Origin of the sequence: Sinorhizobium terangae (genome assembly GCF_029714365.1) — a bacterium.
Classification (GTDB): domain Bacteria; phylum Pseudomonadota; class Alphaproteobacteria; order Rhizobiales; family Rhizobiaceae; genus Sinorhizobium; species Sinorhizobium terangae.
This window is the reverse complement of sequence record NZ_CP121661.1, coordinates 173,015-230,236: the sequence shown is the minus strand read 5'-3', so window position 1 is coordinate 230,236 and position 57,222 is coordinate 173,015. Positions and strand designations below refer to the sequence as shown.

Annotated in this window: 56 protein-coding genes and 1 pseudogene (1 of these 57 running past the window's edge); 29 read left to right on the top strand and 28 right to left on the bottom strand. The window is 59.6% G+C overall.

Going from position 1 to position 57,222, the window contains the following annotated elements; genetic code table 11:
- The first annotated feature begins 923 nt into the window (after positions 1 to 923).
- The 3 genes from QA637_RS29375 to QA637_RS29365 all read left to right on the top strand — a co-directional run bounded on the left by QA637_RS29375 (position 924) and on the right by QA637_RS29365 (position 4,722).
- On the top strand, positions 924 to 1,889 hold the full coding sequence (locus tag QA637_RS29375; RefSeq protein ID WP_283067986.1) for a phytanoyl-CoA dioxygenase family protein: 966 nt from the start codon (positions 924 to 926) through the stop codon (positions 1,887 to 1,889).
- A 245-nt stretch (positions 1,890 to 2,134) separates the two neighbouring features.
- Positions 2,135 to 2,566 (top strand): helix-turn-helix domain-containing protein, encoded by a 432-nt coding sequence (locus QA637_RS29370; protein WP_283067984.1) that lies wholly within the window; start codon positions 2,135 to 2,137, stop codon positions 2,564 to 2,566.
- Between the two features lie 1,118 nt (positions 2,567 to 3,684).
- Complete coding sequence (locus tag QA637_RS29365) at positions 3,685 to 4,722, top strand: leucine-rich repeat domain-containing protein (protein WP_283067982.1); 1,038 nt, start codon at positions 3,685 to 3,687, stop codon at positions 4,720 to 4,722.
- A gap of 338 nt (positions 4,723 to 5,060) precedes the next feature.
- On the opposite strand, the gene QA637_RS29360 is transcribed toward QA637_RS29365, so the two are convergent.
- From QA637_RS29360 to QA637_RS29340, 5 genes are all read right to left on the bottom strand, one after another.
- The gene (locus QA637_RS29360; protein WP_283067981.1) at positions 5,061 to 5,897 is read right to left on the bottom strand and encodes a methyltransferase; all 837 of its coding nucleotides are present in this window, start codon (positions 5,895 to 5,897) and stop codon (positions 5,061 to 5,063) included.
- 625 nt (positions 5,898 to 6,522) lie between these two features.
- Positions 6,523 to 6,975, bottom strand: coding sequence for an aspartate 1-decarboxylase (gene panD / locus QA637_RS29355; protein WP_283067980.1), 453 nt, complete (start codon positions 6,973 to 6,975; stop codon positions 6,523 to 6,525).
- Between the two features lie 128 nt (positions 6,976 to 7,103).
- Positions 7,104 to 7,712, bottom strand: a complete 609-nt coding sequence (locus QA637_RS29350; RefSeq protein WP_283067978.1) for an MreC domain-containing protein — start codon at positions 7,710 to 7,712, stop codon at positions 7,104 to 7,106.
- Between the two features lie 256 nt (positions 7,713 to 7,968).
- Positions 7,969 to 8,418: a transposase gene (locus tag QA637_RS29345; RefSeq protein WP_283067976.1), complete on the bottom strand. Its 450-nt coding sequence runs from the start codon at positions 8,416 to 8,418 to the stop codon at positions 7,969 to 7,971.
- Between the two features lie 431 nt (positions 8,419 to 8,849).
- Positions 8,850 to 9,188, bottom strand: a complete 339-nt coding sequence (locus QA637_RS29340) for a DUF6074 family protein (RefSeq protein ID WP_283067975.1) — start codon at positions 9,186 to 9,188, stop codon at positions 8,850 to 8,852.
- A 933-nt stretch (positions 9,189 to 10,121) separates the two neighbouring features.
- Here QA637_RS29340 and QA637_RS29335 point away from each other — a divergent pair.
- The 5 genes from QA637_RS29335 (at position 10,122) to QA637_RS29315 (ending at position 12,205) form a co-directional block, all read left to right on the top strand.
- Positions 10,122 to 10,409, top strand: coding sequence for a hypothetical protein (locus tag QA637_RS29335; protein WP_283067973.1), 288 nt, complete (start codon positions 10,122 to 10,124; stop codon positions 10,407 to 10,409).
- A 260-nt stretch (positions 10,410 to 10,669) separates the two neighbouring features.
- On the top strand, positions 10,670 to 10,933 hold the full coding sequence (locus QA637_RS29330) for a hypothetical protein (RefSeq protein ID WP_283068043.1): 264 nt from the start codon (positions 10,670 to 10,672) through the stop codon (positions 10,931 to 10,933).
- A 111-nt stretch (positions 10,934 to 11,044) separates the two neighbouring features.
- Positions 11,045 to 11,227 (top strand): hypothetical protein, encoded by a 183-nt coding sequence (locus QA637_RS29325; RefSeq protein ID WP_180942236.1) that lies wholly within the window; start codon positions 11,045 to 11,047, stop codon positions 11,225 to 11,227.
- Positions 11,228 to 11,442: 215 nt separating this feature from the next.
- Positions 11,443 to 11,670 (top strand): hypothetical protein, encoded by a 228-nt coding sequence (locus tag QA637_RS29320; protein WP_283067971.1) that lies wholly within the window; start codon positions 11,443 to 11,445, stop codon positions 11,668 to 11,670.
- Between the two features lie 64 nt (positions 11,671 to 11,734).
- Positions 11,735 to 12,205 carry a hypothetical protein gene (locus QA637_RS29315; RefSeq protein WP_283067970.1) on the top strand — a complete coding sequence of 157 codons (471 nt, stop codon included), beginning with the start codon at positions 11,735 to 11,737 and terminating at the stop codon, positions 12,203 to 12,205.
- Positions 12,206 to 12,427: 222 nt separating this feature from the next.
- Here the strand turns inward: QA637_RS29315 and QA637_RS29310 are convergent, their stop codons facing one another.
- Positions 12,428 to 12,595: a DUF6953 family protein gene (locus QA637_RS29310; protein ID WP_283067969.1), complete on the bottom strand. Its 168-nt coding sequence runs from the start codon at positions 12,593 to 12,595 to the stop codon at positions 12,428 to 12,430.
- Positions 12,596 to 12,755: 160 nt separating this feature from the next.
- On the opposite strand from QA637_RS29310, the gene QA637_RS29305 reads away from it, so the two are divergent.
- The 3 genes from QA637_RS29305 to QA637_RS29295 all read left to right on the top strand — a co-directional run bounded on the left by QA637_RS29305 (position 12,756) and on the right by QA637_RS29295 (position 17,154).
- Positions 12,756 to 14,810: an AIPR family protein gene (locus QA637_RS29305; protein ID WP_283067968.1), complete on the top strand. Its 2,055-nt coding sequence runs from the start codon at positions 12,756 to 12,758 to the stop codon at positions 14,808 to 14,810.
- Positions 14,811 to 15,538: 728 nt separating this feature from the next.
- Entirely contained in the window at positions 15,539 to 16,078 is a 540-nt protein-coding gene (locus QA637_RS30950; protein ID WP_346283800.1) for a hypothetical protein, read from the top strand.
- Between the two features lie 335 nt (positions 16,079 to 16,413).
- Positions 16,414 to 17,154, top strand: coding sequence for a hypothetical protein (locus tag QA637_RS29295; protein WP_283067967.1), 741 nt, complete (start codon positions 16,414 to 16,416; stop codon positions 17,152 to 17,154).
- Positions 17,155 to 17,345: 191 nt separating this feature from the next.
- Here QA637_RS29295 and QA637_RS29290 read toward each other — a convergent pair whose 3' ends face one another.
- On the bottom strand, positions 17,346 to 17,483 hold the full coding sequence (locus QA637_RS29290) for a hypothetical protein (RefSeq protein WP_283067966.1): 138 nt from the start codon (positions 17,481 to 17,483) through the stop codon (positions 17,346 to 17,348).
- A 263-nt stretch (positions 17,484 to 17,746) separates the two neighbouring features.
- Between QA637_RS29290 and QA637_RS29285 the strand changes: the two genes are divergently transcribed.
- The 7 genes from QA637_RS29285 (at position 17,747) to QA637_RS29255 (ending at position 24,381) form a co-directional block, all read left to right on the top strand.
- A complete protein-coding gene (locus QA637_RS29285) occupies positions 17,747 to 18,166 on the top strand; it encodes a Ros/MucR family transcriptional regulator (protein ID WP_283067965.1) in 420 nt (139 codons plus the stop codon).
- Positions 18,167 to 18,534: 368 nt separating this feature from the next.
- Entirely contained in the window at positions 18,535 to 19,203 is a 669-nt protein-coding gene (locus QA637_RS29280; protein WP_283067963.1) for a GntR family transcriptional regulator, read from the top strand.
- 169 nt (positions 19,204 to 19,372) lie between these two features.
- Positions 19,373 to 20,353, top strand: a complete 981-nt coding sequence (gene bioB, locus QA637_RS29275; RefSeq protein ID WP_428843194.1) for a biotin synthase BioB — start codon at positions 19,373 to 19,375, stop codon at positions 20,351 to 20,353.
- Positions 20,350 to 21,495 (top strand): 8-amino-7-oxononanoate synthase, encoded by a 1,146-nt coding sequence (locus QA637_RS29270; protein ID WP_283067962.1) that lies wholly within the window; start codon positions 20,350 to 20,352, stop codon positions 21,493 to 21,495. Before bioB ends, QA637_RS29270 begins: the two co-directional genes overlap by 4 nt.
- Complete coding sequence (gene bioD, locus QA637_RS29265) at positions 21,492 to 22,130, top strand: dethiobiotin synthase (RefSeq protein WP_283067961.1); 639 nt, start codon at positions 21,492 to 21,494, stop codon at positions 22,128 to 22,130. The genes QA637_RS29270 and bioD overlap by 4 nt, the downstream gene beginning before the upstream one ends.
- Entirely contained in the window at positions 22,127 to 23,395 is a 1,269-nt protein-coding gene (locus QA637_RS29260; RefSeq protein WP_283067959.1) for an adenosylmethionine--8-amino-7-oxononanoate transaminase, read from the top strand. The genes bioD and QA637_RS29260 overlap by 4 nt, the downstream gene beginning before the upstream one ends.
- Complete coding sequence (locus QA637_RS29255) at positions 23,392 to 24,381, top strand: beta-ketoacyl-ACP synthase III (RefSeq protein ID WP_283067957.1); 990 nt, start codon at positions 23,392 to 23,394, stop codon at positions 24,379 to 24,381. The genes QA637_RS29260 and QA637_RS29255 overlap by 4 nt, the downstream gene beginning before the upstream one ends.
- Before the next feature lie 661 nt (positions 24,382 to 25,042).
- Here QA637_RS29255 and glmS read toward each other — a convergent pair.
- From glmS to QA637_RS29190, 13 genes are all read right to left on the bottom strand, one after another.
- The gene (gene glmS / locus QA637_RS29250) at positions 25,043 to 26,869 is read right to left on the bottom strand and encodes a glutamine--fructose-6-phosphate transaminase (isomerizing) (RefSeq protein WP_283067955.1); all 1,827 of its coding nucleotides are present in this window, start codon (positions 26,867 to 26,869) and stop codon (positions 25,043 to 25,045) included.
- A 432-nt stretch (positions 26,870 to 27,301) separates the two neighbouring features.
- A complete protein-coding gene (gene hypE / locus QA637_RS29245) occupies positions 27,302 to 28,354 on the bottom strand; it encodes a hydrogenase expression/formation protein HypE (protein ID WP_283067953.1) in 1,053 nt (350 codons plus the stop codon).
- A complete protein-coding gene (hypD, locus tag QA637_RS29240) occupies positions 28,351 to 29,508 on the bottom strand; it encodes a hydrogenase formation protein HypD (protein ID WP_283067951.1) in 1,158 nt (385 codons plus the stop codon). Before hypD ends, hypE begins: the two co-directional genes overlap by 4 nt.
- Positions 29,505 to 29,732 (bottom strand): HypC/HybG/HupF family hydrogenase formation chaperone, encoded by a 228-nt coding sequence (locus QA637_RS29235; RefSeq protein WP_283067950.1) that lies wholly within the window; start codon positions 29,730 to 29,732, stop codon positions 29,505 to 29,507. Before QA637_RS29235 ends, hypD begins: the two co-directional genes overlap by 4 nt.
- Positions 29,723 to 31,999 carry a carbamoyltransferase HypF gene (hypF, locus tag QA637_RS29230; RefSeq protein WP_283067949.1) on the bottom strand — a complete coding sequence of 759 codons (2,277 nt, stop codon included), beginning with the start codon at positions 31,997 to 31,999 and terminating at the stop codon, positions 29,723 to 29,725. Before hypF ends, QA637_RS29235 begins: the two co-directional genes overlap by 10 nt.
- A 3-nt stretch (positions 32,000 to 32,002) precedes the next feature.
- On the bottom strand, positions 32,003 to 32,884 hold the full coding sequence (gene hypB / locus QA637_RS29225) for a hydrogenase nickel incorporation protein HypB (protein WP_283067948.1): 882 nt from the start codon (positions 32,882 to 32,884) through the stop codon (positions 32,003 to 32,005).
- Positions 32,884 to 33,225 (bottom strand): hydrogenase maturation nickel metallochaperone HypA, encoded by a 342-nt coding sequence (hypA, locus tag QA637_RS29220; RefSeq protein WP_283067946.1) that lies wholly within the window; start codon positions 33,223 to 33,225, stop codon positions 32,884 to 32,886. Before hypA ends, hypB begins: the two co-directional genes overlap by 1 nt.
- On the bottom strand, positions 33,218 to 34,330 hold the full coding sequence (locus tag QA637_RS29215) for a nickel-dependent hydrogenase large subunit (RefSeq protein ID WP_283067944.1): 1,113 nt from the start codon (positions 34,328 to 34,330) through the stop codon (positions 33,218 to 33,220). The genes hypA and QA637_RS29215 overlap by 8 nt, the downstream gene beginning before the upstream one ends.
- Positions 34,327 to 34,848, bottom strand: coding sequence for a [NiFe]-hydrogenase assembly chaperone HybE (gene hybE / locus QA637_RS29210; protein ID WP_283067942.1), 522 nt, complete (start codon positions 34,846 to 34,848; stop codon positions 34,327 to 34,329). The genes QA637_RS29215 and hybE (QA637_RS29210) overlap by 4 nt, the downstream gene beginning before the upstream one ends.
- Positions 34,841 to 35,050: a rubredoxin gene (locus QA637_RS29205; RefSeq protein WP_283067940.1), complete on the bottom strand. Its 210-nt coding sequence runs from the start codon at positions 35,048 to 35,050 to the stop codon at positions 34,841 to 34,843. Before QA637_RS29205 ends, hybE (QA637_RS29210) begins: the two co-directional genes overlap by 8 nt.
- Entirely contained in the window at positions 35,047 to 35,835 is a 789-nt protein-coding gene (locus QA637_RS29200; protein ID WP_283067938.1) for a hydrogenase expression/formation protein, read from the bottom strand. Before QA637_RS29200 ends, QA637_RS29205 begins: the two co-directional genes overlap by 4 nt.
- Complete coding sequence (locus QA637_RS29195) at positions 35,835 to 35,987, bottom strand: hypothetical protein (RefSeq protein WP_283067936.1); 153 nt, start codon at positions 35,985 to 35,987, stop codon at positions 35,835 to 35,837. Before QA637_RS29195 ends, QA637_RS29200 begins: the two co-directional genes overlap by 1 nt.
- Positions 35,984 to 36,289 carry a thioredoxin domain-containing protein gene (locus QA637_RS29190; protein WP_283067934.1) on the bottom strand — a complete coding sequence of 102 codons (306 nt, stop codon included), beginning with the start codon at positions 36,287 to 36,289 and terminating at the stop codon, positions 35,984 to 35,986. Before QA637_RS29190 ends, QA637_RS29195 begins: the two co-directional genes overlap by 4 nt.
- A 332-nt stretch (positions 36,290 to 36,621) precedes the next feature.
- Between QA637_RS29190 and QA637_RS29175 the strand changes: the two are divergent.
- The 11 genes and pseudogenes from QA637_RS29175 to QA637_RS29125 form a co-directional block, all read left to right on the top strand.
- Positions 36,622 to 37,568 (top strand): annotated as a pseudogene (locus QA637_RS29175) (radical SAM protein); the annotation flags it as partial.
- Positions 37,569 to 38,158: 590 nt separating this feature from the next.
- Entirely contained in the window at positions 38,159 to 39,115 is a 957-nt protein-coding gene (locus QA637_RS29170) for a sulfotransferase family protein (RefSeq protein WP_283067928.1), read from the top strand.
- A gap of 337 nt (positions 39,116 to 39,452) precedes the next feature.
- Positions 39,453 to 40,820, top strand: a complete 1,368-nt coding sequence (locus tag QA637_RS29165; RefSeq protein ID WP_283067926.1) for a condensation domain-containing protein — start codon at positions 39,453 to 39,455, stop codon at positions 40,818 to 40,820.
- Positions 40,817 to 42,301 (top strand): GMC oxidoreductase, encoded by a 1,485-nt coding sequence (locus QA637_RS29160; protein ID WP_283067924.1) that lies wholly within the window; start codon positions 40,817 to 40,819, stop codon positions 42,299 to 42,301. The genes QA637_RS29165 and QA637_RS29160 overlap by 4 nt, the downstream gene beginning before the upstream one ends.
- A gap of 40 nt (positions 42,302 to 42,341) precedes the next feature.
- Complete coding sequence (locus QA637_RS29155) at positions 42,342 to 43,565, top strand: aminotransferase class III-fold pyridoxal phosphate-dependent enzyme (protein WP_283067922.1); 1,224 nt, start codon at positions 42,342 to 42,344, stop codon at positions 43,563 to 43,565.
- 13 nt (positions 43,566 to 43,578) lie between these two features.
- Positions 43,579 to 44,214, top strand: coding sequence for an HAD-IA family hydrolase (locus QA637_RS29150; RefSeq protein ID WP_283067921.1), 636 nt, complete (start codon positions 43,579 to 43,581; stop codon positions 44,212 to 44,214).
- A gap of 34 nt (positions 44,215 to 44,248) precedes the next feature.
- Positions 44,249 to 45,667 (top strand): glycosyltransferase, encoded by a 1,419-nt coding sequence (locus QA637_RS29145; protein WP_283067920.1) that lies wholly within the window; start codon positions 44,249 to 44,251, stop codon positions 45,665 to 45,667.
- A gap of 430 nt (positions 45,668 to 46,097) precedes the next feature.
- On the top strand, positions 46,098 to 47,069 hold the full coding sequence (locus tag QA637_RS29140) for an AraC family transcriptional regulator (protein WP_283068037.1): 972 nt from the start codon (positions 46,098 to 46,100) through the stop codon (positions 47,067 to 47,069).
- Between the two features lie 261 nt (positions 47,070 to 47,330).
- Positions 47,331 to 47,921 (top strand): helix-turn-helix transcriptional regulator, encoded by a 591-nt coding sequence (locus QA637_RS29135; RefSeq protein ID WP_283067919.1) that lies wholly within the window; start codon positions 47,331 to 47,333, stop codon positions 47,919 to 47,921.
- A gap of 4 nt (positions 47,922 to 47,925) precedes the next feature.
- The gene (locus QA637_RS29130; RefSeq protein ID WP_283067918.1) at positions 47,926 to 49,281 is read left to right on the top strand and encodes a HipA domain-containing protein; all 1,356 of its coding nucleotides are present in this window, start codon (positions 47,926 to 47,928) and stop codon (positions 49,279 to 49,281) included.
- Positions 49,282 to 49,415: 134 nt separating this feature from the next.
- Positions 49,416 to 49,724 carry a hypothetical protein gene (locus QA637_RS29125; RefSeq protein WP_283067917.1) on the top strand — a complete coding sequence of 103 codons (309 nt, stop codon included), beginning with the start codon at positions 49,416 to 49,418 and terminating at the stop codon, positions 49,722 to 49,724.
- Positions 49,725 to 50,422: 698 nt separating this feature from the next.
- Here the strand turns inward: QA637_RS29125 and QA637_RS29115 are convergent.
- The 8 genes from QA637_RS29115 to QA637_RS29080 all read right to left on the bottom strand — a co-directional run.
- The gene (locus tag QA637_RS29115) at positions 50,423 to 51,286 is read right to left on the bottom strand and encodes a radical SAM/SPASM domain-containing protein (protein ID WP_283067916.1); all 864 of its coding nucleotides are present in this window, start codon (positions 51,284 to 51,286) and stop codon (positions 50,423 to 50,425) included.
- Positions 51,287 to 51,611: 325 nt separating this feature from the next.
- Positions 51,612 to 51,794 (bottom strand): hypothetical protein, encoded by a 183-nt coding sequence (locus QA637_RS29110; protein ID WP_283067914.1) that lies wholly within the window; start codon positions 51,792 to 51,794, stop codon positions 51,612 to 51,614.
- Positions 51,795 to 52,256: 462 nt separating this feature from the next.
- Positions 52,257 to 52,616, bottom strand: coding sequence for a [NiFe]-hydrogenase assembly chaperone HybE (hybE, locus tag QA637_RS29105; protein ID WP_283067912.1), 360 nt, complete (start codon positions 52,614 to 52,616; stop codon positions 52,257 to 52,259).
- 199 nt (positions 52,617 to 52,815) lie between these two features.
- Positions 52,816 to 53,112, bottom strand: a complete 297-nt coding sequence (locus QA637_RS29100) for a HypC/HybG/HupF family hydrogenase formation chaperone (RefSeq protein ID WP_283067910.1) — start codon at positions 53,110 to 53,112, stop codon at positions 52,816 to 52,818.
- Positions 53,113 to 53,423: 311 nt separating this feature from the next.
- Positions 53,424 to 54,029, bottom strand: a complete 606-nt coding sequence (locus QA637_RS29095) for a HyaD/HybD family hydrogenase maturation endopeptidase (protein ID WP_283067909.1) — start codon at positions 54,027 to 54,029, stop codon at positions 53,424 to 53,426.
- A gap of 4 nt (positions 54,030 to 54,033) precedes the next feature.
- On the bottom strand, positions 54,034 to 54,744 hold the full coding sequence (cybH, locus tag QA637_RS29090) for a Ni/Fe-hydrogenase, b-type cytochrome subunit (RefSeq protein ID WP_283067907.1): 711 nt from the start codon (positions 54,742 to 54,744) through the stop codon (positions 54,034 to 54,036).
- A gap of 12 nt (positions 54,745 to 54,756) precedes the next feature.
- A complete protein-coding gene (locus QA637_RS29085; RefSeq protein ID WP_283067905.1) occupies positions 54,757 to 56,547 on the bottom strand; it encodes a nickel-dependent hydrogenase large subunit in 1,791 nt (596 codons plus the stop codon).
- A gap of 23 nt (positions 56,548 to 56,570) precedes the next feature.
- On the bottom strand, positions 56,571 to 57,222 hold the 3' portion of the coding sequence (locus QA637_RS29080; RefSeq protein WP_283067903.1) for a hydrogenase small subunit. 428 nt of this gene lie beyond the right edge of the window; only the last 652 of its 1,080 coding nucleotides appear in the window; its start codon lies off the right edge, out of view; it ends in the stop codon at positions 56,571 to 56,573.

Sequence of the window (57,222 nt, the reverse complement as noted above, 5' to 3'; positions counted from 1 at the left end):
TGATTGGTGCGCATCAGACGTGGTCGCCAATTATTGCGATGCTCTCCATTGAGCCGGCATAATCCTTGCGCCAAGTTCCAGTCCGATCGGTTCTCAAGCCATTCCGTCCTTCCAGCGCTCGCAGTGGGCTGCCGATGTGATTGATTTCATTCGATTGATGTTCTTCTAATGAGGTGTGTCGCCTAGTTCGTAAAATCGATTATTTGGATGATCCACATCCGCGCGACGGATAGGGCGGCCCGGTACGCCTCTTAAGAAACACGCGGCACGGTAAACGCTCTTCGGATCCTTCGCGATTGCTGGTGTATGCGGGTCTGCTCCCGTGACTAGTATTGTCGCGATCGATCGACTGAGAAGCGGCTTGGTTTCGCGCGGCATCAGTGTGTGCACTCAGTTCGCGGTGTGTGACCAACCCGGCAATGATGTGGGGCGTAGGCCTTTCGACGCTGTGGAAACGAGATTTGTGCCGCGCCAGTCAAGATTACAGCCTCCAACAGCGCACACGCCGCAAAGTCGCGCTCAGCATGAACGCACAGCTTCAGATGCGACCTTCGACTATCCATGACCTGGATGTGTTCAATCCAATCATTCGATTTTGCCGAACTTACGGGATGTTGCATTAGGACCGACCACACCGCGAGCGGGTGATTTGAACAGTACCCCCATACACGTTGGCCATGTACCGTTTTCCGGTATGACCCGTTGTAAATTAAACTGAGGCGAAAACAATTTTGAGACGTCGACTCAAGCCCCGCAGCCGGATCTCCGCCAAGACGAACGCGTGATCCGCGCAAACGGCGCGACCATTCAGTTCGCCGATGTCGAAAGCGTGACCGGGCGGCTCGCCCGGAATCCGGACCCGCTGTGCTTATTCGTGGTCGCACGCGGGCATCAGAAGATCTAACAGCACGAAAGGCAATTGAATGCTTAGTTCCGCTCACTCCGATCCGAAGGACCTCGAAGCAATCGCCCGCAGCGGCGGGACTGTCCGCCGCATAGCGGCCCGAGTTCCTACGTATCTTACGGATGTGCGGGAGAACCCGGCTTGGCTGCCGATGTTCCTGTTGGCACGCGTGATGCCGTTCCGCAAGGCACATTGGCTAACCGCAAGACCCGTTGTGCGGGACAAGAGCGCTACGCCTTCCATTTTCGGCGACCTCCAGGCGGAAGCGATCGCGGCGGAACTGCGGAGAACCGGTATTTTTACGGGCCTGACCCTGCCGAGCCCAATTCAGGAGGCAATTGCACGCTTCGGGCACGAAACCCCTTGCTTTGGCAATTTCGAACGCAAGCTCGAGTTCCTGGCCGGCGATCATGCCGAAGCCGAGCGTCGCTTCGGCCGCACTATTTTGAGCGGCCATCATTATGAGCGGATTATGCAATGCGACGCCGCCGTAGCCGTGCAGCACGACCCGCTGCTTCTTAATGTGGCAAGGCACTATCTCGGGGGCGAAGCCAGATTGATCACGACGCGGACGTGGTGGAGCTTCCCGACGAAGAGCGCCTCAGAAGCGGATCTGAGCCGTGCTTCCTTCAAGTTCCACTTCGATCTCGATGATTGGCGGATGCTGAAGTTCTTCTTCTATCTGTCCGACGTCGATGCCGATTCCGGCCCGCATGTCTACGTGCGCGGCAGCCACAATCGTCGCCGTTTGAAACATCAGCTGACGCTACTCGTCGGGCATCCGGCGGAGGATGTGCTGGCTTTCTACGGTGAAGAAAACGCCATCACTTTAACCGGGAAGGCGGGCACAGGCTTCGTCGAAGATCCGTTCGGCTTCCACATGGGCACTTTGGCAAAAGAAAAGCCGCGTCTGATGATGGAGATCGGATTTGGCGTCTCGAAACCATCAAAGCGCCGATACCACGGTGAGCCAGTCATTCGGTAATGTCCGCCGTGCGGCCGCGATCATGCTGATCCAATGCTTAGGGTTCCAAAAATGGAACCTTAACAGCTATACAGGACTATGGCTGCTCGGCCATAGTGACTCGCCTGCCAGTTCTACTGGATCGTGAACGAAAAAATCAACTCAAGGAAAAGTGCCGGCGCAAACGCCTCATCAAGGCGGAAGCAACAGTAGAACGCGATAGGTCACGGGAGGGATACCGTCGCGAGATAAACATGGAGAAATGCATGCTTATTGCGAACCCTGGACAGAAAAAAGCGGAGCCCAAGGCTGTTGATATGCATGTCGGCCATCGAATTCGCATGCGGCGTGTTTGGATGTCGATGACACAGACGACCCTTGCCGATCAAATCGGGGTGACGTTTCAGCAGGTGCAAAAATACGAGAAGGGCATCAACCGAGTCGGAGCGAGTCGCTTGCAACAGATCGCCGACGCGCTGGACGTGCCGCCATCGTACTTCTTCGAAGAAGTGCCTGGGGCCGGCACGAACGGCTTCGATCGCGGCGCCGTGCAATACCAACTTCAACCTGAAATTATCGACTTCGCGGCGAGCGACGAGGGACTCGCACTGATTAGGGCCTTCACCCGTATCGGGGATGCGAGCGTTAGAAGACAAGCCATTAGTTTTCTAAGGGCTGTCGCGGATCGGGATGGATGAAGATCAGGCTTCGGGATCTGAGAAGCCAAGGAATGAGCAACATTCAACATAGCCCTGCCGAACGCCGGAGGTAGTCTGCAATGGCAATTTTCGGAAGGTCATGATCTGATCAGGCTCTACCGGCTTTGGCGGTACTTTCAAGTCGGTAGGATCCTGAAGATTGCAAGGCGGAATTTCCCTCTGTTGTCTTGGTAGTCGATTGGCGGCTGGCCGGCTCCATGAGGTACTTCGGGCTCCTCTGTCCCGTTTCTGAGCCCAAATTCTGATCCTCCTGCTTCATCTGGCGAAAATATACGCGAACAGGCCCGTTATCGGCACAACAACGAAGGCCATGATGGCATCAAGGACCCTGCTTTCGCTAAACCAGGAGGAGCAACTTCTAAATGCCACCAGGTTGGAGGCGGCAGGAGCGCATGCGCTGCCAAGAAGATCCCGCGGAAGCGGTTCCGACAGCCGCATCCTGGGCAGTGCGCGCAACCCATTCCTTTGAAATCGCAAGAGCGCTCTGCGGCGACAAGCGCTCCCTGCGCCCCCGAATTCTCGGCGACAGAACGGTGCGGTCGAAAATGCCAGAAATGCATCAGCTCTTGCTAACTGGGGATACTAATGTCTTCACCTTTGCTCAGCAGCAGCTTGTGACCTTGTTCCTGAACTGAGCTCACTGTCGCGAAGTGCCTTGGTTACCGGACGCTGGCTGTACTGGCGTATTTGTGCGAACGCGGGTCAACCGCAACCCTTCAGAGGCCACCTGCACCCGGCATATCTTCTCCAAAGGGCCTGAAAACGCATGTCTTCTATCCATAGTGCCAATAGGTTTCATCCAAATAATAAATTTTGCCAATCCGAGACAATGTTGCATGAAGTCAATCAGACCAGACCGGAGGTGATAACAGCGGTTTGAGCGTCCCGGGCGATGTACCCAGGTCAGACTCAGCGGCCGCATGTAGTTGTTTCATGCAGAGAAAGGAGCTCGTGATGAAGCTTTCGCCTCCCGCTTCGCCGGTCATTGCAGGGACCGACCCGCGGTTTATCCGGTAACCGCTTTCGGCGAAACCGCGGATGAGAAGCGGTCATCGTTAACTAGCGTCCGGCACTTCCTTAGTCAGTACAGAGGGGCAATGGTGAAAACAGGACAGGTTCAACCATGCGATGGCAATACTTCCGAAGCAGACAGCCGGCAATGTGCGGCCACTCAAGGTGATCTCACCACAACCGCAGCCGATAACTTGAGGCGAGCGCGGCCGTTGTCCGCGGGCTTTACCGGCAATCAGAGCCTCGCCACAGTCCTCCGGGCAACATCGCTGGGCCAGATTCTGGACAAGTGGGCTGCCGAAGAGGGGCAAGGGGAAGATGAGGCTCGGCAAGAGGCGGTGAGACGAATCAGTGCTTGGGTGGATGCCGGCGATCTCGACGCAGCGCTGAACCTGTCATGTCTGCGCCTTAGGACCCTGCCCGCCGCGTTGCCGGCCGGGCTCCAGCACCTCAATGCCGACTGTAACGAGTTGACCAACCTGCCGGCCGAGCTCCCGGTCGAGCTTCAGACGCTCAACGCCAAGTACAACCAGTTGACCAGCCTACCCGACCCCCTCCCGGCCGGACTCCAGACCCTCGAGGTCAGCTACAACCGGCTCACCAGCCTGCCCGATGTCCTACCGCCTACGCTTCGGTGGCTCGACGCAGGAGAAAACCAGTTAACCCGCCTTCCAGACAATCTCCCGTCCGAGCTTCAGACGCTCAACGCCGACGGCAATCAACTGACCAGCGTTCCCCTCAACCTCCCGGCCCTGCTCCATACTCTCAACGCCGACAGCAATCGGTTGACCAGCCTTCCCGACAATCTCCCGGCCGGGCTCCAGACACTCAACGCCAGCGGCAATCAACTCACCAACCTTCCCGGCGATCTCCCGGCCGGACTGCAGACGCTCGGCGCCGCCGGCAACCGGCTGACCGGTCTTCCAAACAACCTTCCGGCTGGGCTCCGGAGGCTCAACGCCAGGTGCAACCTGTTGATCAGGCTGCCCGATAAATTGCTGGCACAGCTAGGCTCCGGGTGCATGGTTTTCCTGGAATCTAATCCGCTGCCCAAGCAGGTGCGAACGAACCTGGCGGCAGCCATGAATGCAGCAGACTATAGAGGCCCGCGGGTCTTTCTCTAGGGGACCGAATACGGAGGTAGATCCAACGTGTGGTTACCCGAGGTAGTGGCGGACTGCTCGGCCGGCGACCCCGGAAATGGCCGCAAGAGCCGGCCGCCTGGGAGTGTGCGCGCTTACTCGGCGTGAACGCCGGCAAAGGACGAGTTTAGGCACAGGATGGCCGAGGACTGGCAGGCGCCCGCCAGTCCCAGTAGATACCCACAAGGCGATCATCCAGGCATGCCTGCATCTCGGCCTCAACTGGCTGGCTCAGTGCGATTTGGTAAAGCATTACCATGCTGTGGCCGTTTGGCCAGGAGGATGTGAAGTGCACCGTTCGGGCGGATCATCGCTGGCACTCACGTATCAACGGACATTGAAGGTCGGAAACCATACGCTGTCGCACTACGGCGTATCGAGAACAGCCGATAAGTTGAGTTGACGTTCGGGTATGTCCCCGACTTCACAATCACCGATTTAAGGTCATTCACAGCTCCGAATCGCTCGAGAAGGTCGTCACGGGCATTAGTGCCGAACCCTAGAAGGATTTTGCCTCTTTCCGTAAGAAATTCTCGGCCTTCCGACAGAAATCTCTCGAGCAGGCCGTAGCTGGGATCAAATGCTCCACGCTCAAGGTCATCCAGCTCGAAATCTGCCGGAGCGAAGTTCCAAGGGTGGTTCCAAAATATAATGTCGAATTTCCTGCCAGGAGGAATGTTACTGAAGATATCGCTTTCGATGACGCCGACATTCTTGATGCCGTTTCTTGCGGCATTCTCCAACGTGTTCGCGACTGCCTTCGGATTGATATCGCAGGCTAGCAACGACAGCGCACCAGTCTTTGCCAACAAGAGGCCCGGGAGACCGAACCCGCAGCCGATTTCCAAAATCGTCTTTCCAGTGAATGGAGGGAAGTTTTCGCTAAACCAACGCCAACTTTGGAAATCTTCAGGAGGAAAAACGCCTTCTCGTACGATCAAATCGAGCCCGAACTCCCGCATCTTCCGCGGGAAAGTTCTCTGTTGACTAGTCCTGAGTACTGTCCTGATTCTATCGAGTTCCTCATACGTTCTCTCCGAAGACGCGGAAATACTGTTGAGTTTTTCAACCGTTTTCTGGCAATCCTGCAGTTGACGAGTGATTGCTAGAAATATATTCAGCAGGCGATCTAGGTGTCTTCGCATGACTGTAAACATTGCGCTCCTACAATACCGTTTGGCGCCGGAGATTATGTCTTTTGGCATGCCTGTTTCTTTTGTCGACATGCCTAGGACAGCTACGATTTACTACACATTTTAGTAAGACGCTTGTATCTTCCCTGCTAGAATTGAACTATGCTCCAACCAACGCTAGCAATTCACGAAGGATGCCATTCCGGACCTTCCGGGAAGTCGTGGGTGGTCGACATCGAGCTGCTCCGCTCCCGAGGGAAGTCAGTGCCTACAAGAAGCAAGCGCTGTGCCCACCGGAGAAGTCTCTGTGGAAGCTATCACGGGATTGAATACGCCCCTTCGGACGCCCGCGTAATACAGGGTATTCCCCTGTTGCCAGTTGCAGGCGCAGCGATCGAAGTTGTCATCGGTGACGTTGTCGTGTGTGCCGGCACTGACGTCGATGAGGCGCACTTGGTTTCATCTGGCCAGCAATCTAATGCTGTAGCTATCGAACGGGACTGCGGTGGATAGCGGCTGGGCAGGTTCCACAGCGACAAGGGCGCTAACGAGGGGTCTCGGGAAGACGCCTCGCCTCCAAGCAGGAGGCTTGTCTGCTCGAAAGGATTGTAAACTGGCCGCTCTCCTATCACGGCACGTGGTAGGCTCGCTATGCGCCAGACACCATCAGCGGGATGCTCAAGGCGGTATGCGCGTGATCGAGGATTTCGAAGGTGTATTTCCCATCCGGACACACACTAACTGAGTAGCTCAACCGGTCGCGGATGTGATTGTTCTCATCGAACGTGAGGACCTTCGGCTTCAACGAGGTGATCTGGCGTTCGTCGAGATAGACGGAGTTGCAAATGATGATCTGGTCACCTGGCTGACAGGTACGTGCCGCGGCTCCGTTAAGAATGCAGCACCTTGAGCCGCGTTCGCCAAGGATAACGTAAGTGGAGATCCGTGCGCCGGAATTCTTGTTCCAGATTTCAACGAACTCCATGGGCAGTATGCCGGCTTCCTCGCAATGATCCGGATCCAGCGTAATCGATCCGTGATAGTTGAGATTTGACTCGGTCACATGGATGCCATGCAATTTGCCCGCGACCAGCTTTCTCAATTACTTCACCTTCACTTCCGTCGTCGCTCTAATGGACAAAGTTTGCAAGTCGAGGGTTCCTCGCCGCAGTCCAGGCTTGGCTCGCATTGCTCGTCCAGCCATGGCGGCAATCTTAAGGTGGACCTTGCTTATGCGGCAGCAAACCGCTCAAGCATCCTCTTGAGCTGCGCGTTCTGCGCACGAAGCTGTTCAGCCAAAAGCCTCTTAAGCCGCCTATTTTCTACGTCAAGGGCCGCGAGTTCCTCGAAAGAAATCAGATGATTTGCGGTGTCGTACTGCCTGCTTCGATCGCTGTATACAGGCCCCGAAGTAGGGGTGATTGCGTTCATATGTGCCGTGCGCGTTCGAGAAGTGCCACGTGATGCTCTTCGCGGCTGCGATGCCGGCTGGCTTTCCGGCGCTTGCGCAACAGTTTCGGCTGCCGGACCTTCCGCCTCGGGCTGCTCGGACACTTCGACTCCTGCTTCCGAAACCGCGGACACTGCTGGTGGGGCGACTTCGATGTTGTCTGCGCCCTCGCTGGCAGAGCCTGCATTTAACGGCTCAGCCGGCGTGATGTCGTCGGTGTCTGGCGTGACAGGTGCTTCAGTTGAATTGAACAGGTGCGACGCCTCATCTTCTACTGCGCGGGCCAACGCCTTGAGGTCTGTGTCGCCCCAGATTGAGTTCGTCTTCGTCTTTGGTTGTCGGCGCGCCGACTTGAATTCAACAACGAAGTTCCGTTGTGGCACTTTCATATACCTGCACCCTGGTAATTCCTGAAACCAACACTAATCGGCGCCGCTGCGCTCGCCGGCGGACCCATATATCTCCTCACCGCGCGCTTCAACTAACAAGCGCGCGAGCGCGTCGACTTGTCTCTCGCGCCACCGCGTAGTCGAAATGCGTCTGACAGCCGTTCTGCAGAAAAATTCGAGGCCAGCCCCAATTACGCCTGTCACGCGGGATTGGGACGATTGAGGAAACTGAGCGCCTGCGCAGCCTGAATCATATCTAATCCAGGCCGAGCCTCTTGCGCAGTTCGGCATTTTCCGCGCGCAACTTTTCCGCCAGAATTTTGCGAAGCCTCTGATTCTCCTCCTCAAGCTGGACGAGATCTGCCAATTCATCTCCAGCCGGAAGGGGCTTCTTGTCTCCTTCATCAGCGGACTTTGCAGCCTTTTTCCACTGATAGTAGGTTTGTTCCGATATGCCGGCGCTCTTGATAGCTTCCTTAAGTGTGCCTTTGCCTTCGGCGACCTGCGTTTCGATCAGCTTGAGCTTCTCGCTTTTTTCTGGTTCGCTATACTTCCTGATTTTAGCGGCCGGCTTTGCGGCAGTTCGAACCGGTTCGGCAGCGGTCTTCTGACGCCGTGGCGACCTCTGCTTCTTACCCGTCGGTTTCGCTTCGGCATTCGTCTCTGCAACCGCAGAGATCTGCCCTGTATTACTCTCGTCAGCCATCCCTAGACCCTCCTTAGCCATCGTCTGTTGTCGGCTGAGTGAACTACAGAGTCAACAGAACCGTCAAACTCCTATTTTTCGCATGGTTGATCTTGGGTCCGTGCCGATATGAGGCTGTGGAGCGGCCACCTGTCCGCCCTGATCGGCGCCAACGCTGAAATGCTGGGGGACGTTTGGTAACGGAGGTCCGTTCTGGTCTCTATCACCGGCTGGACGGTCCAGGGTTGATCGACACGGGAACTTGGTAAGTGGCCCTTGTGCGAGCGATCCGGCAGTACTTCGATCGCCCCGCAGCGATGGCAGCCAACGTGGATACTCAGCCGCAGACGATTGGCAGCGGCTCTTCCGGATGACGGCCGATCCGTGTGACATGGATGCAACATGTTAGGAGATGGCGAACCGGGAATGATTTCCAATCGCGCCGGATCAGGTTAAGCGGACGCGTTGTTCTCTTCGATGGCGAACGCCACTTGCAGCTCCATCTGTACCGCGTGCATGAATAGGCCGGCTTGGCGCGATATCTCTTCCTCGACAATGCCCGACCTTCTGAGCGCGGCGGCAAAGTCGGTCATCTCAGACCGCCAGAAACGGTTTGCTTGCTCTCCATGGAGCCTCTGGAGGGCTTCTGCGCAGCGTTTGACATCGCCCATGCGCCGATTAGCCGGGAACTGCAGAACCGTCATGCTGTCTCCATCATTGCCAGGCGAATCGCCTGAGGATATGGCCACAATCGCCGCCAGTCCTTCATAAAGATTAAACAGATTGCTCATGCCGGCTCAACGAAACGCGAAACCACGCGACATGAATCGGTGCAAAAAATAGCGGAAACAAAAAACCCGCCTCATTCGCGAGACGGGCCAGTGTGGCAAATTCAGCTTTATGACTTGATTGGGTTGAATGCCGCGACGGGCAACGGGCATTCCTAAACCTCGGCCAGCCAGGCGTCAGGCTGGTAGGAAAACGGAACGGCTAAGGCTGTATTCCCGCCGACGGCCCTCACACAGCTAGAACCAAGTCTCAGGTGATGCGGATCGAGCGGCCGTCGGACTCATCCCGCCACTTGATCGTCCAGCGCTCGCCCAACGGCCTTGTAATTGATACGCTTGCGGTACCAACCGCTTCTCTTGAAGTATGTCTTAGTTCTTGCTTCTCGGTCGAGGTCTACCATTGACCACCTAATCTCGTGGCATTTCTCGCGTATTTGGTCGATGGCCACGTGCGCCCCGTGGGTTTATAGGCGGGCTTCTCGCGTCGGAATCCGTGATATCGGGCGGCCTGGCTAATGTTCACCCACGTCGAATGTGGGAATGCAGCACAGATTTCTTCCTGCGAACTTTTTGGGTACATGCGGCGAAGTTTTGACATCTCTGCCGCCGCTGTCCAAAAATGGATTTGCTTAGACAAGCCCGATCTTATCCGCTTCATTTCGATACCCCTTGGCGTCCGGTGCGGTCGTTTTCGAGCGATTTCCTGCGGGTGGTGATGGCGAAGGATATCTATTTCCTCGTCGGTCCATAGCTTGTCACCGTTTATGGTCGCGCCCTCCCGTTGTGCTCTTCGGCGGTTGCGCTCGGATATCGCGGCGCCGCGAGCATGAAACGAGAGCAACATGCATCGATCCTCCTTGCCAGCATTTCAGCGAAGGGCGCCTGAGTCGCGAATTCACAAATTGCGTTTTCCCCACCAATGATCCAAATCAAGCCATGAGCCTCACCACCCAATTCATTGCCGAGCTGATCAGAGCCGCCAACGAAGCGGACAGGCTGACGCCGTTCGAAGTCAAGCGGCTCATCAACCGCTCGATCGCGGCAATACGCGACATGCGCGAGGAGATCGGGATACCAAGCAGCAACCGAGCGAAGGATGTTGTGATTGATCTTCAGGCGGCGGCCCGAGCGGATAGCCTCTCCGCTGCAGAGATCAGAGACACTCTCATCGATGCCGCCGATGTGATTAGGACGTTGAAGATTCTGCTTGATGGCAAGGAATGAAATGCGTTTACCCTGCCCCGTGTTTTTTGAAGAGGCGTAGCGGAAACGTGGAATCGGACTTCCTCTCTGGTGAAAGCGTAGATAGCGTCTCTGCGTAGCTGATTCTCTTCGGCTGCGTCCCCGCATCCAAGGAAGGCAACTGGATGTGGGACTTGCCCCGCCCTCGCGCGGGGCTTTTTCGTGGCCAGAGGAGGCTAGGCGACGGGATGCGCTGGCAAGCCAGCAATCGTGTTCGCCCACGGAACGTGTTATGAATGTCCATGCCTGAAGGCGAGCAGCACTACGAGTTTTCTGAATTCTCCGGCGAATTTGTCGACGACGACGTGACCGTCATTTTGCGCATTTTCCGTCCCGCCGGCACAAACTCCGACTGGACGCTCGAGGTGTTCGACGAGGAAGGAAACACTACCGTCTGGAATGACACCTTCGACACCGATCGAGAGGCATTCGAAGAATTTCTGGCCACCGTTCAGCGTGATGGCATGCGGGGCTTTCTAGACGAGCCGGTGCAGAAATTGCGTTGACACCTGAACGCGCTAACCGACGAGGCGCGTGAGTGGTAGTCCCTGATGCCGTGACATGAAGGAACCCCTCACCGTCCGCCGCCGTTTTCCGTCATACGCACGGAGGAAGTCATGGCAACCAAGGACACCAATGCAAAACCGGAACAGGCGACGCCTGCCGACGTCCATCAACCCGCGGACCGCAAGAAGCATCAGGATGAGGAGTCGATTGCACCGTCTACGGTTCAGCCACCTGGCGCTAAGGACACGAGCGAAAAACCGAAAGTGAATCCGGTTACAGGTGGGACGGCATAGGTCTGCCGGCGGCATTCCGCTGCGCACGGCACCGACCGAACGCGTCAAGCAATTGTCACGCTGTCGTCACGACGGCTAAGAGGTAGCAATCTCGCCATTGACCACGGATGTACTGGCAATGGCTGCAGGAAGGTCGGGGTTGCCCGGCCTTTTTGTTGCCTACTGCTCGTGACATGCCAATCTATGCGACTACAAGATGTGGTGGGAGAGACGACGTGGCCAGAAGCAAGGAACACATCGATAACCTCTTGAGATTGCGTCAGGAATTGGTCGAGCGTCGACGCGCGGTTGCCAGCAATAACGAGCCAGGGGAGATCGTGGCAACTGCAAAGGGCGTGATTGAATTTCAGATGAGCATCGAGGCGATCGATCGAGCCATAGACGATGAAAGAAGACTACACGGGGCTCCAGTACCCCGATCGGGCGGCGCCCCTAATCCTTGACCGCGACTTGCACTGTGACAGCCTACGGCCTGTCGGTTGCAGTGCGTGGGGTAGGAGATCATTCGTGGATTTAGCGTATCCTGGGGACGCGGCGAGCTTTGACGACATTCTTGAGTTAGCGGGGCATTACAGGATGGCCGCTAAATTGCTTGGCGAACACGCGCCGCGGGGTAAGCAATTATCCCACGCTCCCCGCCGGCTTCTGGCCCTCCACTCGATTGAGCTGCACCTGAACGCGTATCTGCTCACTAGAGGGTACGACTCCAAGTCCCTTCGCGGCCTTCAACACGATGTCAGCGAACGAGCGCGAATGGCGATTGATGCAGGCCTACTCTTGCGCAAGCGCACAGAACAGCACTTGCTGAACCTGTCATCTAGCAGAGAATACCTCGTCACCAGATACGGCCCTGAAATGACCGCCACCTTGTCGCAAGTGAACCGAGTTATGGCAACGCTCGACGAGTTGTCGCTGAAGATAGGGAAGATCTTGCACGGGCGCGGCGCGCCTACTGCTTCGGCCGGGCGGCCACGCTAGGGGCTGAGGATCGAACGCGTAGCTCGGGGATCACCGACAGATTACGATGCCCAGTCGTAAAAGGCACTGGGCTTCCCCGCAGCGGTTCAGCGATTGGGTGGAGGCGACCCTTTACGGGAAGCTGGAGGACTTAAGCGAGATTTCTATTCCTGCTGCCTACCAGGGCGGTCGAAATGCTGTCTCGGGCGCCAACCGCGATCTCCGCGGCTCCAGATAACATCATCACCAGAAAGTCACGGGCTTAGCGATTGCCAAGTTTCCGTTCTCGTTGATGTAGGTGAATTGATCGCCGAACTGTCGATGAATAGCATAGACGGCAAACTCTTGCTCAAGCATTCCATTTTCTCGGACTTGCTCCAGCATCCACTCAGCTGCAGCAGCGGCCGTCATTTCTTCGGATCGTCTTTCGCCAGTTGGAGTGCGTCCCGGTGAAAGTAGGCCTTTTCATTCTCCCCCGAACCAAGACGTATTGAACGGCAACGGCCAACGCGGAAACGGGCTGCTTCTAAACCCCATCTATGCCGGCAAGCTGATATGGAACCGGGTCCACATGGTCAAGGATCCGTCGAGGGGGCGCCGCATCTCCCGGATCAATCCTGAGACAGAATACGGGGAAAGCGATTCTCATCAGCTCATCCATTGGGTCGCAAGAGAACGATGGGTGACCACAGGTAGCGCCCGACCCGCTTCGGTAGTAGCCTCGCCCGGCGCCGGTAACCCGCAATTGCGCTTGGCCGAGCATGTGCTAAGTCTGTATGCGGGATATGGGGACAGAAGAATGAATGGCGCAGAAGCGAAATATGCGATCCTGCTGAACATCCTCGACAGGATCATACAAGATGGGGCCGTCGCCGGACGTCGCTCCATTTATCGAACTGCCAGCAGCACTCCGGGGGATCGAGACCAAGCAAGGGCGCGTGCGTATATTCATCTATTTTTGGAGGCGAAATACGGCCTCTATGACTTCGACGAGCGCGAGAAGCAGATCACAGAATCTTCCTACGACGGCGGCGTCGACGCATTCCACGTCGACGACGAGGAGAAGGTAGTTGTCCTCGTTCAATCGAAGTTCCGAACGAATGCCCAGAACTTTGCTGAAAAACATATTTCAATCGGCGAGGTTTCACGAATCGACGCTGATCGGATTCTCCGAGGTGAGACCGAGGATGCTGCTGGCAACCCCTACAGCGGGCACATAAAAGGCCTACAGCGGCGGTTACAGTCCATCCCTGACATAGCAAAATATAGCTATAAAGTCGTTCTACTAGCCAATGTGCGGGAGGACGAAAAGCTGGCGGTCGCAAAGATTCTCTCGGATTTTGAGACCGAAGTGTACGATTTCCGGCGCTGCTATGAGGAACTCGTTATTCCCGTTCTACGGGGCGAGCAAACGTATTTCGCCGATCTTCGCTTCAATATCGACATGAGCAACAAGTCGGCGGGCAGTCGGCTTTGTGCGAAAATCGCGACGGAGCACGGCCCCGTCAACATCGATGTAATCCTGGCGCCAACTCTTGAAATCGCCAGACTGATGTCTCGCTACCGGAACTCGATCCTGCGCTATAATCCGCGCTCATACCTGGAATTCAGCCAGCAATCGACGAACCGGTTGATCCGCGAGAGCATCACCGAACGGACCTCGGGCGAGTTTGCGCTTCTTAATAACGGCATTACGATCCTTTCGGATGAGACCTACGTCTCGGAAATGATTGGCCAAAAAGATGCGGCCCTAGTAGCGCTACGCAATCCGCAAATCATCAATGGCGGCCAGACCGCTTTCACATTGAGCCGAATATACGACGAGATATCAGACGTCGAACGCGCCACGATGTTCGAGGACAAGGAAGTAGTAGTTCGCATCATAACGCTTCCTAATATCGACACGAAAAAGAAGCTGCGGCTGATTCAGGAGATCTCATCGGCAACCAACTCGCAAACGCAGGTCGGCGCTGCGGACAGAGTCGTTGTCAACGATGAGCAACGCGGTCTGGCAAGGCGAGTTTTTCTGGCTCACGGTCTTCTATACGAACACAAGCGCGGAGAATACGCGGACGCTGTTCAAAAGGGGTTTGTCGGCCGCCATTCGATCATAGAGCGATCTATATTCCTCCGGCTCATGCTCTTGGCAAATGGCGACTATGCCAAAGCGACCCGATCGAAGAGTGTTAAGAAGGGGGAAGGCTTCAAGGATCTAGTTGCAACCGGCGACGTGATTGATCGCTTCGGAAGGATACATGCCGTCTTTGGCTCGGTAAGACGACTTCGATCATTCAAGCCGAGCAATATCAGCGAGACTTTGGCCATGGTAGAAGCCGTGTTAGCGGCAATGGAACTAGGTCTCCTCCCCGACGGCACGGCAATAGACCCCTACGCAGAACGCCTTGAGCAGATATGGCCGAGCCTCGTCGCCTGGTGCCTGGATCATTACCCGCGTCACAAGAGGCATTCTGATGTACACAAGTTTGGCGCCGTCAGACACTGGGCGAAGTCGCCAAACTGTCCAAAGGCAATCCGAGCTTATCTAAAGACTTTCGGTCTTGCACCTCCAGCCAGGGCAGAGACCCTTCCTCCCAACGAAGCCATGCTTGCTTCCCCTATGGTATGACATAATCGGCCGGCAGGACCGGGAGTCGCGAGGCGACGCCCTTCTCAGTGCTCACTTATCCTCGCAAGTGATCTAGGCACCTCTTGCACGCAAGAATGCGATACTTATCTGGGGTTGGGCTATGGGGCACCGGAGTCAATAATGCGTTGTAGTTGAGTTCTTTCGGGGAGCGCCTCGCTGCTCCGTCGGCCGGTCTCTACCCGCGCCTTCTCCGTCACATCGTCAGCAGTTGCGTGACCTGGTCGAGGATCGGGCGCGTTCGGCTGCGGCCACAATTCCGGCTGATCCGAGCGTGGCTTGACGATCATGCGATCATGAGGCCAAGCGTTTCCCTGAACGGGGCTAACGGTTTAACCTTTTCCATAAATACGGAACAAATCACCCATGAAAAGGGAGACCCGGCCAGGGTCCCCCCTTTCACGTGGACAAACCGTTACCGGCCCTCCGGTCAGCGCCGATCCCCTCACCCGAGGGCACGAAGTACGACTTTTTCCACGGCTGGGAGGGTCGGCCGCTGCGGAACGCCGGCGAGTTCACCTATCAGAGCGACACGCTTTCCGGCGATGCCGAGAGCGGCTACGTCATGACCATCTTGGCGGGGGCCTCGGATTTCATCGACGCCGACAAGGCAGCGGAGACCGAGCACTTCAACGACATGCCCGCCGGCGAAAATCTTCCAGTCGCTGCGGGCCGCCGAGCGGGCGCTTGTCCATCCCGATATCGCGTCGGTGCCTCTGCCCTATCGGCTTCACCTCAACCAATCACTGAGCGGCTTCGCAAACGAGCTGGCGGAAGAACTCGGCACGCTGAAGTTCGCTAATGGCAAGCTGCTTGTCCCGAAACGCAACAGCGGTCAGAACGCGAACGGGCGGCAGCTGCCGACAACCACCATTCCCTTCCAGAGCCAGCACGCCTTCGACATCTCCAGCGAAGGACGCGGTCGCTACAGGGAGATCGGAGCCTCCTTTTTTGATCCTTTGAAGGGCGTTCAAAAACTCTTCAATGCGACCTCGGTCGGCAAGGCTTCCCGCTTCCTGGGCCTTCACCCGGCGCGAAGCGCGGAACTGGCGCGCGGTAGCATCACCGGCAGTTTCGACACGGACGGCAGCGACGAGGCGGTGGCGGGCGCGCCTGGCCCGATTTCCTCGATCGCTACGATCGGCCGGGCACTCTATTCCACCTCGACCTGCCCTACTTCGGCAGCGAGGATGACTACGAAAAGGCGCTCTTCGGCCGCGACCAGTTCTCGGCCATGGCGAAGCGTTTGAAGAGGCGGCTCCAAGGCCGCTTCATCCTGTCGATCAATGACGTGCCGGGGATCCGCGGGACGTTTGCCGACTTCGGTTTCATGAAGGGGAGCTGACCTACTCGGTCGGTGGCGGGAAAGGGTCGGCGGCGCCGGAATTGATCATCACCGGCGGCACCGCTTGAAATCGACGGCGGGGCCCCCAATTCTAACGCAGCTATGCGTTCGAAACGGTTCCTTTATGGGAACGGGGCCAGCCAAGCTGAATGAAGAAGCGAGCATGAGGAGCTGCAGTGGGCCATCCCCCTGCAGCTCTGCTCATCTCTACAACAGAGCAGGTTTTGCTGGAGCGCATTGATGAGTGAGACGGCGATGCAAGCGAGCAACCACTGGGGTGTGGAGTTAAACGTCATTGAGCCCGACAGGGATATTTGGACGTCCCTGCTGAAGCCACCGTTTGACCCCTATATCGAAGAAATCCATGATGAGGGCGCGTCTTACCTAGCTGTTCGTTCAAGTGCCTTCGATGGCCTCACGACGCAGTTAGACGTTCACACCAAGGCAAAGGGACTGATCAGGTGCCTCAATGCGGCAATGGCAGCTAATGCCGGCGCCGATCCCGTAACGCCGGGCGCAGTGGTCGAGTTCAGCCAGATCGGGAGTCCCAAGCGACATCAGTTTATTGAGGGCCAGAGCTTCACGAACCGCTCGCGCTTCTATCCAGCGGAACTGACGGTTCGAGACGCAGAGGGCAACATTATCGAAACGCCGCCTGTTGCCTCGAAGGCCCAAGACTGGATGCGGGCTGCCGCGCACCATCCCGCCGTGGCCTCTGCGATGGAGTATCTCTCTGACAACTCGGGATGGGGTGCTCTATACAATGCGTACGAGGCGCTAGACAGTAGCGGCCTTGCACTGAAAGCAGTGACTGGCAATAAGCGGAGATTGTTCACTCAGACAGCAAACGCGCTGGAACGACACAGGAAAGGGAAAGTGCCGCTGCCTTCAAAGCCGATGCCGCTTTGGGAGGCGCGATCACTCATCACAGGGTGGCTCGCTTGTGCCGCCAATGAGGTGCTCCAGAGCCCTTCCGAATGAGGAACTGTTTCGTTGGTCCTTTACAAGGCTTCAAGCAGGCCTTTGAAGTCATTTTGTCAGGCCACCGGAAAACTCATTTTTCCGGTTTTGGCTGTCAAAATTCCGGAAAAATCGCGGCGCGCTACTTCGAGCCGAGGAAAAGCCGGAAAGCCTTACCGCATTGAAAATCAAGGGATACGTGTCCGGTTTAGTCAGCCCGGAACTGTCGTCTGCCAGGCGACAAGCTTGCTCAGCACGCGGTAGTTTCCGCTCTCCTCCAGAAGCCGCGCCATGTTTTCGACAGCGGGTCGTTTCGCGTCGCGTCGCTTCGATGAGGTTGGAAGCTTCATGACAACTTCGGTTGCCTCACACGGTGAGGAAAACATGTCAAGCTGTGATGCCATTGGTCCGAGGTGTTCCCGTACTTCGAGTGCAACAGGATAGAAACCGCATCGGACTCTGGGCAAATGCGAATGGAGTCGACAGATCAAGACATAACAAAAAAGACGGAAAACTGTCGAAAAAGACAAACCAGCGTTTGTCACCGCCTTCCTTCCGGCTGAAATACCTGCACGTTAAACGAATCTGACCGATGAAGACAAAGGAGAAGACGTTGAGTGAATCACGTTCGGGCAACGAGGAACGGAAGCTTGAGCTGACGAGCCGAATCGTCGCCGCTTATCTGAGCCGCAATGTCGTTCCTGTTGAGGGCCTGCCTAATCTTATTGAGCAGACGTTTTCCTCATTGAGCAGCACATCTCAGCCAGGCACGGCCGAACCTGACTCTGCCGTTGGAGAACGTCGCCCCGCCGTTCCGATCAAGAAGTCGGTGACGGCCGATTTTATCATTTGCCTCGAGGATGGCCAAAAGTTCAAAACGCTAAGGCGGCACTTGATGGCGAAGTACGGGCTCACACCGGAGGAATATCGTGCAAAATGGAGTCTTCCGGATGACTACCCGATGATTGCTCCAAACTATGCTCAACAACGCTCGGCCCTCGCGCGCGCAACCGGCTTGGGCAAGAAACGGTAGGCACCAGAGTTTAGACGCCGCAGCTTCGGCTGGCCAGCGATCGGTTCGAAGTGTCGCTAAATGATCTCGGAAATAGCTGTCACATCTGTTGTGCAACTTGCGCAGCTGTCTCGGAGAGCCGTCTTTTCACTGTCGTTCGAAATGGAGGCGCCCGCAAGGTTGCAGCGCTTGCGCCGTGAAGTTTGAGCGTATTGCAGCACCCTGGCCTCAGAGGCCATGCAATGCCTGAGTTATTGCAGGCCGGTTCGCTGCCAAACTGATCACGCGCCGACGATCATACGCGCAGCCGGGCTTCTTATCACGGTAGAAATCCGGCATGGAAACAGTGTACAGGGACAACACCAGCTGGCCGGAACTGAATGGAAGCCATGATCGCAGCCAACGACGACACAATTGCCAGCCGCATCAGCCGCATCCTCGCCGATCGGATTGTCACCGGCCAGCTTGCCCCAGGCATGAAGCTGAAGCAGGACAAGTTCGCAGAGGAATTCGGCGCGAGCCATGTGCCGGTGCGCGAGGCGTTTCGGCGGCTTGAAGCCCAGGGTTTGGTCGTCAGCGAGCCCCGCCGCGGCGTCCGAGTGGCCTCCTTCGATCTCAACGAGGTCCGGGAGGTGGCGGAAATGCGGGCAGCACTGGAAGTACTCGCGCTCAGGCATGCAGCGCCGCACTTGACGCCATCCATTCTCAACGAGGCAGAAGAAGCAACAGTCGCAGGCGACGATTCGCGTGATGTCCGATCGTGGGAGGACGCGAACAGGCGTTTCCACAGGCTCATTCTTATGCCTTGCGGCATGCCGCGCCTGCTTGCCGAAATTGATGATCTGCATGCAGCAAGCGCGCGCTTTCTGTTTGCGTCCTGGCGGTCCGAATGGGAAGTGCGGACCGACCACGAGCATCGTGCGATCCTCGCCTTTCTGCGCGAGGGAAAAACCGAAAACGCCTCGGCAATTCTGGAGCGTCACGTTCAACGGATTGGACAGAGACCGCTTAAAGGCGCCTCCGGCGCGCGGCGCGATATCTTCGCAATCGCCGGCTGACACCTAAGCCCTCATCCGATCACTTCATTCACCGCGACGTCTATCCGGCAGTTGAATGTCAGAGGGTGCACGCTCTCAGCGTGCTCGCTTGCATCCAGTCGAAAATTATAGATAGAAATAAACTTCAATTGATAATGATTCTCGCGCGGAGGCTAGTTTGCCGGAAAAGCTGAACCGAACTGTCTCAACCGAACAAGAGTCGAAGCGATGGATCCCTTCGGACGCCACAAAAATCTATAATTTGCCATTCAACGATTTGCTGTACCGGGCGCAGACCGTGCACCGGGCAAATTTTGATCCCAATGCAGTGCAGATGAGCCGGCTGCTTTCGATCAAGACAGGCGGCTGCGCCGAGGACTGCGGCTATTGCAGCCAGTCGGCTCATTATCCGACGGGGCTCAAGGCCTCGAAGCTTATGCAAGTTGAAAAGGTTATTGCCGAAGCGCGCAAGGCCAAGGAGGGGGGTGCGACACGCTATTGCATGGGTGCGGCCTGGCGCAGTCCGAAAGACCGCGACATGGGCGCAATCGTCGCGATGGTTCGCGGCGTAAAGGCGCTCGGCATGGAGACGTGCATGACGCTCGGCATGTTGTCGCCGAACCAGAGTGCGACGCTCGCCGACGCCGGTCTCGATTACTACAACCACAATATCGACACCTCGGAGCGCTTCTACAGCGAAATCATCACCACTCGTACCTTCGCCGACCGCCTCGAGACTCTTTCGAATGTGCGCGACGCCGGCATCAAGGTCTGTGCCGGCGGCATTCTGGGGATGGGCGAGACGGCCGATGACCGCATCTCCATGCTGGTCACTCTCGCCAATCTTCCCTCCCCGCCCGAAAGCGTACCGATCAACATGCTCATTCCGATTCCCGGGTCGAAGTTGGCCGATGCGGCTCCGGTCGACCCCATCGAGTTCGTTCGCACCATCGCGCTTGCCCGCATCCTGATGCCGCAATCCCATGTGCGACTGTCGGCCGGACGGACGGAAATGACCGACGAGATGCAGGCTCTTTGTTTCTTTGCCGGGGCCAATTCGATCTTCGTCGGCGACACGCTGCTGACCACCGACAATCCCGGGGAGGACCATGATGCCGGGCTTTTCCGCCGACTCGGCCTGAAGCCGATGGCACTGGAGCCGAACACATGAATGGCAGCGGCCTCGACCGCTACGCGCGGACTTTGGCGGGGCTCGAGCGCAAGGGACGGCGCAGGGAGCTGCTGCCGTCGGGTGGCGTCGATTTCACGTCCAACGACTATCTGGCACTCGCCGATTCTCCACGCCTCAAGGCTGCCATCGCCGCCGCGATCGAACGCGGCGTGCCGGTTGGCGCCGGCGGCTCGCGGCTGCTGCGCGGCAATCATTCGGAGCATGAGGCGCTCGAGGCAGAGGCTGCCGCCCATTTCGGTATGGAACGCTGCCTTTATTTCGGCAGCGGCTATGCGGCCAACGCTGCGCTCTTTGCGACCCTGCCACAACGGGATGATCTGATTGTCCATGACGCACTGGTGCATGCCAGCGCGCACGAAGGCATTTCGGCAAGCAAGGCGCCGGCAGTCTCCGTACCGCACAACGACGTCGAAGGTTTTGCTGACGCTATAAGACGATGGCGACTTGCGGGCGGGACCGGCCATCCGTGGATTGCCGTCGAAAGCCTCTACTCGATGGACGGCGACCGAGCCCCCCTCCCCGAGCTCGCGAAACTCGCGGACCGGCATGACGGCTTTCTGGTGATCGACGAGGCGCATGCCACGGGCGTCTTCGGCCCGCACGGGCGCGGTCTCGCCCACGGTCTGGAAAACCGCGAAAACATCATCGTCCTTCACACCTGCGGCAAGGCGCTTGGTGTCAGCGGCGCACTGATCGGCGCCAGCGCGGTGATTTGTGACTATCTCGTCAACCGGGCACGCGGCGTCATCTATTCGACCGCGCCGTCGCCGCTGATCGCCGCGTGCGTGCGCGAAGCTTTGCGGGTTGTTGCCGAAGAGCCCGAGCGTCGGGCCGCGTTGGAAGCGTTGCGAATATTCGCCAACGCGGAACTTTCGGCCGCACTCGGTGTCGAGGGCAGCGGGTCGCAGATCCTGCCGGTCCCGATCGGCGACAACGCTCTGTGCCTGCAGATTGCGGCGCGCATGCGTGCCGAAGGCTTCGATATCCGCGCGATCCGGCCGCCGACCGTCCCGGAAGGCACGGCAAGGCTTAGGATCGCCATCACCCTGAATGTCGACAGGCCGACGATTTCGCAGATGCTCGCGCGGCTCGCCGTGATCATGACGGAGGAAAAGCCGTGACGCGTCGCCTCGTCGTCACCGGAACCGATACGGGTATCGGCAAGACGGTATTTTCCGCCGCCCTGACGGATGCGCTGGGCGCGTGTTACTGGAAACCGGTCCAGTCCGGTCTTGAAGGTGAAACGGACAGCGAGACGGTTCAGCGGCTTGGCCGGATACCGCCCGCGCGCATCGTGCCGGAAGCCTATCGGCTGCGCACGCCGGCTTCGCCACATCTGGCGGCCAGCATCGACGGCTTCCGGATTGAGGCGGAAGCGCTTGTCCCGCCTGTGACGGAGGCGCCGCTGATCATTGAGGGAGCAGGCGGGTTGCTGGTCCCGCTTAACGCAGAGACCGTCTTCGCGGACGTTTTTGCCCGCTGGCAGATAGCTGTTCTGCTGTGCGCCCGCACGGAGTTGGGAACCATCAACCACACACTCCTGTCGCTGGAGGCGCTACGCGCGCGCTCCATTCCAGTTTTCGGCGTCGCCTTCATCGGCAAAGCACAAGCGGATACGGAAAAAATCATCGCCAAGATGGGCCGCGTCCGTTCGCTCGGACGGCTGCCGAAACTCGACCCGCTGACCCCGGATCTGCTGCGCCAGGTCTTTCGGGAGAACTTTGATATCGGCCTTTTCCTGAAGGAGCCGGCATGATCCGCTCACCCATCTGGCATCCCTTTACCCAGCATGCGCTCGAGCCGGTGATGAAGCGGATCGCCAAGACCGAGGGCGCCTATCTCATCGATGAGGACGGCACGACCATTCTCGACGCGATCTCGTCCTGGTGGGTGGTAACGCACGGCCACCGCTATCGGCCGATCATGGAGGCGATCCGAAGCGCCTGTGAAACCTACGACCAGATCATTTTTGCGGAATATTCCCACGAACCGGCGGAAGAACTGGCGACAGGCCTGATCGAAGTGGCGCCTGCCGGACTCGCCCACGTTTTCTTTTCCGACAGCGGCTCCACCGCCGTTGAGGTCGCGCTGAAGATGGCGCTTGGTTTTTTCCATAACATTGGCAAGCTGCGGCGCCGCGTCGTGGTCATGGAGCACAGCTATCATGGCGACACGATCGGCACCATGTCGGCGGGAGAGCGCGGCGTCTTCAACGCGGCCTATGAGCCGCTGCTCTTCCACGTCGATCGGCTGCCGTTTCCTCAGGCAGGCTCTGACCAGGCGACACTCGATGCTTTCGAGGCGATATGCCGTTCCGGCGAGGTCGCCGCCCTCCTCATCGAACCGCTCGTTCTCGGCGCTGGTGGCATGAAGATGTATAGGGCGTCGCTGCTTGCGGAACTGAAGGACATCGCCCGGCGATACGGCTGCCTGACGATCGCCGACGAGGTGATGACCGGCTGGGGGCGAACCGGCAGCCTCTTTGCCTGCGAACAGGCAGTCATCACGCCGGATATCCTTTGCACGTCGAAAGGCTTGACGGGCGGAGCACTGCCGCTGGCGGCAACGCTTTGCACCGCCGAGATCTTTAAGGCGCATCTCTCGGCGGACCGACGCAAGACCTTCTTCCATTCCAGTTCCTACACCGCCAACCCGATCGCCTGCGCGGCGGCCGTTGCCAATCTCAATATTTGGCGGGAGGAGGCGGTGCGCGACCGCATCGGCGCGCTCGCGAGGCTTCATGAGAAGGGGCTCGCTCGCTTCGCATCCGACCCCCGGTTTGCCAATCTTCGGCAAATGGGCACGATCGCCGCTCTCGACGTCGTCGTGCCGGAGGGCGGCTATCTGTCCGGGATCGGACCCCGCCTTCGAGCGTTTTTCCGCGAGCGGAAGCTCCTGATCCGCCCGCTCGGCAACGTCATCTACCTGATGCCGCCGTTCTGCGTGACCGCTGCCGATCTCGACCGGGCCTATGACGCGATCGACGAGGCGGCGGGCCTTTTTGCGGCAGGGCGGCTATGAGGGGGGCGCCTGCATCGCGTCTTGCGGGGCTAGGCCATGCCGTGCCGGCCCGGCGCGTCGAAAACGCCGAGATCGAAATGAGGCTCGGCCTGGAGCCGGGTTGGATCGAACGCCGGACGGGTATTCGAACGAGGCACTGGGTTGACGATGGCGACACCCTCAGCGGACTTGCGGCGAAGGCCGGAGAGGCTGCTGTCGACGACGCCGGCATCGCGCGCGGGGACGTTGCGCTCACGCTGCTAGCCACATCGACACCTGATCATCTTCTCCCGCCGTCTGCCCCGTTGCTCGCTCATCGTCTCCGTCTGCCCAATAGCGGTGCGATCGATCTTGCCGGCGCCTGCTCGGGCTTTGTCTATGCGCTGACACTTGCCGACGGGTTCGTGCGCGCGCAAGGACGGCCGGTCTTGGTCGTGGCGGCAAATATCTTGAGCCGGAGGATCAATTCGGCCGAACGTGCAAGCGCGGTCCTTTTCGCGGATGCCGCCGGGGCCGTCGTGCTGGCGCCGTCGGACGAGGTCGAGAAGGGCATTCTCGGTGTGGATCTCGCCTCGGACGGGAGCCGTTATAATCTGATCTCCATTCCTGCCGGCGGCAGCAACCGGCCCTTCGCTTCAGGGATTCCGGCGGGAGATTTCCTGATGACGATGCGCGATGGCCGCGAGATGTTCGCGCAGGCCGTCGAGATGATGGCGACCTGCGGCGCTCGGGCGCTCGCCGCCGCCGGTCTGGACGCGACAAGGATCGATCGCTTCGTGCCTCACCAGGCCAATGCCCGAATATTTGACGCCGTCAGCGACAGGCTCGGCATCGACCCGGGACGAACAGTGCGAACGATCGACAATTATGGGAATTCGTCAGCGGCGACTATAGCGCTTTCCCTGTCGCTCTCGCATCAAACGAGGCCACTTGCTTCGGGTGAAAAGCTGTTGCTTACCTCCGCTGGAGCCGGCCTAACCGGAGGTGCTGTCGTTTTCGGGGTATAGTTTGGTGGGCGCTGCGAAAAAATATTTCGTTGAGGTTCCGAATTGAAAACTGTGGTGTTGCACATGCAAAGGCGCCGCTGACGAGTCCAAGTGATTGCCTGAGCGAGCTGCAGGCGGCGTGCCTGGTCGAGAAGACGTTTTGCGGCATGCGTTCGGGGGATCTGCCGTGCCCGTAGCCGAGTTTGAAGTGTGCCGGGCATTCCCCATGTACCGGCATTCCCGCCTCGGCCGAGGCGCAGAAGCAGTTCGGCCAGGCTTGCGCAGGGTGGCCGCCGATAGCAGCTCCGCGAGCGCGCCTCCTGTCGATCGCAACAGGGCGGCGGGACTATGAAATTCGAGCGCGGATGGCCTTTTTAGTCGCCGCGGCCCCCGCTTTGTAGGTTTCACCGCATCCGTATCGGGGACCGGACGTCTGGTTGTTGTGCCGGGGAGCACGTGTTACCGATTTGGGAGAGAGACGCGAACAGAGCGACGAGCTGGAGACAAGACGGGTTCCGCTGGTCTCGAACGCGTTCCCTATTGCGGTGATGCTGACGGCGTCAGACTCCAGGACGCTGCCAACGTCGCCTCCGAGCTGACCCAACTCGGAGGCGACGCGCCCTAGGCGGTCGCCGTCACAGCCGCCATGGACTCCCTACCTCGTGTGCTTTCGGCCGAATGATCATTCGACCGTTACCGATTTGGCCAGGTTGCGCGGCTGGTCGACATCGGTGCCCATGGACACGGCCGTGTGATAGGCAAGAAGCTGAATCGGCAGCGCGAAGATCATCGGCGCGATGATCTCGTCGACATTCGGCAACACGATCGTATGCATCGTGTCGAGCTTCGACGCGGCAGCTCCCGCCTCGTCCGTGATAAGAATGATGCGCCCGCCACGGGCGGCGACTTCCTGCATATTCGAGACCGTCTTGTCGAAGAAGCGGTCGTGCGGTGCGATGACGATGACGGGCATGTTCTCGTCGATCAGCGCGATCGGGCCATGCTTCAGTTCGCCGGCGGCATAGCCTTCCGCGTGGATGTAGGAAATCTCCTTGAGCTTCAGCGCCCCTTCCATCGCCAGCGGGAAGCTGGTGCCGCGGCCGAGGTAGAGCACGTCGCGGCACTTCGACAATTCGCGCGACAGGAACTCGATCTTCGGCTTGATGCTGTTCAACACCTGGCCCATGATGCGCGGCATCTCGGCAAGGCTTCTCACCAGCGCCTGTTCTTCCTGCTCGCTGACCGTTCCTCTGGCTCTGCCCGCCCCGATAGCGAGCGCAGCGAGCACGGCAAGCTGGCAGGTGAAGGCCTTGGTCGATGCGACGCCGATCTCGGGACCGGCGAGGATCGGGAAGACGGCGTCGGACTCGCGCGCGATTGTCGATTCGCGGGTATTGACGACGGCACCGATCTTCAGGCCGTGTTCCTTGCAGTACCGAAGCGATGCCAGCGTATCGGCCGTTTCGCCCGACTGCGAAATGAAGAGAGCGGCCGATTGTGGCGAGAGCGGGATCTCGCGATAGCGGAACTCGGACGCGACGTCGATTTCGACCGGAAGACGCGCGTAACGCTCGAACCAGTACTTTCCGATCAGCCCGGCGAGATAGGCGGTACCGCAGGCGGAAAGCGCAAGACTCGGTACTTTGGAGAAATCGATGTCATCGGAAACAGCCGTCACACGGTTTTCGATGAAGTTGATGTAGTGGCCGAGCGCGTGGGAGATGACCTCAGGCTGCTCGTAGATTTCTTTCTCCATGAAATGGCGATGATTGCCCTTGTCGACCATATAGGCGACGTCCGAGGAAACCTGGCGCGGCCGGGCGACGACATTGCCATCGATATCAAAGATATGGACACCGGTTTTGTCTATGATCGCCCAGTCGCCATCGAACAGATAGGTGATTTCATTGGTGAACGGCGCCAGGGCAATCGCATCCGACCCCAGGAACATTTCGCCGTCGCCGAGGCCGATCGCCAGCGGCGGCCCGTTACGGGCCGCCATGATGGTCGTGGGATCATCTTCGAAAAGGACAGCGAGTGCGTATGCGCCCTTCAGCCGCCTCAGCATCGCAAACATCGCCTCGCGCCGGCCGATGCCATCGCGGCGAAGCCGTGCCAGGAGATGCGCAACGACCTCCGTGTCGGTCTCGGTCTGGAACTCGGCGCCGGACGCGACCAGTTCGTCCTTCAACTCAGCAAAATTCTCAATGATGCCGTTGTGTACGACTGCGATACCGTCTGTGAAATGGGGGTGCGCATTGCGCTCCGTCGGCGCGCCATGGGTCGCCCAGCGCGTATGGCCTATGCCGATGCTGCCCGCCAATGGCTCCTCATTCAGCCTTGCCTCGAGATTGACGAGCTTGCCCTCCGCGCGCCGGCGATCGAGCGCTCCACCGTCGATCGTCGCGACGCCGGCCGAATCGTAGCCGCGGTATTCCAGGCGTTTCAACGCACCGACCAGCCGTTCCGAGACCGGCTGCTGCCCGACGATGCCTACGATCCCGCACATATCCTCTTCGCGTTCCTTCCACGCCGGCCGCGGCGTACTCAAATACCCCGTCTGAGCGAGGCTATATCAATAGCTCCCAGTCGCCTCACACAGGCAGTTATCGTCGCTGCGCGTCACCTGCTGTCGCCATTCGTGACGCCGCCGACATGGCGGCTGGCAGAAGCGTCATATCGACAATCGACCTGCCGCAATACCCTTGGTTTGGTCAGGCCCAGCGCTTTCTAATTGCACTCAACAGATTGGCAAAATCGATTCTTTGGATCACACCCATTCGCGCCATGGATGCACGACGCTAATGCGTTTCGAGGCCCTTGCCCTCAATCTGCTCGCTGCGCTCGACGCGCTGATGACCGAGCGTCCCGCAAGTCGACATGCCGCGCTCAGACCGAGAATTGAAGCTGTCGCAGAAAGCAGTATGCGCATTCGCCTCTCTCAGCAGATCCTGGGCAATTGCTCGCCCGACAGCCAGTCGACGATCCGGCCGCCGCCGAAAGAGGTCGACATCTGCACGAAACAATCGTCGTCAGCCACGACGTGTCCGACCACCGCCGCTTCCCGCCCGAGGGGATGTGCACGCATCGCAGCCAGGATTGCCTTGGCGCCTTCCGGCGCGGCGACGGCGACAAGCTTACCCTCGTTGGCGACATTGAGCGGATCGAGCCCAAGCAACTCACAGGCCGCGGTCACCTCCGGTTTGACCGGGATGGCTTCCTCGTCAATATGGAAGCCGACCTTTGACTGGCTGGCGATTTCGTTAAGCGTCGCGGCGATGCCGCCGCGCGTGGGATCGCGCATCAGACGGATTTGCCTGCCACCGGCCTCGACCATCGCGGCCACCAGCCCGTTGAGCGCGGCGCTGTCGGAGACGACCGCCGCATCGAATTCCAGGTTCTCGCGTTTCGACATCACCGCGATGCCATGATCACCGATCGAGCCGGAGAGGATAACCGCATCGCCCGGCCGGGCGGCATCGGCGCGCAGATCGAGCCCGTCCGGCACCACGCCGACCCCGGACGTCGAAATGAAGACACCGTCGGCTTTGCCGCGCTCGACGACCTTGGTGTCGCCGGTGATAATCGGCACACCGGCCCCGCGCGAAGCAGAGCCCATGCTTTCGGCGATGCGTTCGAGATCGGCGAGCGGGAAACCCTCCTCGATGATGAAGCTCGCCGAGAGATAGAGCGGCCGGGCAGCGGCCATCGCGATATCGTTGATCGTGCCGTGCACGGCGAGCGAGCCAATATTCCCGCCGGGAAAGAACAGCGGCGAGACGACGTAGCCGTCAGTGCTCATGACCATGCGTCCGCCCGGAACCGTGAAGGCCGACTGGTCGTTGCCGGCGCGCAACCAGATGTTGTCGAAAGCCTTGTGAAAGATACCCTCTATGAGCTCTCCCATTGCACGTCCGCCGGCGCCATGGGAGAGGTCGACCCGCCCGTTCGCAACGTCGAGGTTTCGGCTGTGCGCCTCCATCATCATGTTCATGCGACCGCCCTCCCCGCATCCGATTGCCGCGCCTTCGTGCGGAAGCGGCCATAGGTCCAGTGTGCGGCGCAGGCGCCTTCCGACGACACCATGCAGGACCCGATCGGCGTATCGGGCGTGCAGACCCTGCCGAACAGCTTGCAGTCGGCAGGTTTCTTCACGCCGCGCAGAATGGAGCCGCATTCGCAGGCCGGATTGTCCTCGGCCCGGAAGGTCACCATCGAAAAGCGCTTTTCGGCATCGTAGGCCGCATATTGTGGCCGGAGCCGCAGACCGCTCAAACGCAACTCGCCGAGGCCTCGCCATTCGAAGCTCTCGCGCGGCTCGAAGAAATTCGCCACCTCCGCCTGGGCCTTCACATTGCCGAGTCTGGTCACCGCGCGGATATACTGGTTTTCGACCACGTGCCTGCCGTCGTTGATCTGGCGCAAGAGCATCAGCACCGCCTGGATGACATCGAGTGGCTCGAAGCCGGCCACCACGACCGGTTTGCGGAATTTCTCGGCGAAGAATTCATAGGGCTTCGTGCCGATCACAGCGCTGACATGGGCTGGGCCGATGAAGCCATCGATCTTGATCGTACCGAACTCGCGGACATCCGGGCTCTCCAGAATGCTGTGGATTGCCGCCGGGGTCACGACATGGTTGCAGAAGATCGAGAAGTTGCCAAGTTTCCTGGCGATCGCCGTCTTGAGCGCGAGAGCGGTTGGCGGTGTCGTCGTCTCGAAGCCAATCGCGAAGAACACCACCTCGCGCTGCGGCTCGGCTTCGGCGATCCTCAGCGCATCGAGGGTCGAGTAGACCATGCGGATATCGGCGCCGGCCGCCTTTGCCTTGAGAAGGCTCCAACCGTTCCTGTCCCGCACGCGCATCAGGTCGCCATAGGTGCAAAGCGTAATCTCGGGACGCATCGCGAGCGCGATCGCCGCGCCGATCCGGCCTATCGGCAGCACGCAAACAGGACAGCCCGGGCCGTGGACCATCCGGACATTGTCGGGCAGCAAATCCTCAAGCCCGTAGCGGGAGATCACGTGCGTGTGTCCACCGCAGAACTCCATGAAGTGGTAGGAGCGAGCTGGATCCGCAGTCGACGCGATCTGACGGGCGATATCGTGGGTGAGCCTTCCATTACGATATTCGTCGATATACTTCATGTCGCATTACCCATCGCGGCTTCCTGGATCAGCGCCAGCGTCCGCTCCGCCTCCTCAGGATTAATCTTCGTCAGCGCATAGCCGACATGGAGGATGACGTAATCGCCCGGCCGGACATCGTCGATCAGCGCCGTCGAGATCATTTTCGAGACGCCGTCGAGCGTGACTCTCGCCATTTCGTCGGGCAGCACTTCCCTGACCTCGACCGGTATGGCTAGGCACATGTTGGGCTCTGCTCCTCAGATGCACGTTTGGCCATGATGACCTGCCGCGCATGGGCGGCTTGGCCAAGCGCAACGCCGCCGTCATTGGCCGGCGCCAGACGTGGCAAATATGACTCAAGGCCGCGCTCCCGCAGCGCCTGCGCCAGACCCGTCGCAAGCACGCGGTTCATCATACATCCGCCGCCGAGCGCAACCTGCCGCGTGCCGAGGCTGGCCGCGCCGCTCGCCGCCCAATCCGCGAGGCCGGCAATCAGCGTGCCATGGAAAAGGTCGGCGGCATCGGTGCCGCACATCCCTGCCTCAGCCAAACACAGGATGAGCGGCCGGAAGTCGAGCACCCCATCGTTAATGGCATACCCGCCGGGCAGGCAGCGCGGCGCCCGGACCAGCGCCTCGAATTCCATCGCTGCCTGCCCTTCATAGGTCTGGACGAGGCGAACACCCGATATCGCCGCGGCCGCGTCGAAGAGCCTCCCGAGGCTGCTCGTAACCGGGGTCCGCATGCCACGGTTGAACATTGCCGCCAATCGCGCCACGCCGGAATGAGCGAGCTCTAGCGCCCGCGCGAGGTCGATGCGGTTCGCCGCCTGAAGTGCTGCGACACCCATGCGCCAGGGTTCGCGCGCCGCCCGGTCGCCACCCGGCAGCGGCAGCGGCATGAGCGATCCTGCGCGCAGCCAGCGATGTCCCTCGACCGCAAGCATCTCGCCGCCCCAACTGCTGCCGTCGGTGCCAAGACCGTGGCCGTCGAGCGCGAGCCCGAGGACCGGCCCGGCGAGTTGATGCTCCGCCGCCACCGCAGCGACATGAGCGAGATGGTGCTGAACCGGCATGACCGGCAGACCGAAGCTCTCCGCCATCCGCACCGCGCGGAAATCCGGATGCAGGTCGCAGACCGCGAATTCCAACGTCACGTCAAGGATCGAACAGAGATGGGTCGCCGCTTCGCGCTGGAAGCGTATCGCTTCCGCATTTTCGAGGCCCCCCACATGCTGCGACAGAAACGCTTCGCGACCGCGCGTGACGCAGACGGTGTTCTTGAAGTCTGTACCGGTGGCGATCACGGAAGGTCCGTCCGCGCCGAGGTCGACGGGCTCTGGCACGAAGCCGCGGGCGCGGCGGATGAAGGCGGGCGCGCCGTCAACAATTTGCATGACGGAGTCGTCGGCGCGGGCGACGATGTCGCGATCATGGGTGACGATCAGATCGGCGATCGCGGAAAGGCGCAGCTCGGCATCCGCGTTATCGGCAACGAGCGGCTCGCCGCCGGGATTGGCGCTGGTCGCGATCAGCGCAGGGGGACAGTGCGGCGAAAGACGGGAGAGTTCATCGAACAGGAGGAGGTGCGCCGGTGAGTAGGCCACAATGAGGCCTATCCGCCCGAGTCCGGGAGCAACGAGATTGGACAGCTTGCCGGCAACGGCCTCCACCAGAACGATGGGGCTCGCCGGCGAACTCAGCAAGGCCTCTTCAGCGTCCGTCAGCTGCGCCAGCTGCCGCGCCGCCGCGCTATCCCGCACCATGACGGCGAAGGGCTTCTCGTCGCGGGCCTTGCGCCGCCTGAGGCGCGCGATCGCCGCATCGTTGCGTGCGTCGCAGAACAGGTGGAACCCGCCGACCCCCTTCAGTGCGACGATCGCGCCGCCTTCAAGTGGCGCCGCCAACTCGGCGACTGGATGGCTGAGGCTCGGACCACACTCAGGACAAGCAACTGGCTCGGCGTGGAAGCGACGGCTCTCCGGGTCGACATAGTCCGCCGCGCAGGCATCACACATCGAAAACGAGGCCATCGAGGTCTGGGCGCGGTCGTAAGGAAGCGCGCTGGTTATGGTGAAGCGCGGCCCGCATTGGGTACAGTTGATGAAGGGATAGCCAAAAAACCGGCTCCCCGGATCCGTGAGCTCCCGCCGGCATTCCTCGCAAATCGCGGCGTCGGCGCCGATACGGGTCGCACTCCTGCCGTCGAGGCTATCGAGGATCTCGAACCGATCGCCGCCGGCCGGCGGCAGCTCCAGCACGTCCACAGCATCGATGCGGGCGAGCGGCGGCGCCTGGGTGCGGATCGCCTCGCGGAAGCGGTCTGGATCCAAGCCCTCGATCTCGATCAGCACGCCTTCACTATCATTAAGGACAAATCCGGAGAGCCGCATCTCGCACGCGAGCCTGTAGACGAAAGGCCGGAAGCCGACGCCCTGCACGGTACCGCGCACGCGCAGCCGCAGCCGCCGGACCCGGCTTTCGATCGGTCGTGCGTGCACCGGCGCCATTGTTCACACCGCCTTCGGTCGCTTGTCCTGCCGCACAGCGGATGCTTCGAGCCAGCCATATAAGGCCTCCATCCCCTCGCCCGTGCGGGCGGAGACAATCAGCGTCTGCAGCCGCGGATTGACAAGCAGCGCGTTGGAAATGCAGAGCCCGACATCGAAGTCGAGATGCGGGAGCAGGTCCGCCTTATTGAGGATCATCAGGTCGGCGGCGGCGAACATGTCGGGATATTTGAGCGGCTTGTCTTCGCCCTCGGTGACCGAGAGCACCACGACCTTGTGAGCCTCGCCGAGATCGAAAGCGGCGGGACAGACAAGATTACCGACATTCTCGATGAAGAGCACCGAGCCCGGCTCTGGCGCGAGATCCTCGAGCGCATGGCCGACCATATGGGCGTCGAGATGGCATCCCTTGCCGGTGTTGATCTGAACTGCGCGGGCGCCCGTCTCGCGAATGCGGGCCGCGTCATTCGAGGTCTGCTGGTCGCCTTCGATGACATTGATCGTAACACGCTCCTTGAGTTCACTGATCGTCCGCACAAGCAGGCTGGTCTTGCCCGAGCCCGGGCTGGAGACGAAGTTGAGCGCGAAAACGCCTTGGTCTACGAAATATCTCCGATTTTCAGTGGCATAGGCGTCGTTCTTGGAGAGGATCTCCCTCTCGACCTGGATAATCCGTTCCTGGCTCATGCCAGGAACATGCACGCCGGCAATGCCGTGGCGGCAGTCGGCCGAGCCGTCCTCTGCATGATGGTGAGAATGATGATCGTGACCATGGTAGTGATGATGGTCATGGTCGGGGCCACCGTCGGGGCCATGACCATGGCTGCCCGCCTCGTGCTTGTGGCCTTCGATAGGCGAGGTTCCGCAACCGCATACTGTACACATCAGATCACCTCCATATCCCTGATTTTCAATTCGTCGCCTGCCGTCATTTGCACGCGATGGCGCCCGCAATGCGGGCAGGCGCCGAACCGTTCCTTCAAAGCAACTGTCGTGCCGCAATCGAGGCACCAGCCCTCGCCGGCGATGCGGCTGATCTCGAGCCTCGCGCGATCCGCAAGCGTGCCGTGCCGCACCGCGTCGTAACAGAAGAGCAGCGCGTCGGGATCGACGTGGCTCAATGCGCCGACATCGAGACGGACCGACTTGACCCGCCTTGCGCCATTCAGGCGCGCGGTCTCGCAGATGATCTCGATCACGCTTTCCATTAAGGACATTTCATGCATGAGCGGCCTCGCGGATACCGATTTCGATAGCAACGCAAGGGTCGAACAGGACGGCGAGCCGGGAGACAGACCGGGCAGCGGAATGGTCGGAGCCGATCCGCGATCCCAAAAGCGTTTCTACGAAAGGGCCGGCCGGGTGAAAGTTCCATTCCGTCGGGGCAAGGATGCGATAGGCCGAAAGCCTGCCGTCATCGCCTATCTCAGCTTGATGATAGAGCCGGCCGCGCGCGCATTCCACGGCACCGTAACCGCCCGCGCCCAGCGTCGGTCCGCCGCAGGCGAGCGTTGCCCAGTCATCTTCGCCGGTACCGGCGAGAGCCGTTAATTGCCCGAGGCAGAACCGGACATCGCCAATCCGGGCCAGGAACCGCTGTGCGAGATGGGAGCTCGCGCAAGCTCCCGCCGCTGCGCGCCGGGCGTAGGCCCCCGTCTCGACAACCCGGCCAGGAAGATGCGGCAGTCTCGTATAATCGGGGTCATCACAAAGCCGGGCGATGACCTCCAGATCATCTTCGACGGTCAGCGCGTCGGGTCTCCGGCCAGCGAAAACGCGATCGTCGTCTATATCTTTCAGCATTGCTGCGCAGACCGATCCCGACACTGGCATGTCGCCCGGGCCGGAAATTCCCATCGCCGCAGCCGCCGAGCAGAGGCGAGCGATCGCCGGGGCGAGGTGTTGGGGGTTGATCTTGCCGGTACTCGCCTCCGCAATGATCGCTTGTGAGGCGGCCAGTGCCTTTCGCAGATATCCGCCGGCGGCCGCCGCGAGCTCGGCGGGCAATGGCGACGGCCAATGGAGGATCAGCGCCCGCAGTGTTTCGAAGATCCGTTCCGCGTGCAGACCTGCGGCGCCGGCGGCGCGCTCTCCTTCACCCATCGGCAGATCCGCGGCATTGAGGACCGCGAGCCTGGAGGCAACCGATTGCGAAAAGCCACAGAGCGAAAACACCTGCCGTGCGAGCCCGGGCGCGTCCTCCGGCCTGCGGCCGACGAACATACGCGTTAGCCCCAGCGGACGGTTCGCTTTAACTTCGACGGAACAGGCAACTGCGCGCGACACCGTCACCTCGATCCTGATCGTGCCTGGCCCGCGAAGGAACGTCATTGCAACGCCTCCTCGCGCCGGCGGAAATGCCCGCGCAACAGGTGCCGCCGATTGACGACAGCATGTGGTATCGGCGCCGGCTCGAGCGTGGCGGGATCGAAGAAGGCGCGGGTGGCCTCCTCCGCCATTTCCAGCGCCGCTTCCATCGTGGCGAATTCGAAGACCGGCGAGAGCAGCGCGCAGGAATCGACGCGGCCGATCGTATCGAGCTTTCCGGCTATGAATTCGACTTCGCCCGCGGGCAGGACGGTACTGAGGGTCGTGCCGATAGCGACGGGCGCGGCAGGTGCCCCGTCAGGCAGATCCACGGCCACGAGATTCATGAACCATGGCGTGGTCACAATACCGAAGGCGCGGCCGCGATAGGTCCGGAAGCCCGTAGCCGCGACTGTGAGTGCGGGATTGCAGATCGGCACGTCAGTCATGGCGGTTGCGTGAATGTGCCGATAGCGGGCTGCTAACCGTTGGCCGAGCGCCAGCGCCGGATCGGGTTCGGCTCCCTTGATGCTGTCAGCCATTACCGCCCGACCTCGTGAACTTCGATTGCAGCGCATCGCAATTCGGGCAGCGCCATTCCGGCAGGTCGGCAAACGGCGTACTCGGCGGGATCTGCGAGACCGGGTCGCCGGCGGCGGGAGCATAGACGCGCCAGCGGATACTGCATTCCATCCGGTCGCCAGATACGGTCTCGCACTGGCCGAAATTGTCGAAGGCGCTCATTTGAAATAGGCCTCCTCTATCTCGCGGAGCCGCATCTCCGAGTCATGGAAATCCTCCTCGGCGGCAATGGCGGCCGAGGGTATGTCGCAGATCTCCAGCGTATCGAGGATGAGCGTGTCCACGGCGTTACAGAACTGGACCGACCAGACATTGCGTGTGCCGGTCGCGACGATGCGGCAGGCTCCGTATCCGCGCGAGGTGAGCCGCACCGGCCCGACACCCAGTGAATTTTGCAGGAAAACCATGTCTTCCGGGCTCATGGGGAAGAGTGACAAGGTGATGACATGGGCCGGGTCGCTGTCGCGATGACGGGTGATGCGGTCACCGATCTCAGTGAGCACGGGCATGACATTCATGGCGCCTGCCGGCGCGGCGCCATGGCTGATCGATGCCGGTAGTCCGGAACAGGCCTGCGTAACCGCGGCGGGAATGCTCCCCACCTCGATATAATCGCCAACGAGGTGCCCTCCGGCGGCGGTGAAGCGGGTCCGCCAGACGCCGGCCATGACAGCTTCCTGCATCTGAGCGGTGATGCCGTTCTCAAGCATGGCGACACCGGCAACCTCGCCCTCACCGAGGATGTGGGTGATCAGTTCCGTGTCGTGCTCGGGATAGTCGGTGATGTCGAACAGCCGGCACGGCCGGTCACCCTTCTGAACCGCGAGCGCATCGGCAAGCCCCGGCAGGAGCAGCGCTGTCCTCCAGCATCGGCGGATCAGTTCCTCCGCGTTGCTTGTCGCGAGGAAATTGAGCTTGCGGGGCGGTTCAGCGCCTATCGCTGTCATCACCGCCCCTTGAGCTTCCGGCGCGACCCAAAAGCCGGCGTCTCGACCTTCGGCCCGCCTGAGTGCACCGTGACTGACGCGTCGGGCGAAAGGCGGTCGCCGAGCTTCCCGACATATTGCGACCGATCGTGAAGCTTGCCGAGCACGTTCACCGGCCGCTTCCGTTGCATAGCAACCAAACGCCGCAAGACGACGTCGAACCGGGACTGAGCTTGCCCTCGGCCGCGCGATCAATCACAGAGCCGCGCAGGCGGCCCTGGAAGAACGGCGGGAATTCGAGAGGAACGACGGCGACATCATCGGCCTCGGCCCGCTGCGTTGAATCATGCGCGGGGAACAGCATGGGGTGGTTGTCGGGTTCGCCCGCCGGCGGGAAGAGGAAAACATCGATGTTCGTGTTGTCGGCGACGCATCGCGCCCGCTCGCTCACGGTGGGGACCAGAATAGATGGCATTTTCTCCTCCACAAATCAGCACGCAGGATGTTGCGAAGGATGTTTTGCAAGCGACGTGCCAGACTGAGGAAAGTTGAATTCCTTTGATCTGCAGGGAAAAGCGACAATCGGCGGCAACGTCGATTTTCAGCTTGGACGTGTTCGTTTCACTCGCTGCGAAGATGCCGCGGCAATTCGGGCTCGCGGGAAACGAGATCGTCAAAGAACGTCTCGAAGGCGCGGCCTTCGCTGGCTTCGACGCAGCCGGCAAGCGCGTCGTCGATCGCGCGTGCCTCGTCGGCACCGAGCACGCGGATGGCGGAGCCGAGATGAGTGAGAACCTGGGTCCCAAGAAAGCGGCTACCGTCGCTGTCGAGATCGACCCTCGCACGTTCACGCCGGAAAATGGCCGAACCTTTGGAAGTAGCCGAGCTAAACCGCGCGAGCCTCGGCGTGCAGAGCCTCGACCCCACTGTTCAGAAGAAGATCAATCGCGTCCAGCGTGAGGCAGTCGTGGCGGCTGCCGTTGAAAATCTGCGCCGGCATAACGTAAGCCGCATCAATTTCGACCTCATGTACGGTCTTCCGTATCAAACGGTGCAGTCCTGTTTCCAGAGCGTAACGACAGCAGTCGCCATGCGCCCTGACCGGCTTGCGGTATTCGGTTACGCGCGACGTTCCTTCCTATCGAAAGAACCAGCGCCTTCTCGATGAGAGAGCACTGCCGGACGCGGCTGCCCGCGCTGAACAGGTAGCGGCCATTGCCGATACCTTGATTGCCGCAGGGTATCGCCAGATCGGGCTCGACCATTTCGCCTTGCCGGATGACGAGCTCGCGCTTGCGCAGAGTGCCGGTCGTCTGCGGCGCAATTCCTTGGGTTACTCGGCCGACACCTGCCCGACCCTGATCGGCTTCGGCCCGTCGGCTATCGGTCGTCTCGGCAACGAAATGGCACAGAGTTCATATAGCCGACGCATCGCAGCTGGCCATCTGGTGACATCACGTGGTTACCGTCTGAGCGCCGAAGATAGGGTACGAGCCGAAATCATCGAGCAGCTAATGTGTAATTTGGAGGCCGACGTGCCCGCAATCTGCGCCGCTCACGGATTTGATCCAACCTCCCTCATGTGTCGAGCTGAGCGCCTGACTTCGTTGGCCGAGGACGGGATCGTGGACATTGATAATGATTTCGTCAGCGTGCGGCGGGAGCATGGCTTCGTGCTTAGATCTGTCGCTGCCGCATTTGACGCTTATCTTGACCGCTCCCCCTACGAGCGCCGTGCGGGTGCGTCGTGCTGATGAGCTATACACTTCGTCGCAAGGCTTGGCAGTCTTCGATGCTTTCTACCGCGCCGGATCGTTGGTCCGCACGAGTTTGCACTCGCGCTGACATGCTTTGTCCTTCTCATGGCCTGGAAGTCCCGCCCTGGATCGTGGTGGTCGTCTCTGCGGTCGGCGGCGTGCTTATAGGCTTCGCCTGATCTGGACTTCAGGATGGCGCGCGGAATGAGGACGATACGCTCTGGCCGCGAGGCGTGGATTTTCACAAACGCTGCCTTCGCCTGCTTGCCGCTGCAGCCACAGCCGCATGCCGCGTGCAGGTTCTCCGCAGCTTCGCGCTGTTCTTCTGTCATTCCTCGTTCCTACCGTTTAGCCCCGCCCGACAGTCGCGAAATAGCGCTTCTTCGATAATCCTCGATGGTCTTCCACCAAACAACCAATGCCCGCTTTCGCACATCCGCGTTGGGAGAAAAGCAACAGATTGGACATTTGGCGAAATTGCTATCCACATGTCGAAATAAACTGACCAATTACCTTTGTCTCAAATAGCAACACTTGATTTTTATCAGTACAACTTGTGCGCACGCCACTTGGCCAGCAGGAAAATCATGTCCGGTCTCATTTCTTCTCCTCTTGCCCTGCCTTCTAAGCCCGTCCTGCTCGGCGGCGAGAACCGCTCCGGCACCACTCTTCTGAGCGTCGTGCTTGACTCGCACCCCGGTCTGGTCGTCGGTCCGGAGATCGATTTCACCGATCCCGTCGACCTCGGTCCGCACATCCTCACGGTGTGCGACATGATGGACCGCCGCGACCCACGGCTCGCCGGTGCCACGAAGGAGACCGTTGATCCTGATTGGTTCGACGGCGCGCACTTTGTTGTGCAGTGCGAGCGTTTCGGACTCAAGCGTGATGACGTGCGAAACCTTGTGACGGGCCTGATGGCGGAGCATGGCACCATTCTGTCCTCCCTCGACGACCGTTGCCGGCTCATCGACTCTATCGGCGATTTCCGACGTGAACAGACCGGAGCCGGACGATGGGGCCTGAAGCTTCAGCGTAGGATTAAGGACATCGGCACGTACGCCGCGATCTGGCCTCACGCCCATTTCATCCACATTATCCGCGACGGCCGCGACGTGGCTGCCTCACACCTCAAGACCGTCCCCGACTGGGGCTACGGGACTATAGCGGAGGCAGCGAACGGCTGGCTGGAGGTCGTCAACCGCCCCCGTCAGGCTGCTCCTGACGGCCGTTATCTGGAGGTGCGATATGAGGACCTGGTCGCCTGCCCCCGCGAGACCGTCGAGCGGATGCTGGAACACCTCGGTCTGCCATGGGACGAGGCAGTCCTGCACCATGCGGAGCACGAGCACGCGCTGTTCGACAAACCATGGGGCCATCCCGCGGCGGAAGCGGCGGGTAAACCGCTGCATACCGGGAGTCGTGGACGGTACCTGCAGGACCTCGCGCCCACGGAAATCGAGGAGTTCGAGCGGATCGCCGGGAAGGAACTGAAAGACCTGGGCTACGACCTGTCGATGCTGGATCCGGGGAGCGCGGGGTGACGCAAGAGGCACACGAAGCGCCCCGACGCGGCCCGCCCCGCGACTTCTCCCTTCTTCTCGCGGGCCAGACGGTCTCCCTCGTCGGATCCGGGGTGATGGTCGTCGTCCGCGCTGACCGCAATGGAGCGTCTCGACCCGAGCCCGAACCCAGCGCGTTAAAATGCGCGGTCGCCGCATTGCTCGCGCCCCGAACCGCGCGGACGGTGAATTTGGTCAGCGTGCTCCCCTTGCTCCCCTTCTTCGCAAATAGGTGCGCCATTTCATGAGACTCACTGACCTGTCATCCCTCGATCTGCCTGCGGGCCGTGTCACCGTGTGGCGGGCTGGCGCCCCGCGCATGTCCGAGGCCATTTGGGCAGCCGATCTACGGCGGGCGTCCCACGTGCAGGAAGCACATGTCGCACATGCACTTGAGACGGCCGATGGGGCCTCCCTGCGGCCTTCCTGGCTGGGCTCTGTCTTCGATCTGCCCGCCGAACTCGATGCGAACGCCTTCGCTGCGGCACTGTGCGAGTGGACAGACCGCCACGAAATCCTGCGCAGCCATCTCAGCCCCCCCGCTGGCTCCACGCAAGGCGGTTGCCTCCGCCGCAGGACGCTACCGGCCGGAGCCGTGAGTATCCACCACAGTGGCGCGGGTGAATTCACCGACGGCCAGCAACTGTCGCGCTACCTGGAGGAACTCTTCGATTCCGAAGTCGGCCCACTCGACTGGCCCGCATATATTTGTGCCACCATCAGCCGTCCGGAAGCCACAACCGTCTGTATCGCCGCCGACCACATCCTGATGGACGGTTACTCCATTCTCACAATTGCCTATGAGATTCACACGCTGTACGCCGCCGCGCTCGCGGTCCGCGACGGCAAGACCGTCCCACCTCCCCTTCCCCCCACTGCCAGCTACCTCAATTTCGCGGAGGCCGAAAGGATCGAGGCCGATACGCTGACCCCTGAGGACGAATCCGTCGCCCAATGGCGGCAGTTTCTCACCGAGGCGGGCGGCCGTCTGCCGGAGTTCCCCGTACCGGTTAGCGACGTGAGTGGCAGCTCCGCCGCCCAGCCAAGCGGATACACCGAGCTTCTCGACGCATCCTCGGCGCACGCCTTCGACACGGTCTGCCGTAAGGCCGGGGGAGACTCCTTCTCCGGTCTGCTCGCCTGCCTTGCCAAGGTCGGTCACGAAATCACCGGCTCGGGTGAATTTCGTACGATGGTCCCCTTTCACACCCGTACAGCCCCCTTCCGGTCCTCCATTGGCTGGTACGTAGGAATGGGCCCGGTTGCGTTCCCGCTCGGCGCAGCCGACTCGTTTTGCGAGGCGGTGCGTCGGGCGGCATCCAACCTGGATTGGTCGAAGAACCTGTCCAGGATACCTACACCCCGAGTGGCGGATCTCCTCGGGGAGCCACTGCGCGATCCCTTCATGGTCTCGTACATGGACGTTCGCCGTACCCCCGGTGCGCGCGACTGGAACAGCTGGCAAGTTGTCACCCTGCGTAGTCGCAGCACCGATCCGGACGAGGTATGCCTCTGGATCGTGCGGACCTTCGGCGGCCTCGTCGCCAACTACCGCCACCCGGCCACCGGGCCCGCAGGGGTCGCGGTCCCCGACTATGTGGCGCGCACAAAGCACATCCTGGCCTGCGTCGCGAACACCGCTGGTTGGCCAGCCACTCCACATCGGATTGGAGACCATTGCCAGTGACGGACATCAGACACATTGCGGCGGCCTCTTGTAATTACACTACCTTCGACGCGGTTATCGTGGGCTCCGGAGCAGCTGGATCGATCGTCGCCCGAACGCTTGCGGAGAAAGGCTGTCGCGTGGCCGTCCTGGAATATGGAGGCCTGGTTTCTCCTGGTGCCATGCACGGGCCTCATCAAGCGGCATACAGCAGGGCGCTCACCTCCACTGGCGCTGCTGACGGTAACCCGTGGACAGCGTGTTGCGTCGGCGGCGGAATGCAATTCTACAATGCGATCACGTTCAGATACCGCCAATCGGATCTATCTGCTTCCCAATATCTTGGGACCGATATGGAGATTGATTGGCCCATAACCATTCAAGATCTCGAACCCTGCTATTCGCAGATCGAGCATCTCATGGAGATCGGTGGCACGAACGGGCACGCATCGTATCCGGCCAGCCAACGTGGAGTGATGTTATCCAATGCGATGCAGGAACTCGGCATACGGCCAAGGCAGATCCCACTGGCGATCCGGGCACCCGGCAACAGCAGGGGATGCATCAATTGTTCTGCTTGCGACGAGCTAGTATGCCCTACGGAAGCGAGAGCTTCCGTGCTTGCGAGAAACATTTTGGACGACTCCGGACTGCCAGGAGCGATTTCGGTTCTCTACGGCTGTTTCGTCAACCGGATAGAGATCCGCAGCGACGGCCGGGCCGAAGCCCTGGAGTGCTATGTGCCGTTCTCATCGGCACTGATTCGGATCCCAGTTGAAAGGGTCGTCATTTGCGCAAACGCAATACAGTCAGCGGCATTGATGCTTCGGTCGAAGAGTAAGCATGCCCCGCACGGAATAGGAAACGAATCAGACCTTGTCGGGCGCGGCCTCTCGTTCAAGATCAGCGGTTACTCCGTCGGCTACCTGGATCCGGCTGATTGCGGCTCCGACGCATTGGCTTCGCACTGGGGACCGCATGCGACCGTTTATACAGACGAGTTCTACGAACATAGTGACGTACCGTGCAGATTTGGTGGCCTCATTTATGAAGCGAACCTGGTATCGCCGAGTGAGAACATTGGCCGCGTGCGCCTGCACTATATAGCCGGGGACGAGCCATGGTCGCACAATCGCCTGGTGCTGGACGACGTCGCTGACCGATACGGCATTCCCTACGTTCGTTTCGAATACAAGAATTCGGAAAATGACCATGCGCGAATAGGTTTTCTTGCCGATCGCGCTGATGACATCCTGCTCCACCTGGGCGCACGCCGCGTCGAACGAGAACCTTCTTCCCATGCAAAAGGCAGTTCCCACCTGCACGGCACAATGCGTGCCGGATGTGATCCCAGGCGATCGGTCGTAGACATCCGCGGCAGAGTCCATGGGTTCACCAACATCTATGTCATGGATGGGTCCGTGATGAATTTCGCGGGGAACAGCAATCCGACACACACAATCATGGCCAACGCGAGGAGAATGGCCCTGTCGCTGAAATAAAGGGGTAACTTAGATGCTCAATCATGGAGCTAGCGGACATTTGGCTGAATGGGAACGTGAGACCCCATCATCCATCATATTCCGCTCCGCCAATGGCGCAATTGCGCAAGATGTCGACGGCAAAATCTATCTGGATATGACCTCCTGCAGCGGGGCTTCGCCGTTGGGCAGCAATAACACGGTATTCAAGGCCCGGCTTGCGCAGGCGATGGAGCGAGAAACTGACGTCCTGCCCTCACCGGTGAGCGAGCAACGCCAGATACTTGCCAGGAAAATTTCGGAGATGTTCCCGGACACTCCTAGAGTGTTCTTTTTGAGAACCGGATCTTGTGCAACGGAAGCGGCCGTTCGGATCGCGCGCCACCGAACTGGCCGGCCGGTTATCCTGACGGCTGGCTTCCACGGATGGCACGACATCTTTCAACAGCGACCCTGGTCGCACGATCCGCCGGCCAAGGATCCACACATCCAGGATTATCAATATGACCTCGATATTCTGGAACAGCAGCTGACCGCGAACGAGGGAAGAGTCGCTGGCATCTTCTTCACGCCTGAGCCCTCGGTCTTTCCTCCGGAATTGCTCCAGGAAATCTCCAGGATGGCAAGACAGCATGGCGTCCTGCTGATTGTTGATGAAGTGCTATGCGGACTTCGTTACGCCAAGGGTGGTTACTGCCGAAAACACGGCGTGGCACCGGACGTCATCACTTTGGCCAAGGGGATTGCACAAGGCATCGGCCTTTCCGCGGTCGCCGGCACGACCGATGCCATGGCGGGAGCCGACAGAGCCTATCTCGGCAACACGTATCTGCGCGAGAACCGCGCCTTTGTGGCCGGCAACCTGACACAGGAAATCTTTGCCGAAGCGAAAATTGTTGAGCGCCTCGCCGAGAGGGGCTCGGCCCTCAAGCGGCTATTCCAAATCTCTTTAGAGCGCAGCGAGATACCTGCACGCGTTCTTGGAAGCGATACCATGTTCGATATCGTTCTGCCCTCGCAAAAGCATGGAAGGGCCTTCGCTCAGAGGTGTCTGAAGCACGGTATCTACACCAGCTACCCGGGAACATACATGAGCAATGCGTCCATGGATGGCACATTTTTCAGAACTCTGCAGGCGGCGCTGGAGCTAGCACTCGCAGACTATCGCAAGGACGAGGACATAACTGCCCAGGTCACCGACACATCCATGGTCGACTACTGCGCCGAAGCGTTTCACGCCACAGAGAAAGCATGTCTTTCCAATAGGAACTATTGGGCCCGATAGACGGAGGCAAGCCGTGAGAGTCACCATCGAACTTCAGCTTGAAGACTATGATCACGTAGCCTTCGATCTGGACGGAACCCTTGTAGATTCGAAGGCTGTGGTCGAAAGCGCACTTCGCCGGTGGGCGCTGGAGCGACAGATTTGTCCTGATTACGCAATGCGGATGTCGGCCGCTCGCCGGGATGTTGAACTGGTGGAGGCGATTGCGCCCAGTCTCTCGCCCGAACGCGAAGCGGCTCGCATTGCCGATTATGAGATCCAAGCGATGGAGCTGTTGCAACCAATCGAGGGGGCCGCGAAGTTCTATTGCTCGATCCCTGCCGAAAAGAGGTCCATTGTCACCTCTTCGACAAGGATTTCGGCCCTCGCCCGCCTCGATGCAGCGGGAATCTCCTGCCCGAGGATCATGATTGCAGCTGAGGACGTCAGTCACGGAAAACCGCATCCGCAACCCTATCGAGCACTATTGCGGATGCTGCACATCCCCCCCGAAAGATGCTTGGTATTTGAAGATTCCCAAGCCGGAATCAAAGCGGCAACCGCTGCAGGCTGCGACTGCGTGGGTGTCGGCCCCAGTGCCAGAGGTCACACTGAAACCAAGGGCTGGATCGAGAATTTTCGCGAGGTCCTAGCTAACCGGCCGCGCTGAACCTGCTTCCCCAACCATAAGGAGGGCCACAAATTTGAAAGTAACCACGACACCGTGCACGCCATTATTTGATGAGGTTCTGGTAGAAGGCTCGGTACTTGAGCACTACGCTGAGGAGCGGGAGGACTATGGGGGACTTCTCGATGAACTCTTTCGTTCCTCCAGCGCAACTCGTGACAATATTGGCGCCCGCTGTATTTGGCATATAAATTCCACCGCATTCGGCGGTGGGGTGGCCGAAATGCTTCCCCACCACATATGCCTCCTTCGGGAGCTTGGTTTCCATGTGCGCTGGCTCATCTTCAAACCGAAGGGCGAGCTCTTTTTTCAGTTCACCAAAGGACTTCACAATTCTCTTCACGACACCATCCCAGCAGACGTGACCGAGCTGCTGCCGTATTATTTGGAGGCATCGCAGCAAGGCGCCGCGGAGCTGGAAAGGATCATCGGACGAAATGACTTCCTGGTTATTCATGATCCGCAGCCGCTGTGTGCAGCCGCACAGTTCCTGGACGCTTACCCACACCCGGCCATCTGGCGATGCCACATCGGCTATCCGAAGCGCACCCCAACAGTTGAGCGAACCTGGGGACTGCTGAAGGAGTACCTCCGTCCCTTCCAGCGCATCGTCCTGAGCGACGAGGCATATGCGTTTGATGCGGGTCGCCCAATCGATTTTATTCAGCCATCGATCAGCCCCTTCTCGACCAAGAACCGCAACTATGGAGGGCCACCAGGCCGGGCGCTGGAGAATTCGGTATCGTTCAGTGGCCATCAACTGGAGCCCAACGCAACGCTTCAGGACATTCTTCAGTCGCGGTATTTCCTGCATGTATCCAGGTGGGACGGCCTGAAAGGCATCGACCGCATCATTGCTGCCTTTGCTCGCTTTGTGGCAACGGCGTCCGAGGAAGCCTCCCATACACGCCTGGTGATCGCGGGACCGGATCCTTCGGGTGTTGCAGATGATCCGGAAGGCCGCGAGTATTTCGAAAAATGCGTAGTCCTGTGCTCTAACTTGCCCAAAGAAGTGCGGCGGCGCGTATATCTCACCTGTATCTCAATGGAGCACAGTGAGGCAAATGCGGAAATTGTCGGGCGGCTGCAACAGAATGCTCATGGGGTATTTCAGCTCTCTCGCGAAGAGGGCTTCGGCCTGACAGTAACCGAGGCTTTGTTCCGGGGCAGACCCGTCATAGTGTCTTCTGCCTTTGGTCTGAAAAGGCAGGTCGTGAACGGCCTAAACGGCGTTGTCCTGGACGAGCCGGACATCGAGGTCAAGGCTGCAGAAATGATGCATCGCCTTGTGGCCGATGACAGGGATTTCGAGGAGATGGCGAGAAGGGCGCGCGAAAGATGCCTGCGCTCCAGCACGCAAATTTCGCAAATTCCAAAGTGGTATGACGCGATACAATTAGCTCTATACAGTTTCGAACGTGCTCAACACCGTTGAGGCCAAACATCAGCTGAGCCAGGCAGATCTCCGCGCCGCTCAAGAGGTACTGCGCGACCGGCATCGCGGTCTGGTGACGATCCGCGGCTCATCGAGGGCTCGTTACACTTCAGACAACGGTCACAGCGTATAGACGGTCAAAACATGCCGGTCATCCGAGCGCAAAGCTAAGGGGTGAAGCGGAAGCGAGGCCACCAGGAACAGCGTTGGAACTCGCTGGACAGGGTTGGGGTGCGGACAGCAACTGCTGGCCATCAGAACGTCGGAAAGGGACGCAAACCAGAAAAATGAATCATGACATCGAGACATTAGCCGAAACACGGCTTCCTGTATTCGCGTGACCCAGAAAAGCACTTCAAGGATTGGGGAATCGACGACGCCAGAAAATAGCTCTCCACAGTTCTCATTTCGTGGTTCGTCCTTCGACGGGATGGTTGAAACTCTCGCTGGAGCTTTCGGGACATTTAGTGCCGAGCCGATCGGGCAAATTGGTGATTTTCTTTGGCGAATTGATCTTGCGGCATGCGACAACGCAGTTTTGATCAGTGGATATCACCAAAACGAATTCCAGTTCAGCATCGCGCCGACTTCCGAAACAGAAGAGTCTTTGTCGATTGTCATTCCTCAAAGTGGCGGGATGGGGCTGACGTATGGGGATTGCACGGCCGAGGCCGGCAGGGGGAAGCTGCTGCTCTATAATAACTTTGAACCTGACGGAGTTATGATGCATGGGCAATCAAACGTAATAGACGAATTGTTGCTGAATTGGTCTGTCATACAGCAAACTGTCGGCCAAACACTTGAGGTGCCGTTGAACGGCTCTCTGGATCTGTTACCGGAGTTGGAGCTGGCCTCACCAACTGGCCAGATGATCGGCAACCTGGCATCAACAATAATGAACGGCATGCGGGGCAACGGCCCGCTCATGGGCTCTCCAATAGCAATGGCACATCTAACGCAGGCGCTGGCCGACCTGGTGGTGCGCCACATTCCCCATAGGTTATCGCATTTGCTCGATAAGAAGCCTTGCTTGATCGCTCCTCGACATGTCCATCGCGCGATCGAATACATGCAGGCCAATATCAATCAGCCGATCACCATTGCGATGGTGGCAGAAGCGGCTGGTGTGACCAGTCGAACATTACAACTGGGCTTTCGCGCCTTCAGGGAAACAACACCTGCTGCCTATCTGAGGACGCTTCGTATGCAGGCAGTGCGGCGGGACCTGCTTGATCCCGACAATAATCAAGCGGTGAGGGAAACTTGCCTGAAATGGGGCTTCTTTCATTTTGGAAGGTTCTCAGCAGCGTACAAGGCAATCTATGGGGAAAAACCATCAGACACCAGGAGGCGCGTGGACCGGTCGCAGTTCTCGGCATTCCGAATGCCACGGACGAGTTAAATTTTCGCATGCACACGGTCCACGGCTGGATCACCCACAGCGCGCCGACGGTTGATATCGACCTTGATTGCGCAGGGGAAGCGTGAGTTGCTGCCGCTGTTCAAGTTCTGCTCCCGAACGGGAACAAAATCCCAACCGCGATCCAAACCTCGACGCCGTGCTCCCGTTCGGGAACGTGCACTGCAAAGCGTGTTACCGATCGGGATCAGTCACTCTTGAAGTCGTCGTGGAGCTAGTGTATGTTCCCGTACAGGAGCAGATATGACCGATCGAGGCGACAAAAACCCACACCCGAAGAAAGCGACTGATCTCGCCAGGATGATTGCGCAATCGCCTTTCTCCGACGCTTTGCGGGAGCAGTTTGGCAAGGCGGACCTTCTTGCGGGCACGAAATCGCTTCGCGATATTTCCACAATGTCCAAAAGCTTGACGGACACGCTGAAGAGCATCGACATTCCATCGGTCAGGCTTGCAAGCGAGACGCCGAAGGCCGCAACCGCTGTCAGGCTACCAAACGTCACGATGCCAACCTTGAATGCCGGGACACAGTATCTCGGATTTCCCAATCCCCTTGCGCGCTTGCCCAGCGAAGAAAAGACCGAGGCGACAAAGGCAAGGGCCTATGAGAACCGGTATCGAGTAACGGAAATTGCCATACCCGGCGACCTGGGCCGTATTGTCAGGGAAGCGAGGGAGGCGCGGAACCTCTCGCAGCAGGATTTTGCCGATCTCGCAGGCGTCGGACGACGGTTTCTATCGGAGCTCGAGAATGGCAAGGCTACGCTAGAGTTCCAGAAGGTTCTCAAGGTCGCGCACGCCGCCGGCATTTCAATATTCGCGCAGCCACGATAACCGCATGGATATCATTGCGCTCGATGTCAGGCTTGACGGGGTGGCCGACCCTATTGGCAACCTCGTAAGGGATGAAGGTGGCGCTTTGGCCTTCGCCTATGCGGCCACCTATCTCGATGATCCCGATGCCTTTCCGCTTTCGCTGTCCTTTCCGCTGGGAGACGAGCCCTTCGATGACAGCAGAACCCGCCCCTTTTTCGATAACCTGCTTCAGGAGCGAGACGGCGTCCTGCAGCGCGTCATGGATCGCGAGGGCTTGACCCGCAGCGATGTTGCGGGCCTCCTTTTTTACCTCGGGAAGGATTGCGCCGGCGCGATCTCGGTCCTGCCGCTTGGAGCCCCGCCCGTCAAAGTGCCCGGCGACTACGACGTCGACTACAGACGGATAGATGACGATCGCCTGAACGCCATCATTGGCTCGCTGCACAGGCGTCAGCGGCTTCCCGAAGGCACGGAAGATCCTTCACCGCTCGCCGGCGTTCAAAGCAAGATCGCAATCACCATTCTGCCCGACGGAAGCTATGCCGAACCCGTCGCTGGCTCGGGCGCCCCCACCACGCACATCATCAAGGTGCCGGACCAGGAGCATCCGCAAGACCCCAGGCTCGAATTCGAGACGCTTCGGCTCTCACGAGATCTCGGCTTTGAGACCGCTGAGGCGAGTGTCGTCAACTTCAACGGCATCGACGCCCTGGTGATCGAACGGTTCGACCGGCGGCTGAACACCGAGAACAAGATCGTGAGAGTCCATCAGGAGGATTTCGCTCAGGCGCTTGGACTTCCTCCGTCCCTCAAATACGAACGTCAAGGGCGAGAAGGCCGTCGCTTCGATGCTCACGCGATAAACCGGATTCTCGACGCGACGACCGATCCTGCGGCGGAAAGGCAACGGTTCATCGGGGCGGTCCTGTTCGACCTCATGACCGGAAATGTCGATGCTCATGCCAAGAATTTTGCGCTCCTCTACGATAGGGCAGGCCGGATCCGTGTTTCGCCCCGCTACGACCTGATGCCCACACGGCTTGATCCCAATCTGACGGATCTCTTTGCCTTCAGCCTTGGCGAAGCAACAAGGCTGGCCGAACTCGACCCTCTGGATTTTGCAGCATTCTTGAATGCCTTGGGAATTGCATCGCCGCGCGCACAAACGCGCCTTACGACAAGGCTGACCCAAAGGATTTCAGCAGGGCTCGCGGCGGAACTACCGAGACTCGATCGCATTGGTCTCAAGCGGTTCGGCGACCTGATTGCGCACAATATCGACGAGCTTCTGACCGCGTTCGAAATGCAGGTTCCTGACGGCATCAAAGCGCGAGACGCCTATGTCGAGCGCGGTGGCGGATGGCTGCTCGGTTCCTGATGGCCGAAGCCTATGATGGGCCCTGCGGCAAAAAAGAGGGCCAGCGGAAGACCGCGGCCCTTATAGGTGTGAAGGTCATATAACCTCCAGAGGGGAACAGCCGATGCGGCGGTACTGGGAGGAGAAGACCGCAAATGCATCGGCTGCATGCAGGATGCCTGTTTTTTGACCAAAGGCAAATCACTTATTGTGCAATGCAGCTATGCGAATGCTGCGCTGCATACAAGCCCGGAGCAGATAGGCGGTCACTTCACCCCGACAGCGTGATCAAGAAGCACGGCCAAACGGCGCTCGCCGGCAGCCTCCGGCGGACGCGCATTGTCGAGATACAGCACATCGTCACCGTCGACGCTTTGCTGCTCGCTTCGGATCAGACGCTCTCTGATGCCCTCCAGATTTTCGCGACCCCGTTCGACCCGGCGCTTCGCCAAGACCTCGATTAGGGCAGTGACATTGATGACGAGCAGTCGCGGGTAGCGCCGTCGCGCGTCCGGCAGAATTGCTCGAGAGCCATTCCACTACGACGTCGCCGCGTTCCAGCCAGTCGTCGATCTTCGAGTGGATGCCATAAGGAGAGGCCGTGCGCCTGCCAATGAAGCGAAAAGCCGCCTTCGCGAGCACAACGGTCGAACTCGTCGTTCCAAGTCCTCGACGGTCGTGCCGTCTCTCAAGCGGTACGGTACCTTGAGCGTGGCATGAAAACCGTATCGGCGCGGCTCCGATGTCAATTCGAGCACGGCTGGACCGCTCTCACGACCAGCCTCAGGTGCGAAAGCATCGCGGCCAAGCCAGGAACTCGCTACCGTCAGCGGATGGTCTCGCGCCGGCGTATAATAGATGGCGTAGCGGGGGTTAGGTGGGTTCGGCATCAGGCGCACGCCTTGGCCACGGCCACAGCCCGCGCCGCCATCGCAGTCAACCGCTTCCGACCTCGAACAGCCTGTCGCCGTCGACGACACTTCAATTGCTCTGTATCTACCACCTTGGCGCCGGCACAACATCTAAGCGACAGCGACTTGGCATCAAAACTCTCAGGAAGGATGGGCCGATCACCGGCCCTATCCCGCACGCGACGACTGAAGGTGCCATTGCCGAGGTAGACAGTGGTTATTAACGTAACGGCGCCTTGCCGCAATTGGCATCAGCATGCCGATGTTTTCGGTTCGGCAAATTCACACTTTCTACAAAGTAGAAAACCATCCTTGCCGTTCATGCGATCGACGATCTCCCTGAACACTGGCCCCTCGAAGAGCTCTCGATATTCGTCGCGCAGGAGATTGCCCAGCACATGGCGCCGCTCGAAATCCATGCAGCAGAGAGTAACGTCACCGTTCGGAAGAAGAACATTCCGATACTGCCGTTGTTCAGCACATGTCAGTGCCCCGACGACGGGCGGTCGCGTTTCAACTATCTCAGCATCGACGCTTCCACCTCTGCTACTCAGCGGCCGCGAGCGACATAGCGCTCCGGCGGGAATTATCCCGACGATATCGGGGTGGACCTCGCCCATCACCAGGAACCGAATTGAGGGGATATCAGAGTCCACCAGTTGACGAACCACGTCGAGATATTTTTGTCTGACAAGGCGGCTATTCATGTACGTGCCGTCGTCGAAAACATGAACCACAAATACCCTGAAGGGCAGCGCCTGCAAGCGTCGTAGATCGTTCCTGTCCATTCCTGCAAGCGTCGTGAAGATCCGAATGCCGTGGCCAGACATGTGAGCATGCTCGACCATTTCGGTGCAATCCGGATTGAGCCAGGGCTCGGAATAGCCGGCAAAGCTGATGTCAACAGCGGTCGGCACACGCGCCAGACATCGCTTGAAATCTTCGAGACAAAGATGCTTCACACGAGATACTGCTTTTTGCCGGCTGGCGAACTTGTCCTGTGGACAGTAAGAACAGCCGACGACGCAGCCTGTGGTGGTCGTTATTTCCAGGACCCTGCCGCCAGGGATGGCAGCGCGCAATTCCTGCAAGTCTGTCGAGTTTGATTCAACCATTTTGTGGGTCTCTCCACTTTCGGAACAAAGGTATTGCCGACGGAGGACTGACGAGTGGCGTTCTTTATGACGACTTATTCGTGCAGCTTCTCGTACGAACTATGAAACAGCCGGGCAATGCTTTGTCTTGAACTAGGCTCGATTTAGGGTTCAGTCGGCAGCCGACGCGATGTACAGAGCTTCATCATGCTGAACAACAATGCGCCTGCTCCCGGGGTGCCCAGCGGTCACGACAGTGAGCGTAAAGGGAAAGCGCTGCGCTTGGGCGAGCGTGGCGCGGCTCCGCATCGTTTTCCGGATCAGCAGAACATGAAATCCGACGCGGTCAAGCCCAAGCGGGCCAAGTCGAGCAAGCTGTGCGCGTTGCCCAGATGCGCGAAGTCATCCACGTATCGTTTCCGGCCCCACTGTCAATCCAGTCATTTCCTGTGGGATCGAGGATCATCTCATTACCATTGCTGCCAAAGAGACTGTTGCTACCTTGGCCGCCCAGAATTTTGTTTTCCATCGCGAACCTCCTTATGAAACAGCCCGCTATGCCACAGGACTCAGTCATATTCCTTATTGGGCAATTAGAGTAATTGATTGTTTTGATAGAACGCATCGACATAGCGGATGCATTCACGTGCGCTTCGCCTCAAATTGAACTTCCATGACTTGATCTGAACCGTGGTGCGATCGGCAATGACGTGCCGATCTCCTCAACGAACCTGGCAGGTACAGCCCGCCTCCTGAACGAGGCCCCAAATTCTAGCATCCCGTGGTCAAGAACCCTGGGGTGGTCTAGCAGGTCACAAGCCTCCCGCCTGGAGGCAATCATGCAGACCGCGCTCAAGTGTTTGATGGCAGGGCATTCCAACCGGCTTACGCCGGTTCGCCGAATGTTTGAGTTCGGATTGATCGCGGCGTTTGACTGCGTGCGCGGGGGCCCCTACCAACCTGCCAACCTCCTTGTGTCTGAAGTAGAACACTATGTCGCAAAGGGCGCGCTGGAATCGACGCGGCCGAACGTATGGAGCGCCCTGGTAATGAATTCGACCTCCCCCGCAGGAAGGCCGATACGCAGGGTTGTGCCAATGGCGGCGGTCGCGGCAGGTGCCCCTTCGGGCAGATCCACGCCCGCGACGCTTACGAACCAAGCTGTAGCAACAACACCGAAGGCGCGGCAGCGATAGGTCCGAAAGCCTGTTGCCGCGACCCTGAGCTCGTGATTGCAGATCGGCACGTCCGTCATGGCGGCGTCGTGAATGTGTCGGTGGCATGCCACGACCCGCTCGCCGACCGCCAGCGCCGCATCGAGCTCGCCACGCATGGTGAGGTCAGTGATCATCGCCCAGCCTCATGAACGTTAACTGCGGCGCATCGCAGATCGGGCAGCACCAGTCCTCCGTGAGGTCGACAAAGGGGTGCTCAAGGGGATCTGCGACACCGGACTCAGAATGTTCCGAACGATGGTGCAAACGTCATGCCAGACTGAGGAAATTGGCGATGGGCTGGAATTTCGACTTTCCAGTCTTGAAATGTTCGTTTCACTCGGTGCGAAGATGCGGCGGCAATTCGGGCTCGCGGGAAACGAGATCGGTAAAGAGCATTTCGAAGGCGCGGCCTTCGCTGGCTTCAACGAGGCCAGCAAGCGCATCGTCGATCACGCGGGCCTCTTCGGCGTCGAGTACGCGGATGGCGGAGCCAAGATGAGTGAGGACATAGGTTCCGGACCGCTGCGGGCCGACAAGAACGAGGGAGATCATGGATATTGCGCCATGATGCTCGCACCGCGCGACGAACTCATTGGCGGCGACGATCCGCATGGGAATGCCTATGCACATGATGATGCTCCGCCTCCGCGTTTCCGAGGCTGCAGAATCGAGAGTCGCGGGAACAGGCTGCCATATGCGTCCCACGGGCCCCCGCCCTGTGAGATTTGGAGGCATGAGCAGAGCCGCTTCGCCACAGGCGATAGCCACCTGTGGCGGCGACCTGCCCGGCTTTGCCGAACCTGAGCGGGCCAGCCCGATGCCCATCGGAAGAGGATAAAATAGGGCAGTCATGCAGCCGGCCATATCGCCGCCCCCCGCGTCGTTTGCGGCATCCCTGGTGCCATGGGCATGGCCATGGAAAAGCGTTTCACAGGTTCTCCTCACTGGTTAAACGCGGCCGCTTCGACACGGCGCTCGTACTTCTCCACGTCGATACCGTTTTCGAGAAGCGGCGGAACCATTGTCCCCTCCGGCCTCACGGCAACGGCGACACCCCAGTCCCGCAACATCCGGACGGCGGTTTCGACAGCCGCCGGAATGACGGCCCTGACCGGCGCCGTCAGCGGACCACCCCAGTCTTCGAGATCAAGCGGCTGGCAACCGATCAGGGTCAGGCGCTCGGGGTAGTGCCCCATGAGGTCTGCCGCGCTCAGCACTTCCTGGAAGCCGGTCTGGTGTAGGCTCATTTTTTTGGCGTTCGTAAATTTCGGCACGTCATCGTCCTCCACCACCTTCATCGTGCCTGGCACGAGGCCGTAGTCGATGGCGTCGAAGACGATGAGCCGATCGTGTTCGTTGACGAACTGAACCAGGTAAAGGCCCTGCGTGCCGCCGTCGAGGATGGTCACGTTGGCAGGCACTTCGTAAGCCTTGTGGAAGGCTTCGACCGCACGCACGCCGAACCCCTCGTCGGCCCACAGGATATTGCCGATTCCGAGCACGAGAACACGGGGCACGGGGCGAATGGCCGGTTGACGATAGAGCAACCGTCTAGTCCTCCACGTCCTTGAAGAGCCGCTCGCCCGAGATCATCGACGAGATGACGCTTTGCCGACTCATGATGTCCTCGCGCACCGCCACATAGATGTGGACGATCACGAAGACGAGTATGACCCACATGCCGAGATGATGGAGGGTGTGGATATCCTGGCTATTCGGCCAGATCGAGAACATCCAGCCGAAAAGCACATATTTCCAACTGTCGCGGCCGGCGCCTTCGCTGTAGAGCGCAAAACCGGTGATCACCATGAAGAACAGCGGCAGGGTAAACATGAGGAACATGGTGAGCCGCGCCAGTGGGTTATGGCCGACATGTCTCTTCGGTTGGCGGGCCAACATATACCCGCGCACTTCATGCAAACACTCCTTCCAGAAACGGCCGCGCATGGGCACGTAGAAGATCTGGCGGGCATGCACGTTACCCACGAAAACCCAATAGAGCCGCAGGATCAGAAGCACAGAAAGGGTCTGCGCCGCCGCGAAGTGGATGAAGCGGATATGACCCATCAGGTAGTTGGCGCTCGCCTCGCCGGAAACGGACGGCAGCGGCGAGCCTATGAAATAGCCGGTCAGAGAGAGCGTCAGGATCGAAAGGGCGTTGCCCCAGTGCCACACGCGCACCGGCGCCTGGTAGAAGTAGACGCTCTGCTCGACGGCCTTTTCGCTGTTGGCGTCGGCGGCGGGGAATTGATGGATCGTCATCACCGAAACTCCTCAACGGACCTGGATCCGGGCCATTTCCTGCCCGTCCGGGCTCATGACATGAGTCGAGCATGCCAGGCACGGATCGAAGGAATGGATGGTCCTCAGAATTTCAAGCGGCTGAGCGGGGTCGGACATCGGCGTATCCATCAACGACGCCTCGAAGGCGCCGATGTTGCCGGCCGGATCACGTGGACTGGCGTTCCATGTCGTGGGAACGACGCACTGGTAATTTTCGATCCTGCCGTCCTTGATCTTGATCCAATGCGCGAGCGCACCGCGAGGCGCCTCCGTGAAGCCGACGCCCTTGACCTCCTTGGGCCATGTCTCCGGCTTCCACTTGTCGACGTTGGCCGTGGAAGAATCGCCGGCCCTGATATTGGCGATCAGCTTGTTCTGGAAGTAACGCATCTGGTGGCCGGCCCAGCTCGATTCGAGCGCTCGGGCGGCCGTGCGGCCAAGCGTCGAGAAGAGCGCCGATACCGGCAGGCCGAGATCCTTGAGCACCTTGTCGACCGGATCCTTGAACTCGGCCTTGTTCTGGGCGTAGCCGATCACCCAGCGCGCGAGCGGCCCAACCTCCATGGCATGGCCGCGCCAGCGCGGCGCCTTGATCCAGGAATATTTCGCGCCCTCGTCAAGCTGTTCGATATTGGTCTTGGTGCCCTTGGCGTTGGGCCCGAGCTCGTAATGCGGCTCGGTGACGCCGTCAAAGGGATGCAGGCCTTTGCTCTCGTCGGGATATTTGTACCAGGAGTGGGTCACAAATTCCTGGATCTCCTCGGGATCGGCATGGTCCACCGGATGCACTTCCGCGAGATTGCCGTTGATGATCGCGCCCCGCGGCAACTTCAGGCTCGCATCCGAATAGTCGTTGGCGTGCTCTGGCACGTCGCCATAGGTGAGCATATTCTTGCCGGAGAGGCCGCCGCCATAGAGCCAGTCCTTGTAGAAGGAGCCGATGGCCATGATGTCGGGGATGTAGACCTTGTCATTGAACTCGATCAGTTGGTCGATGACCGAGGTGACCACATTCAGCCGTTCCATGTTGATAGCGCCGACGCCACCGGTCCCGTCAATATTGATCGGACAGGGCACGCCACCGACGAGCCAGTTCGGATGCGGGTTCTTTCCTCCGAAGATCGAGTGGATCTTGACGATCTCCTTCTGGAAATCGAGCGCCTCGAGATAGTGCGCCAACGCCATCAGGTTTGCCTCGGGCGGCAGTTTGTAGGAAGCGTTGCCCCAATAGCCGTTCTTGAACGGACCGGGCTGACCCGACTCGATGAATTTCTTGAGCCGCGTCTGGATGTCCTTGAAATAACCCGGCGAGGAGAGCGGCCAATCGGATACCGACTGTGCCAGTGCCGACGTCGCCTTGGGGTCGGCCGAGAGCGACGAGACGACGTCCACCCAGTCGAGGGCGTGCAGGTGATAGAAGTGCACCACGTGGTCATGCACCTGCAGGGCAAGCTGCATGAGGTTGCGGATGGAATTGGCGTTTTCGGGAATGGTGATGCCGAGGGCGTTTTCCACCGCTCGCACCGACGTCAAGGCGTGCGTGCCCGTGCAGACGCCACAGATGCGCTCGGTGAACGCCCAAGCGTCGCGCGGATCGCGGTTCTTGAGGATGACCTCGATGCCGCGCCACATCGTGCCCGTCGACACGGCGTTGCGGATGATGTTGTTCTCGTCGACATTGACCTCGATCCGCATATGGCCCTCGATGCGGGTGACGGGATCGACGACGATGCGCTTGCCGGATTTGTCCAGCGTGAAGCCGTTTGGCGTTTCGATCTTCATTGAGGTGTTTCCTGGCGTGAGCATTATGCGTCGGCTTCGCGTTTCGTGGTGACCCGCTTGACGACAGTCGCCGCGGCATGCGCGGCGATCGCACCACCGACGACCCCCGCAGCGGTCAAGCCGATCTTGTCGGCATTGGCCTCGATGCCGAACTGGTGGAAGTTGGTCAGCCGGTCATAAAAGCTGCCCTGATCCCAGAAGCCTTTCTCGGAGCAACCGATGCAACCATGGCCCGACTGGATCGGGAATGAGACGCCTTCATTCCAGCGCACCGTGGAACAGGCGTTATAGGTCGTCGGACCCTTGCAGCCCGACTTATAGAGGCAGTAGCCCTTGCGCGCGCCCTCGTCGTCCCACTCCTCCACGAACTGGCCAGCGTCGAAATGGGGGCGGCGATAACATTTGTCGTGGATGCGCTGCGAATAGAACATCTTCGGCCGCCCCTGACGGTCGAGCTCGGGCAGCTTGTCGAACGTGGTGATGAAGGTGATGACGCCGGTCATCACTTCGGCGATCGGGGGACAGCCGGGAACCTTGATGATCGGCTTGCCGCGGATTACCTTGTCGATCGGGGTCGCCTGGGTCGGGTTCGGTCTGGCCGCCTGTACGCAGCCCCACGAGGCACAGGTGCCCCAGGCGATTACGGCCATCGCATCCTCTGCCATCCACTTCAGT

Bases quoted from the DNA above. Each gene is read 5' to 3' on its own strand.
- hybE (WP_283067912.1), bottom strand. From the start codon at position 52,616: ATGATCACTGACCTCACCATGCGTGGCGAGCTCGATGCGGCGCTGGCG.
- QA637_RS29325 (WP_180942236.1), top strand. From the start codon at position 11,045: ATGGCAACCAAGGACACCAATGCAAAACCGGAACAGGCGACGCCTGCC.
- QA637_RS29130 (WP_283067918.1), top strand. From the start codon at position 47,926: ATGGATATCATTGCGCTCGATGTCAGGCTTGACGGGGTGGCCGACCCT.
- QA637_RS29170 (WP_283067928.1), top strand. From the start codon at position 38,159: ATGTCCGGTCTCATTTCTTCTCCTCTTGCCCTGCCTTCTAAGCCCGTC.
- hypA (WP_283067946.1), bottom strand. From the start codon at position 33,225: ATGCATGAAATGTCCTTAATGGAAAGCGTGATCGAGATCATCTGCGAG.
- QA637_RS29200 (WP_283067938.1), bottom strand. From the start codon at position 35,835: ATGACAGCGATAGGCGCTGAACCGCCCCGCAAGCTCAATTTCCTCGCG.
- cybH (WP_283067907.1), bottom strand. From the start codon at position 54,744: ATGACGATCCATCAATTCCCCGCCGCCGACGCCAACAGCGAAAAGGCC.
- QA637_RS29255 (WP_283067957.1), top strand. From the start codon at position 23,392: ATGAGGGGGGCGCCTGCATCGCGTCTTGCGGGGCTAGGCCATGCCGTG.
- QA637_RS29365 (WP_283067982.1), top strand. From the start codon at position 3,685: ATGGTGAAAACAGGACAGGTTCAACCATGCGATGGCAATACTTCCGAA.
- QA637_RS29100 (WP_283067910.1), bottom strand. From the start codon at position 53,112: ATGTGCATAGGCATTCCCATGCGGATCGTCGCCGCCAATGAGTTCGTC.
- QA637_RS29340 (WP_283067975.1), bottom strand. From the start codon at position 9,188: ATGAGCAATCTGTTTAATCTTTATGAAGGACTGGCGGCGATTGTGGCC.
- QA637_RS29205 (WP_283067940.1), bottom strand. From the start codon at position 35,050: ATGAGCGCCTTCGACAATTTCGGCCAGTGCGAGACCGTATCTGGCGAC.
- QA637_RS29295 (WP_283067967.1), top strand. From the start codon at position 16,414: ATGAGTGAGACGGCGATGCAAGCGAGCAACCACTGGGGTGTGGAGTTA.
- QA637_RS29375 (WP_283067986.1), top strand. From the start codon at position 924: ATGCTTAGTTCCGCTCACTCCGATCCGAAGGACCTCGAAGCAATCGCC.
- QA637_RS29115 (WP_283067916.1), bottom strand. From the start codon at position 51,286: ATGGTTGAATCAAACTCGACAGACTTGCAGGAATTGCGCGCTGCCATC.
- hypF (WP_283067949.1), bottom strand. From the start codon at position 31,999: ATGGCGCCGGTGCACGCACGACCGATCGAAAGCCGGGTCCGGCGGCTG.
- QA637_RS29125 (WP_283067917.1), top strand. From the start codon at position 49,416: ATGCATCGGCTGCATGCAGGATGCCTGTTTTTTGACCAAAGGCAAATC.
- QA637_RS29260 (WP_283067959.1), top strand. From the start codon at position 22,127: ATGATCCGCTCACCCATCTGGCATCCCTTTACCCAGCATGCGCTCGAG.
- QA637_RS29085 (WP_283067905.1), bottom strand. From the start codon at position 56,547: ATGAAGATCGAAACGCCAAACGGCTTCACGCTGGACAAATCCGGCAAG.
- hybE (WP_283067942.1), bottom strand. From the start codon at position 34,848: ATGGCTGACAGCATCAAGGGAGCCGAACCCGATCCGGCGCTGGCGCTC.
- QA637_RS29135 (WP_283067919.1), top strand. From the start codon at position 47,331: ATGACCGATCGAGGCGACAAAAACCCACACCCGAAGAAAGCGACTGAT.
- QA637_RS29270 (WP_283067962.1), top strand. From the start codon at position 20,350: ATGAATGGCAGCGGCCTCGACCGCTACGCGCGGACTTTGGCGGGGCTC.
- QA637_RS29190 (WP_283067934.1), bottom strand. From the start codon at position 36,289: ATGCCATCTATTCTGGTCCCCACCGTGAGCGAGCGGGCGCGATGCGTC.
- QA637_RS29335 (WP_283067973.1), top strand. From the start codon at position 10,122: ATGAGCCTCACCACCCAATTCATTGCCGAGCTGATCAGAGCCGCCAAC.
- QA637_RS29235 (WP_283067950.1), bottom strand. From the start codon at position 29,732: ATGTGCCTAGCCATACCGGTCGAGGTCAGGGAAGTGCTGCCCGACGAA.
- QA637_RS29305 (WP_283067968.1), top strand. From the start codon at position 12,756: ATGGTCAAGGATCCGTCGAGGGGGCGCCGCATCTCCCGGATCAATCCT.
- hypD (WP_283067951.1), bottom strand. From the start codon at position 29,508: ATGAAGTATATCGACGAATATCGTAATGGAAGGCTCACCCACGATATC.
- QA637_RS29140 (WP_283068037.1), top strand. From the start codon at position 46,098: ATGGTTGAAACTCTCGCTGGAGCTTTCGGGACATTTAGTGCCGAGCCG.
- QA637_RS29110 (WP_283067914.1), bottom strand. From the start codon at position 51,794: ATGGAAAACAAAATTCTGGGCGGCCAAGGTAGCAACAGTCTCTTTGGC.
- QA637_RS29215 (WP_283067944.1), bottom strand. From the start codon at position 34,330: ATGACGTTCCTTCGCGGGCCAGGCACGATCAGGATCGAGGTGACGGTG.
- QA637_RS29350 (WP_283067978.1), bottom strand. From the start codon at position 7,712: ATGAAAGTGCCACAACGGAACTTCGTTGTTGAATTCAAGTCGGCGCGC.
- QA637_RS29280 (WP_283067963.1), top strand. From the start codon at position 18,535: ATGATCGCAGCCAACGACGACACAATTGCCAGCCGCATCAGCCGCATC.
- hypE (WP_283067953.1), bottom strand. From the start codon at position 28,354: ATGAACATGATGATGGAGGCGCACAGCCGAAACCTCGACGTTGCGAAC.
- QA637_RS29360 (WP_283067981.1), bottom strand. From the start codon at position 5,897: ATGTTTACAGTCATGCGAAGACACCTAGATCGCCTGCTGAATATATTT.
- QA637_RS29330 (WP_283068043.1), top strand. From the start codon at position 10,670: ATGCCTGAAGGCGAGCAGCACTACGAGTTTTCTGAATTCTCCGGCGAA.
- QA637_RS29310 (WP_283067969.1), bottom strand. From the start codon at position 12,595: ATGACGGCCGCTGCTGCAGCTGAGTGGATGCTGGAGCAAGTCCGAGAA.
- QA637_RS29345 (WP_283067976.1), bottom strand. From the start codon at position 8,418: ATGGCTGACGAGAGTAATACAGGGCAGATCTCTGCGGTTGCAGAGACG.
- glmS (WP_283067955.1), bottom strand. From the start codon at position 26,869: ATGTGCGGGATCGTAGGCATCGTCGGGCAGCAGCCGGTCTCGGAACGG.
- QA637_RS29370 (WP_283067984.1), top strand. From the start codon at position 2,135: ATGCTTATTGCGAACCCTGGACAGAAAAAAGCGGAGCCCAAGGCTGTT.
- QA637_RS29290 (WP_283067966.1), bottom strand. From the start codon at position 17,483: ATGAAGCTTCCAACCTCATCGAAGCGACGCGACGCGAAACGACCCGCT.
- hypB (WP_283067948.1), bottom strand. From the start codon at position 32,884: ATGTGTACAGTATGCGGTTGCGGAACCTCGCCTATCGAAGGCCACAAG.
- QA637_RS29165 (WP_283067926.1), top strand. From the start codon at position 39,453: ATGTCCGAGGCCATTTGGGCAGCCGATCTACGGCGGGCGTCCCACGTG.